The 47,415-nt window shown below is 60.6% G+C and carries 38 protein-coding genes, 1 tRNA gene and 2 rRNA genes (2 of these 41 cut by a window edge); 23 read left to right on the plus strand and 18 right to left on the minus strand.

Annotation, left to right across the window (positions count from 1 at the left end; all coding sequences use genetic code 11):
* From pobA to FIV03_RS05025, 7 genes are all read left to right on the plus strand, one after another.
* Positions 1–726, plus strand: partial view of a 4-hydroxybenzoate 3-monooxygenase gene (gene pobA / locus FIV03_RS04995; RefSeq protein ID WP_022999296.1) — the 3' portion only. Its footprint begins 444 nt before the window's first position; 726 of the gene's 1,170 nt are visible here — the last part of the coding sequence; its start codon lies beyond the left edge, outside the window; its stop codon occupies positions 724–726.
* A complete protein-coding gene (gene pcaD, locus FIV03_RS05000) occupies positions 726–1,517 on the plus strand; it encodes a 3-oxoadipate enol-lactonase (RefSeq protein ID WP_152508872.1) in 792 nt (263 codons plus the stop codon). Before pobA ends, pcaD begins: the two co-directional genes overlap by 1 nt.
* Positions 1,510–1,914 carry a 4-carboxymuconolactone decarboxylase gene (gene pcaC, locus FIV03_RS05005; protein ID WP_022999298.1) on the plus strand — a complete coding sequence of 135 codons (405 nt, stop codon included), beginning with the start codon at positions 1,510–1,512 and terminating at the stop codon, positions 1,912–1,914. Before pcaD ends, pcaC begins: the two co-directional genes overlap by 8 nt.
* Before the next feature lie 13 nt (positions 1,915–1,927).
* Positions 1,928–2,656, plus strand: coding sequence for a protocatechuate 3,4-dioxygenase subunit beta (gene pcaH, locus FIV03_RS05010; RefSeq protein ID WP_055656871.1), 729 nt, complete (start codon positions 1,928–1,930; stop codon positions 2,654–2,656).
* A gap of 2 nt (positions 2,657–2,658) precedes the next feature.
* Positions 2,659–3,279 (plus strand): protocatechuate 3,4-dioxygenase subunit alpha, encoded by a 621-nt coding sequence (gene pcaG, locus FIV03_RS05015; RefSeq protein WP_152508873.1) that lies wholly within the window; start codon positions 2,659–2,661, stop codon positions 3,277–3,279.
* A gap of 196 nt (positions 3,280–3,475) precedes the next feature.
* The gene (locus FIV03_RS05020; RefSeq protein WP_152508874.1) at positions 3,476–4,312 is read left to right on the plus strand and encodes a 3-keto-5-aminohexanoate cleavage protein; all 837 of its coding nucleotides are present in this window, start codon (positions 3,476–3,478) and stop codon (positions 4,310–4,312) included.
* Between the two features lie 54 nt (positions 4,313–4,366).
* Positions 4,367–5,680 (plus strand): lyase family protein, encoded by a 1,314-nt coding sequence (locus FIV03_RS05025; RefSeq protein ID WP_152508875.1) that lies wholly within the window; start codon positions 4,367–4,369, stop codon positions 5,678–5,680.
* A 13-nt stretch (positions 5,681–5,693) separates the two neighbouring features.
* Here FIV03_RS05025 and FIV03_RS05030 read toward each other — a convergent pair whose 3' ends face one another.
* Positions 5,694–6,593, minus strand: a complete 900-nt coding sequence (locus FIV03_RS05030; protein WP_152508876.1) for a LysR family transcriptional regulator — start codon at positions 6,591–6,593, stop codon at positions 5,694–5,696.
* Between the two features lie 202 nt (positions 6,594–6,795).
* Here FIV03_RS05030 and xdhA point away from each other — a divergent pair, with 202 nt between their 5' ends.
* The 6 genes from xdhA to maiA all read left to right on the plus strand — a co-directional run bounded on the left by xdhA (position 6,796) and on the right by maiA (position 15,429).
* Positions 6,796–8,259 carry a xanthine dehydrogenase small subunit gene (xdhA, locus tag FIV03_RS05035; protein WP_152508877.1) on the plus strand — a complete coding sequence of 488 codons (1,464 nt, stop codon included), beginning with the start codon at positions 6,796–6,798 and terminating at the stop codon, positions 8,257–8,259.
* 17 nt (positions 8,260–8,276) lie between these two features.
* On the plus strand, positions 8,277–10,619 hold the full coding sequence (gene xdhB, locus FIV03_RS05040; RefSeq protein ID WP_152508878.1) for a xanthine dehydrogenase molybdopterin binding subunit: 2,343 nt from the start codon (positions 8,277–8,279) through the stop codon (positions 10,617–10,619).
* Positions 10,620–10,622: 3 nt separating this feature from the next.
* Positions 10,623–11,477, plus strand: coding sequence for a xanthine dehydrogenase accessory protein XdhC (xdhC, locus tag FIV03_RS05045; protein ID WP_173013775.1), 855 nt, complete (start codon positions 10,623–10,625; stop codon positions 11,475–11,477).
* A gap of 68 nt (positions 11,478–11,545) precedes the next feature.
* The gene (locus FIV03_RS05050) at positions 11,546–13,129 is read left to right on the plus strand and encodes a xanthine/uracil/vitamin C permease (protein WP_152508879.1); all 1,584 of its coding nucleotides are present in this window, start codon (positions 11,546–11,548) and stop codon (positions 13,127–13,129) included.
* Between the two features lie 66 nt (positions 13,130–13,195).
* Complete coding sequence (guaD, locus tag FIV03_RS05055; protein WP_152508880.1) at positions 13,196–14,575, plus strand: guanine deaminase; 1,380 nt, start codon at positions 13,196–13,198, stop codon at positions 14,573–14,575.
* Positions 14,576–14,784: 209 nt separating this feature from the next.
* Positions 14,785–15,429, plus strand: a complete 645-nt coding sequence (gene maiA / locus FIV03_RS05060; protein ID WP_055656853.1) for a maleylacetoacetate isomerase — start codon at positions 14,785–14,787, stop codon at positions 15,427–15,429.
* 7 nt (positions 15,430–15,436) lie between these two features.
* Here the strand turns inward: maiA and FIV03_RS05065 are convergent, their stop codons facing one another.
* Entirely contained in the window at positions 15,437–16,483 is a 1,047-nt protein-coding gene (locus tag FIV03_RS05065; protein WP_152508881.1) for a FecR domain-containing protein, read from the minus strand.
* A gap of 201 nt (positions 16,484–16,684) precedes the next feature.
* Between FIV03_RS05065 and FIV03_RS05070 the strand changes: the two genes are divergently transcribed.
* Complete coding sequence (locus FIV03_RS05070; protein WP_173013776.1) at positions 16,685–18,904, plus strand: adenylate/guanylate cyclase domain-containing protein; 2,220 nt, start codon at positions 16,685–16,687, stop codon at positions 18,902–18,904.
* 72 nt (positions 18,905–18,976) lie between these two features.
* On the opposite strand, the gene FIV03_RS05075 is transcribed toward FIV03_RS05070, so the two are convergent.
* From FIV03_RS05075 to FIV03_RS05105, 7 genes are all read right to left on the minus strand, one after another.
* Positions 18,977–20,758, minus strand: a complete 1,782-nt coding sequence (locus FIV03_RS05075) for an ABC transporter ATP-binding protein (protein ID WP_152508883.1) — start codon at positions 20,756–20,758, stop codon at positions 18,977–18,979.
* Positions 20,759–20,822: 64 nt separating this feature from the next.
* Positions 20,823–21,773, minus strand: coding sequence for an acetamidase/formamidase family protein (locus FIV03_RS05080; RefSeq protein WP_152508884.1), 951 nt, complete (start codon positions 21,771–21,773; stop codon positions 20,823–20,825).
* Complete coding sequence (locus FIV03_RS05085; protein WP_022999314.1) at positions 21,763–23,391, minus strand: ABC transporter substrate-binding protein; 1,629 nt, start codon at positions 23,389–23,391, stop codon at positions 21,763–21,765. Before FIV03_RS05085 ends, FIV03_RS05080 begins: the two co-directional genes overlap by 11 nt.
* A gap of 71 nt (positions 23,392–23,462) precedes the next feature.
* The gene (locus FIV03_RS05090) at positions 23,463–24,383 is read right to left on the minus strand and encodes an ABC transporter permease (RefSeq protein ID WP_055656842.1); all 921 of its coding nucleotides are present in this window, start codon (positions 24,381–24,383) and stop codon (positions 23,463–23,465) included.
* Positions 24,384–24,385: 2 nt separating this feature from the next.
* Complete coding sequence (locus FIV03_RS05095; RefSeq protein WP_088665254.1) at positions 24,386–25,273, minus strand: ABC transporter permease; 888 nt, start codon at positions 25,271–25,273, stop codon at positions 24,386–24,388.
* 4 nt (positions 25,274–25,277) lie between these two features.
* Positions 25,278–25,880 (minus strand): ANTAR domain-containing protein, encoded by a 603-nt coding sequence (locus FIV03_RS05100; RefSeq protein WP_022999317.1) that lies wholly within the window; start codon positions 25,878–25,880, stop codon positions 25,278–25,280.
* The gene (locus FIV03_RS05105; RefSeq protein WP_152508885.1) at positions 25,877–27,091 is read right to left on the minus strand and encodes a transporter substrate-binding domain-containing protein; all 1,215 of its coding nucleotides are present in this window, start codon (positions 27,089–27,091) and stop codon (positions 25,877–25,879) included. Before FIV03_RS05105 ends, FIV03_RS05100 begins: the two co-directional genes overlap by 4 nt.
* 682 nt (positions 27,092–27,773) lie before the next feature.
* Between FIV03_RS05105 and FIV03_RS05110 the strand changes: the two genes are divergently transcribed.
* The 7 genes from FIV03_RS05110 to FIV03_RS05140 are packed head-to-tail and all read left to right on the plus strand — an operon-like array spanning position 27,774 to position 35,805.
* Positions 27,774–28,490, plus strand: a complete 717-nt coding sequence (locus FIV03_RS05110; RefSeq protein WP_152508886.1) for an FCD domain-containing protein — start codon at positions 27,774–27,776, stop codon at positions 28,488–28,490.
* On the plus strand, positions 28,480–29,475 hold the full coding sequence (locus FIV03_RS05115; protein WP_152508887.1) for an ABC transporter ATP-binding protein: 996 nt from the start codon (positions 28,480–28,482) through the stop codon (positions 29,473–29,475). Before FIV03_RS05110 ends, FIV03_RS05115 begins: the two co-directional genes overlap by 11 nt.
* Entirely contained in the window at positions 29,472–30,572 is a 1,101-nt protein-coding gene (locus FIV03_RS05120) for a dipeptide ABC transporter ATP-binding protein (protein ID WP_152508888.1), read from the plus strand. The genes FIV03_RS05115 and FIV03_RS05120 overlap by 4 nt, the downstream gene beginning before the upstream one ends.
* A 28-nt stretch (positions 30,573–30,600) precedes the next feature.
* Positions 30,601–32,106, plus strand: a complete 1,506-nt coding sequence (locus FIV03_RS05125) for an ABC transporter substrate-binding protein (protein ID WP_055656829.1) — start codon at positions 30,601–30,603, stop codon at positions 32,104–32,106.
* 59 nt (positions 32,107–32,165) lie between these two features.
* A complete protein-coding gene (locus FIV03_RS05130) occupies positions 32,166–33,113 on the plus strand; it encodes an ABC transporter permease (RefSeq protein ID WP_075284666.1) in 948 nt (315 codons plus the stop codon).
* 5 nt (positions 33,114–33,118) lie between these two features.
* Positions 33,119–33,988, plus strand: a complete 870-nt coding sequence (locus FIV03_RS05135) for an ABC transporter permease (protein WP_075284669.1) — start codon at positions 33,119–33,121, stop codon at positions 33,986–33,988.
* A 29-nt stretch (positions 33,989–34,017) separates the two neighbouring features.
* Entirely contained in the window at positions 34,018–35,805 is a 1,788-nt protein-coding gene (locus FIV03_RS05140; protein ID WP_152508889.1) for a gamma-glutamyltransferase family protein, read from the plus strand.
* A 52-nt stretch (positions 35,806–35,857) separates the two neighbouring features.
* On the opposite strand, the gene FIV03_RS05145 is transcribed toward FIV03_RS05140, so the two are convergent.
* From FIV03_RS05145 to FIV03_RS05165, 5 genes are all read right to left on the minus strand, one after another.
* On the minus strand, positions 35,858–36,970 hold the full coding sequence (locus FIV03_RS05145) for a P1 family peptidase (RefSeq protein WP_152508890.1): 1,113 nt from the start codon (positions 36,968–36,970) through the stop codon (positions 35,858–35,860).
* Entirely contained in the window at positions 36,967–37,797 is an 831-nt protein-coding gene (locus FIV03_RS05150; RefSeq protein ID WP_055656819.1) for an ABC transporter permease, read from the minus strand. Before FIV03_RS05150 ends, FIV03_RS05145 begins: the two co-directional genes overlap by 4 nt.
* The gene (locus FIV03_RS05155) at positions 37,794–38,729 is read right to left on the minus strand and encodes an ABC transporter permease (RefSeq protein ID WP_152508891.1); all 936 of its coding nucleotides are present in this window, start codon (positions 38,727–38,729) and stop codon (positions 37,794–37,796) included. Before FIV03_RS05155 ends, FIV03_RS05150 begins: the two co-directional genes overlap by 4 nt.
* Positions 38,726–39,844 carry an ABC transporter ATP-binding protein gene (locus tag FIV03_RS05160; RefSeq protein WP_152508892.1) on the minus strand — a complete coding sequence of 373 codons (1,119 nt, stop codon included), beginning with the start codon at positions 39,842–39,844 and terminating at the stop codon, positions 38,726–38,728. The genes FIV03_RS05155 and FIV03_RS05160 overlap by 4 nt, the downstream gene beginning before the upstream one ends.
* A gap of 79 nt (positions 39,845–39,923) precedes the next feature.
* Entirely contained in the window at positions 39,924–40,970 is a 1,047-nt protein-coding gene (locus FIV03_RS05165) for a spermidine/putrescine ABC transporter substrate-binding protein (RefSeq protein WP_152508893.1), read from the minus strand.
* A 115-nt stretch (positions 40,971–41,085) separates the two neighbouring features.
* Between FIV03_RS05165 and FIV03_RS05170 the strand changes: the two genes are divergently transcribed.
* Positions 41,086–41,955 (plus strand): MurR/RpiR family transcriptional regulator, encoded by an 870-nt coding sequence (locus FIV03_RS05170; protein ID WP_152508894.1) that lies wholly within the window; start codon positions 41,086–41,088, stop codon positions 41,953–41,955.
* 7 nt (positions 41,956–41,962) lie between these two features.
* On the opposite strand, the gene FIV03_RS05175 is transcribed toward FIV03_RS05170, so the two are convergent.
* Positions 41,963–42,538, minus strand: coding sequence for a cupin domain-containing protein (locus FIV03_RS05175; protein WP_152508895.1), 576 nt, complete (start codon positions 42,536–42,538; stop codon positions 41,963–41,965).
* A gap of 116 nt (positions 42,539–42,654) precedes the next feature.
* Between FIV03_RS05175 and FIV03_RS05180 the strand changes: the two genes are divergently transcribed.
* Positions 42,655–43,995: an aspartate aminotransferase family protein gene (locus tag FIV03_RS05180; RefSeq protein ID WP_152508896.1), complete on the plus strand. Its 1,341-nt coding sequence runs from the start codon at positions 42,655–42,657 to the stop codon at positions 43,993–43,995.
* A gap of 207 nt (positions 43,996–44,202) precedes the next feature.
* On the opposite strand, the gene FIV03_RS05185 is transcribed toward FIV03_RS05180, so the two are convergent.
* The 3 genes from FIV03_RS05185 to FIV03_RS05195 form a co-directional block, all read right to left on the minus strand.
* A tRNA-Met gene (locus FIV03_RS05185) sits at positions 44,203–44,279 on the minus strand.
* Between the two features lie 247 nt (positions 44,280–44,526).
* A 5S ribosomal RNA gene (rrf, locus tag FIV03_RS05190) occupies positions 44,527–44,641 on the minus strand.
* Positions 44,642–44,841: 200 nt separating this feature from the next.
* Positions 44,842–47,415, minus strand: a 23S ribosomal RNA gene (locus tag FIV03_RS05195); it runs 149 nt beyond the window's last position.

Genomic DNA, 47,415 nt, shown 5'->3' on the forward strand with positions numbered 1-47,415 from the left:
ATCGACTGCGATTTCGTGGCGGGCTGTGACGGGTTCCACGGCGTCAGCCGCAAGACCATTCCCGACACCGTGCGCAAGGACTACGAGAAAGTGTTTCCCTTCGGCTGGTTGGGCGTTCTGTCCGAGACGCCGCCGGTGCATGAAGAACTCATCTATGCCAATTCGGCACGCGGCTTCGCGCTTTGCTCCATGCGTAACGAAAACCTGTCGCGCTACTACGTCCAGTGCAATGTCAGCGACGACATTTTCGAATGGACCGACGAGAAGTTCTGGGACGAACTGAGACGCCGGCTACCGGAAGCGGTTGCCGACAAGCTGGTGACCGGACCCTCTATCGAGAAATCCATTGCCCCGCTCAGGTCCTTCGTGTGCGAGCCGATGCGCTGGGGCCGTCTGTTCCTGTGCGGCGATGCCGCCCATATCGTGCCGCCGACAGGCGCCAAGGGCCTCAACACCGCTGCCTCCGACGTCCATTACCTCTATGAGGGTCTGGTGCATTACTATCAGGACAAGGACAGCCACGGCATCGATACCTATTCGGAGAAAGCCCTGGCACGGATCTGGAAAGCGGAGCGTTTCAGCTGGGCGACCACCAACATGCTGCACCGGTTCCCGGACCAGTCGGATTTCGACCTGAAGATGCAGCGGGCGGAAATCGAGTCTCTGCATCACAATGAAACCGCGCAGAAGTGGTTTGCGCAGAACTATGTGGGACTGCCCTACTGATGAATATCGCGCGTCTGCCTTCTGCCGACATTCACTGGCGCGAAGATGGCGACCCCGGCGGCACGCCTGTCGTCTTCGCCAATTCGCTCGGCACGGAATTGCGGCTCTGGGACAAGGTCATCGACCTTCTGCCGGAAACAGGTCTCCGGCTGATCCGCTTCGACAAGCGCGGCCACGGGCTGTCCTCCTGCCCTGAGAGCCCCTACTCCATGGACGATCTCGCCAGCGACACGCAACAGCTGCTCGATCACCTTCAGATCGGCTCCTGTGTTTTTGTCGGGCTTTCCATCGGCGGCATGATCGGTCAGCTCCTGTCGCAACGGCAGCCGGAACGCATCAAGGGTCTGGTGCTGTCCAACACCGGGGCGAAAATGGGCGAAGCCGCCATGTGGCAAGACCGGATTGCCCGGATCCGTGCAGGCGGTATCGAGAGCCTTGCCGATGCCATTCTGGAGCGCTGGTTTTCGGAAGATTTCCGCCAGACGGCCGAATGCCTGGCCTGGCGCCACATGCTGGTTCGCACCCCGACGGAGGGTTACATCGGCTGCTGCGAAGCAATAGCCGGTGCGGATCTGACGGACAGCACGTCCGGGCTTCGCCTGCCGGTGCTGGGTATCGGCGGCAGCGAGGACCTCGCCAGCCCACCCGCCATGGTGCGCGGCACGGCGGACCTCATCGCCGGCAGCCGTTACGTTGAAATTTCCGGTGCGGGCCATCTGCCCTGCGTCGAAAAGCCGGATGTCTTTGCCGGCCATCTCATGACTTTCCTGAAGGAGGACCTCCATGTCTGAGCGTTTTGAAACCGGCATGAAGGTCAGGCGATCCGTGCTTGGCGATGAACATGTCGACCGGGCGGAAGCCGCCAAGACGCCACTTGACGAACCATTCCAGACCCTGATCACCGAGGGTGCCTGGGGCACGGTTTGGGCGTCGGACGGCATCAGTCCGCGGGAGCGTTCGATGCTGACGCTCGCCCTTCTGGCGGCACTCGGCAATTTCGAGGAGATTGCCATGCATATCCGGGCAACCGCCCGCACCGGCGCCAGCAAGCAGGACGTGCTCGAGGCGTTTCAGCATGTGGCGGTCTATGCCGGCGTGCCACGTGCCAACCAGGCGCTCAAGATCGCCAAGGAAACTTACGCCGAAATGGAACGCAGCGGCCAGAAGCTGACCGCGACAGGCGGTTAACGGAGGAAAATCGATGTTGAAACCCGGACCTTTCTATCAGCGGGACCGCGAGTGGCATCCGCCTGCACATACGCCGGACTACAAGACCAGCGTGTCGCGCTCGCCGCAATATTCGATGATCAGCCTGGAAAACAACGTCAGCGAGATCACCGGGCCGACCTTCGGCCATAACGATATCGACCCGCTCGACAAGGATCTAATCTACAACTACGCGAAGGCGGGTGAAAGCGCGATCGGCGAGCGGATCATCCTGCATGGCCGGGTGCTGGACGAGAACGCGAAGCCGATCCCGAACACCCTGGTGGAGATCTGGCAGGCCAATGCGGGCGGACGCTACCGGCACAAGAAGGACACCTATCTTGCGCCCATCGACCCGAATTTCGGCGGCTGCGGCCGCACCCTGACCGACGAGAACGGCTACTACTATTTCCGCACGATCAAACCGGGCGCCTACCCCTGGCGCAACTGGGTGAACAACTGGCGGCCGGCCCATATTCACATGTCGATCTTCGGCACTGCCTTCTGTCAGCGTCTGATCACCCAATGCTACTTCGAGGGCGATCCGCTCATTCCGAAATGCCCGATCGTGAATACCATTCCCGATCCCGCGGCCATTGAGCAGCTGGTCGCCAAGCTCGACCTCAATGCCACCATCCCGCTCGACACGATCGCCTACAAGTTCGACATCGTCCTGCGCGGACGCCGCTCGACCCTGTTTGAAAACCGGCCGGAGGGGAACTGATCATGACGCAGCAACTCGACTATCTGAAGGAAACGCCTTCCCAGACGGCCGGACCTTACGTTCATATCGGCCTCGCGCCAGGCGCCGCCGGTTTCGACATCTATCGGCAGGAACTGGGCTGGGATATCGCAGGCCCCAATGCCAAGGGTGAGCGCATTCGTGTGGAAGGTGTCGTCATCGATGGCATGGGCTCGCCGATCAAGGACGTGATGCTGGAAACCTGGCAGGCCAACAGCGAGGGCATTTACGCCCATCCTGAACATGCCGGCGACGTGGAAGAAGGGTTTCGCGGCTGGGGCCGTGTCATCACCGATTTCGAAACCGGCGAATGGGGGTTCGACACGGTCAAGCCAGGCCCGGTCAAGCTTCCGGACGGCAAGGTATCCGCTCCCCATATCAGCCTCTGGATCGTCGCACGCGGCATCAATGTCGGGCTTCAGACCCGCCTTTACTTCGAGGACGAGACCGCAGCCAACGCGGCCGACCCGGTGATCAACCTGATCGAATGGGAAAAGCGCCGCCAGACCCTGATCGCCCGGAAGACGGAGCGCGACGGCAAGACGGTCTATCGTTTCGAGGTCAAGCTGCAAGGCCCGGACGAAACGGTGTTCTTCGATATCTGAGGAGGCACAAACCACTCTTCCTCATCCAGAGGAGCTTGGCCAAGCCGAGCGTCTCGAAGGATGGGCAGCGCACTCAGAGTATGCGGCCCATCCTTCGAGACAGCGCTGAAGCGCTTCCTCAGGATGAGGGAGGCTTATGCAACGATCGCCGCTCCTTGTTGGGACAGGCGCAAGCGAAACCGGAGCGACGTGAAACATGTCCAAGCCCTGCATCATCTGCGTCGCGATTACCGGATCGCTGCCGAAGAAGGAAAACAATCCGGCGGTGCCGATCACCGTTACGGAGCAGGTTGAAAGCACGCAGGCTGCCTTCGAGGCCGGTGCGACCATCGTCCACGCTCATGTTCGCAACGACGATGAAACGCCGTCCTCGGATCCGGCGAAATTCGCCCGGCTCAAGGAAGGACTGGAAAAACACTGCCCCGGCATGATCATCCAGTTTTCGACCGGAGGCCGTTCGGGCGCCGGGAAGGAACGCGGCGGCATGATTGCCCTGCAGCCCGACATGGCGTCGCTGTCCGTCGGCTCCAACAATTTCCCGACCCGGGTCTATGAAAACCCGCCGGCACTAGTCGACTGGCTTGCCAGCGAGATGCGCACCCATCATGTGAAACCGGAGATCGAGGCGTTCGACCTGAGCCACATTCATCAGGCGGCTGCCATGAACCGGGACGGACGTATTCCCGGCAAGCTTTATGTGCAGTTCGTCATGGGCGTGAAGAATGCCATGCCGGTCGACCGGGATGTCTTCGACTATTACATCAAGACCGTTGACCGGCTGGTACCGGACGCCGAATGGTGTGCCGCCGGGATCGGCCAACATCAGTTCACCCTCAACGAGTGGTGCATTTCCTCAGGCGGTCATACCCGCACCGGCCTGGAAGACAACATCCGCCTCGACCGGGACACGCTTGCCCCTTCCAATGCGGCGCTTGTGAAACGGGCGGCGGATCTTTGCGAGAAATATGAGCGTCCCGTCGCGACCTGGCAGCAGGCGCGCGAGATCCTGGGTCTGCCGCTGAAGGCGGCTTGACCCGCCTTTCCACTTGGCTCTCAATAAGGGCCCATCCAGAGACCCTGTCGAGCCATGCCTGTTTCGCTATTTTCCAGCCAGATCCATTCCTCCCTCTTTGCTGACGGTGACCTGACCAAGCTTCTCACTGACGGCAGCGATGTCGCGCATATGATCGCCTTCGAGCGTGCCCTCGCCATCGTACAGGGACGCCTGGAGATCATTCCGGCGCAGGCCGCGCGGGAGATATCAGAGAAGCTCGCCGACGTTCAGATCGAGCCCGCACGCCTGGCGGCCGGTACAAGATCCGCCGGCGTGCCCGTTCCAGCGCTTGTGGCGGAACTGCGCAAGCAGCTCGGCGCCGAAGCCGGGGCCTGGCTCCACTGGGGCGCAACCAGTCAGGATGTGATCGACACGGCGCTGGTCCTTCAGGCGAAAGTCGCGCTCGAGATTCTGGGCGCTCGGCTGGAAAAACTTATCGATACGCTGGAACGGCAGAGCGAGCGCCATGAGAACCAGCTCATGGCGGGGCGTACGCGCAGCCAGGTGTCGACACCGGTCACCCTCGGCTACCGGATCGCGCAATGGGCCCATCCCCTGATAGATGCTGAAAATGCGCTGCCCGCGCTCAGGTCCGCCGTGCTGCGCGTCCAGTTCGGCGGCGCGTCGGGCATCAACAGCGCAATCGCTCCGGACGGAACCGCTGTCTCGGCGGCGCTCGCACTGGAGCTCGGCCTTGAGGACAGCCCGTCGTGGCACGTCAACCGGACGCCCATTCTGGCGCTTGCGGGCTGGCTGCAACAGGTCACCTCCGCCCTTGCGAAGATGGCAGGAGACCTGGCGCTTTCCGGGCGCACGGACATTGCGGAAGTTTCCAGCGGGACCGGCGGCGGATCCTCGACCATGCCGCAGAAGGCCAATCCGGTGCAGGCCGAGACCATTCAGGTGCTCAACAGCATTGCGATTTCCGCCCAGGCCGGGCTTGCCGCTGCTGCCAGCCCCCTTGAGGAGCGCGACGGGACAGCATGGCCGCTGGAATGGCATTTCCTGCCACAAATGCTGCTGGCCGCGGGCGCTGCGCTGGTGCACGCAGAAGAGCTTGCCACCAGCCTGCAGGCGAATGAAACCAATCTGGCTGCAACTCTGGTGTCAAACCCGGAAATCATGGCCGAAACCGCCAGTTTCGTTCTCGCCCGGAACGGCGTTTCCCGCGCAGAGGCAAAGGATCTTGTTGCGGCAGCTGCGAAGGACCCGGCCCCCTTTGCCGAAGCCCTTGCAAGGATTTCGCCGGTCAGCCTTGACTGGCAGAAGGAACTGGACCCGCAACAGGTCGTCGCACCGGCAAGAGACATGTCGGCGCGGATCTTTCAGACCCGCCGCAGAAGCTGAACAGGGTCAGGCCCTACCCGGCCACATCCGCGTTGCTGATCACGAAATCCACGAAGTGGCGGATCTTCGGGTCCTGAAGACGCCTGTGCGGATAGAGGCAGCCGAAGATGGTGGGGGGAGGCGGCGTATCCTTCAGGATCTCCACCAGACGGCCGCTTTCCAGATGCTGGGCTACGTCGAACCTTGGCTTGTTGACGATGCCATATCCTGACAAGGCCCAGTCGGTGAGAACGTCGCCATGGTCGGCATCCATCTTGCCGGAGACCTGAAGCTTGCGCGGCCCGGCCGGTGTCTGCAGAACCCAGTAATATTCCGGCGAGCGCGGGTAGCGCAGCAGCAGGCAATTGTGCTCGTCGCTCAGGAGATCATCCGGGGTGCGGGGCGTGCCGTGCTTTTCCAGATACTCCGGAGCCGCGCAGAGCACCCGAGGACAATCGGCGATCTTGCGGAGTTTCAGGTTGGAATCCTGCGGGGTGCCGATGAAGAAGGCGACGTCGAGACCGTCGGACAGGATGTCGACCTTGCGGTCCGACAGGCGCATATGCACTTCCGTTGCCGGGAACTTTTCGACGAAACGCGGCACCAGCGGTGCGATGATCCGGCGGCCGGCACCAAGTGGCGCCGTGACGCGGATGACCCCCCGCGGCGTATCGGAAAAGCTGGCGACGGCGGCTTCCGCGTCCTCGATGGATTCCAGCGCCTTCACCGCATAATCGTAGAACACCTTGCCGACCTCGGTCGGCGTGAGCGATCTTGTGGTGCGGTTGAAGAGCCGCACGCCGAGATGCTTTTCCAGCTCCTTTATACGCTTGCTGGCAACCGCCGGTGTCAGGCGCAGGTCGCGTCCGCCGGATGTGATGCTGCCCAGTTCGACCACGCGGGTGAAGACGCGCAGGGATTCCAGATAGGACATGGCCTCTTGCCTCGGATTTGAATTCTCGTGCGATTACAGTGCGCTGGTTCTCATGATCGACTTTGGTCGCATTTCCTGAGCCACAGTATCGCACGGCCATTTTCAATGATCTGTTGAAAGAATTTCCGGAATCATCGGATTTTTTGCAAGTGTCCTGAAGCGTACCGTCCTCGGCTGAGAGAAGACTTTGCCCGAGGACGCGATGACCCACCGCACAGAAATCCGGTTTCTGCTGAACGGCGCCGACGTGATTGTCACGGATGCGCCTGCCGACAAGACCCTGCTCGACTACCTGCGCCTGGAACGCCGGCTGACGGGCTCCAAGGAAGGCTGTGCGGAAGGCGACTGCGGGGCCTGCACGGTATTGGTCGGCCGGCTGGCCGGCGGGGTTCTGAAGTATGAGACCGTCAATGCCTGCATCCGGTTTCTCGCGTCGCTTGATGGATGCCACGTGGTCACCATCGAGCATCTGCGGGGAGAAAACGGCGGTCTGCATCCGATCCAGCAGGCGATGGTCGATTTCCACGGCAGCCAGTGCGGCTTCTGTACCCCTGGCTTCGTCATGTCGCTCTACGCGCTGTGGATGGGCAATCCGGAACCGACAGAAACGGAAGTCGAAAGCGCGATCCAGGGCAATCTCTGCCGCTGCACCGGTTACCAACCGATCATTGCCGCCGCCATGGCCGCCAACCGCTACGGCTCGCCAGCGCAGGATTTCCTGGAAACGGAACGGGCAACCATCACCGAACGGCTGGCAGCGCTTTCCGACGGCCGCCGTGTCGTCACCGGCCTTGACGACAATCAGGCGATCCTTCCGGCGGATGTCGCCGACTTTGCAGCCATTCTGGAAGACTTTCCGCAGGCGACCATCGTTGCGGGTTCCACCGATGTCGGTCTCTGGGTCACCAAGTTCATGCGCCCCATCGGCCCGGCAGTCTTCATCAGCCACCTTCAAGAGCTGAAATCGGTCACTTTGAGCGACACAGCGCTGGAGATCGGCGCAGGCGTCACCTACTCGGAAGCGCAGGAGACCATCTGCGAGATTTTCCCGCATCTGAAAAGCTACTGGGACCGGATCGCCGGCCAACAGGTGCGCAACATGGGCACCATCGGCGGCAACATCGCCAATGGATCGCCGATCGGCGATACGCCGCCCGTGCTGATCGCGCTCGGAGCGCAAATCGTTCTGCGCAAGGGAGCCACGCAGCGCAGCCTGCCACTGGAGCAGTTCTTCATCGAATACGGCAAACAGGACCGGGCGCCCTCCGAATTCGTCGAGAGCATCCTGATCCCGCGGCCCCGTTCCGGCCAGCTTCACGCTGCCTACAAGATTTCCAAGCGCCGGGACGAGGATATCTCGTCCGTGGCCGCCGGTTTCTGCGTGACCGTTTCCGAAGGCCGCATCACCGATTGCCGCCTGGCATTCGGCGGCATGGCCGGCACGCCGAAGCGGGCCGCCAAGGCCGAAGCCGCGCTGCGCGGCCAGCCATGGGGGGAAGCTGCGTTCGTGGCTGCCGGCAAGGCGCTGGAAGCCGATTTCACACCGCTTTCCGACTGGCGCGCCTCGGCCGAGTACCGGGCGACTGCCGCGCGCAACCTGCTGCAGCGCTTCTTCCTGACCCATGACGAAACGACCACGGAAGCGGTCGATCTGCTGTCTGCTTGAGTTTTGAGGCGAACCACATGAAACACAACATCATCACGGACGCCAAGAAGTCGATCAGCGGCGCTGTCCATACCGACCGCCGCCACGACAGCGCGGAAAAACACGTCACCGGCCGGGCAGAATATTGCGACGACATTGCCGAACCGCAGGGCACCCTTCATGCCTATCTCGGCACGTCCACGGTTGCCCACGGCCTGATCAGGTCAATGGATCTGGAGGCGGTTCTGGCAGCTCCCGGTGTCATCGGCGTGCTGACGGCGGCCGACGTTCCGGGTTGCAACGACATCAGCCCCACGGGCCAGAACGACGAACCGGTGTTCCCGGTCGACAAGTCGGAATTCCATGGCCAGCCGCTGTTTGCCGTCATCGCAACAAGCCGTGACGCTGCCCGGCGGGCCACCGAGCTGGCAAAGATCGACTATGAGGTCCTGCCGCATGCGCTTGATCCCGTCAGTGCGATGGAGGCCGGCTATCCGCATGTCACCGCACCGCTGAAGCTGGAACGCGGCGACATCGCCCCTGCCTTCGACAGCGCGAAGAACCGCATCCAGGGCCGGATGACGATCGGCGGCCAGGACCACATGTATCTGGAAGGCCAGATCGCCTTTGCCATACCGGGTGAGGATGATGAAGTTATTGTCCATTGCTCCACGCAGCACCCGAGCGAGGCACAGCACATGGTTGCCCATGTGCTCGGCGTGCCGTCGAACGCGGTCACGGTCAACGTCCGCCGCATGGGCGGTGGCTTCGGCGGCAAGGAAAGCCAGATGAACCTCTTCTGCGCGGTGGCTGCCATCGCCGCGAAGAAGTGGAACTGCCCGGTAAAGATCCGCCCGGACCGTGACCAGGACATGACCGCCACCGGCAAGCGGCACGACTTTGTGGTCGACTACGACGTTGCCTTCGACGACAGCGGCCGGATCGAGGCTGTCGACGGCACCTTCGCGGCCCGTTGCGGTTATTCCTCCGACCTTTCCGGGCCGGTGACCGACCGCGCGCTGTTCCACGCGGACAATGCCTATTTCTATCCGAATGTCCGGCTCACCAGCCGGCCGATGAAAACCAACACGGTCTCGAACACCGCTTTCCGAGGGTTCGGCGGGCCACAGGGCGTGGTCGCCGCCGAACGCATGATCGAAGAGATCGCCTATGCGCTCGGCAAGGACCCCCTGGAAATCCGCAAGGCCAACTTCTACGGCGACCGCAACGACGGCCGCCTCCTCACCCCCTATCATCAGGAGGTCGAGGACAACATCTTGCCGCGCTTGATCGGAGAACTCGAAAGCTCCTCTGACTACCAGGCCCGCCGTGAGGCGATCCTGCAGCACAATGCCCGTTCCTCCATTCTAAAACGGGGTATTGCGCTGACACCGGTTAAGTTCGGCATTTCTTTTACAGCCACCTGGTACAACCAGGCCGGCGCGCTGATCCACATCTACAATGACGGATCGATCCACCTGAACCATGGCGGCACCGAAATGGGCCAGGGCCTGAACACCAAGGTCGCCCAGGTTGTCGCCGATGCCTTCCAGGTGGATTTCGAGCGCATCAAGATTACCAAGACGACGACCGAAAAGGTGCCGAATACATCGGCAACCGCTGCCTCGTCGGGCTCCGACCTCAACGGCATGGCCGCCCTGAACGCGGCGGAACAGCTGAAGGAACGGCTGGTCGCCTTTGCCGCCGAGCGCTGGAACACCGAACCGGAAACCATCCGCTTCCATAACAACATGGTCGAGATCGGGTCCGAACTGGTGTCCTTCAATGATCTTGTCCGCCAGGCCTACATGGCCCGTGTGCACCTGTCGGCCGCCGGCTTCTACAAGACGCCGAAGATCCACTGGGACCGCGCCGCCGGAAAAGGCCGCCCGTTCTACTATTTCGCCTATGGCGCATCCTGCTCGGAAGTTTCCGTCGACACGCTGACCGGTGAATACCGGGTGGAGCGGACCGATATTCTGCATGACGTCGGCAAGTCGCTGAACCCGATCCTCGACAAGGGGCAGGTGGAAGGTGCCTTCATTCAGGGCATGGGCTGGCTGACGACGGAAGAACTGTGGTGGGACCAGACCGGACGCCTCAGGACCCACGCGCCGTCGACCTACAAGATCCCGCTCGCATCCGACCGGCCGCGCCAGTTCACCGTGAAGCTTGCCGAATGGTCGGAAAACAAGGAGCGCACCATCAAGCGCTCCAAGGCCGTGGGCGAACCGCCTTTCATGCTGGGTGTGTCCGTCTTCGAGGCGCTTTCCATGGCCGTTGCAAGTGTCGCCGATTACCGCGAATGCCCGCGCCTTGATGCCCCGGCAACGCCGGAGCGGGTGCTGATGGCCATCGAGCGGCTGAAAACCCGGGAGTAAATCATGACAATGCGCTCCAGCCAGACCGAAAGCTTCTTCGGCTCAGCCCACCCGATCGTCCGTGTCGTGCTGACGCGGGTTCGAGGATCGTCCCCCCGGGAAGCCGGCACGGAGATGTTCGTTGCCCCGAACAGCCTCTTCGGCACCATCGGCGGCGGCCAACTGGAGCACATCGTCATTACCCAGGCCCGTTCCATGCTGGCCGAAGGCACGCTTTCCTCCAGGCTCGACTTGCCGCTCGGCCCGGAAATCGGCCAGTGCTGCGGCGGACGGGTGGAAGTATCACTTGCACGCATGCGCAAAGCCGAACGGCTGGCAGTCATCAGCCGCTTGCAGGCCGAGGACGATGCGCTGCCGCATGTCTATGTCATGGGCGCGGGGCATGTCGGCCGGGCGATTGCCGACCTGCTGCAGCATGCGCCGGTGCACTGCGTACTGGTCGACATGCGCAAGGAAGAGCTGGCGCAATGCCAGGCGCATGTCGACATGCGCCTGCGGGCCATTCCGGAAGTCGAGATCTACAATGCGCCCGCGGGCAGTGCCTTTATCGTGCTGACCCATGACCACGGTCTGGACTTCCTGCTGACGTCGGCCGCCCTGGAGATCGGTCATGCGTCCTATGTCGGCATGATCGGGTCGGCCACAAAACGCGCCAAGCTGCGCTCCTGGTGCAACAGCCATTGCAATGGCCTTTCCATCGACCAGCTGACCTGCCCGATCGGCGCAACCGCCAGCCGGGACAAGCGCCCCGAGATCATTGCCGCTTTTGTCGCCGCAGAAGTCCTGACCGCCCTGACCTCGGGCGCAAGAGCTGCCGGCGATACGGAGGAGGCTGCGCTGCTGGAGGCCGCGCAGTGAAACAACGGCTGCCCTGTCCAATGGGAGATGGAACAGGACGGCTGTCTTACCCTGAAAGGAGACCCGACATGCGGGTTGGGAGGAACGACTACACTTTGTTTTCGAGGGGGGATTTCAGCGCCTTCTGGGCCCTGTTCACCGACAACCTCGTAAACCTCATGGTGCTGGCAGGTATCTGCCAGTTCGTATTCCAGATGCCGGCGGACATTGTCTACGGCAAGATCGTGCCGGGTGCCGCCATCGCGATCCTGGCCGGTGTCGCCGCCTATGTCCTGCTGGCCAAACGCGCCGCCGCACAGCATGGCCGCGACGTGACCGCTCTGCCTTACGGCATTTCGACACCGGTGATGTTCGTCTATCTCTTCGGCGTCATCGGACCGATCTACTGGGCGACCAATGATCCGGTTCTCGCCTGGCAGGTCGGCATCGGCGCGGGCTTCATGGGCGGCATCGTCGCAGCCCTCGGTGCGGTTGTCGGCCCCTGGCTGAAAAAGGTGACCCCGCGTGCGGGCATGCTCGGCACCTTGTGCGGCATCGCCCTGGTGTTCATCGGCACCGTGCCGCTTGCAACGGTGTTCGAGAACCCGTTCATTGGCTTCGCCTCAATGATCATCATCCTGTGGGGCCTCGTCGGGCGGTTCCGCCTGCCGTTCAACATTCCGGCCGGCCTGCTGGCCCTGATGGTCGGCACCGGGGTCGCGCTGGCCACCGGTCAATCGACAATCAGCTTCGAGGGTGTCGGCTTCTATCCGCCCGTTCCCTACCTTGGCGACCTGATGGCCGGGATCCAGCACCTGTTCAACCATCCGGAGCTGTTCCTGGTGCTGGTGCCGGTGCAGATCTACAATTTCATCGAAACGATGAACAACGTGGAGAGCGCGGAAGCCGCAGGCGACCACTATCCGGTGGCAACCTGCCAGATCACCGACGGTGTCGGCACCATGATCGGCGCGCTGTTCGGTTCGCCCTTCCCGACGACCGCCTATATCGGCCACCCGGCCTACAAGCGCATGGGGGCACATGCAGGTTATGTGATCGGCGTCGGCGCGGTCATTCCGCTGGCGGCCTTTTTCGGATTGCTTGCCTTCCTGAACAACCTGATCCCGGTAGCCGCCGCTGCCCCCGTTCTGGTGTTCGTCGCGCTCAGCCTCATCACCAACACCGCCCATGCCGTGCGCACCGACCATATGGCCGCCGTCACCATCGCGATGATGCCGCATGTCTCCAGCTTCCTCATCATCAAGTGGGGCTCGCTGATCGGCGCGCTCGGCGCGACTGGAGCCACCGGTATGCTGGCCCTTGGCGATCCGAAACTGACCGCAGCGCTGCTGCAGCAAGGTGCCCATTACGAAGGTCACCTCGCCCTCAGCCAGGGTGCCATCCTGACGGGTCTCATCTGGGGCGCCATCGTTGCCAGCGTCATTGACGGCAAGTTCCGCAATGCCGGCGGCTTCGCCTTTGCCGCCTTTGCCATGGCCTCTGTCGGGATCATCCATTCGGCAACGCTGCACTGGCCGGAATTCACCACCGTCAGCCTCGGCTACCTGATCGCCGCCGCCTTCCTGTTCATCTACCCGATCTTCCACCGTGAAGACGCGGCAGAGCCGGAAGCCGAGCCGATTACCACTGCCCAGGTCAGCCCGGGCGAATGAACCAGACCTAAAACCACTTCGGGGCGGATCTTCCGCCCCGAACTCCGACAAACGGGACCTTTCTCGATGCCTTCCGACCGTCTCTTGCTTCGTGGCCGCCTGCTGACTTTTTCAGCCGAGCCGCAATCCCCGGACGACACCTCCGCCTTCGATTACGTCGAGGATGGTGCGCTTCTGATCGAAAACGGCCTCATCCTGCGGCGTGGCAGCTATTGCGAAGTGGTTGCCGGGGCGGGCGATGCGGAAATCATCGATCACAGGCCGAAACTGCTGATGGCAGGCTTCATCGACACCCATATTCATTTTCCGCAGGTGCAGATTGTCGCGTCCTGGGGTGCGCAACTTCTTGACTGGCTGAACACCTACACCTTCCCGGAAGAAACCCGCTTTGCGGATGAAGGCCATGCTGCCGCCATGGCCTGCCGCTTCTTCGACCTGCTGACCGACCATGGCACCACGACGGCCGTTGCCTATTGTTCGGTTCACAAGGCCTCGGCGGAGGCCTATTTCGAGGAAGCAGAGCAGCGCAACATGCGAATGATCGGCGGCAAGGTGCTGATGGACCGCAACGCCCCGGACGGGCTGCGCGACACGCCGCAATCCGGCTACGACGACACCAAGGACCTGATCGCCAAATGGCATGGACGAGGGCGTGCGAGCTACGCCATCACGCCGCGCTTCGCGATCACCTCGACCCCGGACCAGATGGAAATGACCGGCACGCTGGTTGCAGAGCATCCGGACTGTTTCGTCCAGACCCATCTTTCGGAAAACAAAAACGAGATCGCCTATACGCTGGAGCTCTACCCGGAAGCGCGCGACTATCTCGACGTCTATCAGCGCTACGGCCTCTTGTCGGACAAGATGCTGCTCGGCCACTCGATCCACCTGGAACGGCGCGAGATCGACGCTCTTGCCGAAACCGGCGCCCGGCCGGTGTTCTGCCCCACGTCCAACCTCTTCCTCGGCAGCGGTCTCTTCGACGACGCGGGCCTGCGCTCCAAGGGCATCGTCAACGCCATCGCCACCGATATCGGTGCCGGCACCAGCTATTCCATGCTGCAGACGCTGAACGAGGGCTACAAGATCCTGCAGCTTCAGGATCAGAAACTGCATCCGTTCCGGGCCTTCCACTGGATCACCCGCGGCAATGCCGTCGCGCTCGGCCTGGAAGACAGGATCGGCACACTGGACGAAGGCACGGAAGCGGACATCGTGGTGCTGGACAGCCGCGCGACCGAGGCGATGGCCCTGCGCATGGAGCGGGCGTCGACCCTTGCGGAAGAGCTTTTCGTTCTGCAGATGCTGGGCGACGACCGGTCCATCGACGAGGTCTATGTCGCCGGCAAGCCGCAGAAGGGCAAGGCACCGGCGGTCCCGCAAACCGCGCCAGCAAGGACACGCAAAACGCCTGCTGCCCGAGAAAAGGACCTCGTACTGTCCTGACCTGCGAACCTGGCCACGAACTTCGAAGTCACCCCGGGCGAGCATCGCGAGACCCGGGGTGACCTCCAGTGGAAGAGAAAAGATAACGGCAAGGGCTTCTTCACCGGCTCAGCAAAAAATCGGCTTTTGATACCGTTCCACGCACACGGACTTGCCAATTCATGGCCAAATAAGTGTATCAATGCACACCGTGTTGCTGGGAGGGATTCGTGGCGAAAGATATTGTTTTATATGACTACTGGCGGTCCTCGGCGAGCTATCGCGTTCGCATTGCGCTCAATCTGCTGAAGCTTGATGTTGACTACCGGCCGGTGAACCTTCTTACCCGCGCCCATCTGGAAGATGACTATCTCGCTCTCAACCCTCAGGGCCTGTTGCCAGCGCTGATCGTTGACGGCAAGACGCTGACCCAGTCGCTGGCCATCATCGAATATCTGCATGCGACCACGCCGGGTTCGACCTTGATGCCGGACGATGTCGACGGCCAGTACCGGGTGCGCCAGCTCTCCTATGCCATTGCCATGGAAATCCACCCGGTCTGCAATCTCGGCATTGTTGGTCATGTGGCGGAGCTGACCGGCGGTGGCGATGATGCCAAGAAAGCCTGGATGCAGCGCTTTATCGGCAAGGGCCTTGCCGCCTTCGAGAACCTTTTGGATGATAACGGTCCGTTCTGCCACGGCGAAACGCCGAGCATGGCCGACTGCTGCCTGATGCCTCAGCTCTATAACGCCAATCGCTGGGGTGTGGATGTTTCCGGATTTCCGAAAATCCTGCGCGCGGCAGCTGCCGCCGAAGCCCTCGACGCGTTCAAGGACGCCCATCCGGATGCCATCGGCGCGCCGCCCGCCTGACAATAGGCTAATTGTTGCGGCGTTCAGCCTGGTTCCGGGCCTGTCTGTTTTCTCCCGGTGTGCCGCCGCTCCTGCCCGGTGAATCGCTGCTCTGGCCGGGTGCGTTTGCACTGTTTCCGCGAGAGCCGCCGGAGAATCTTTCTCCCGCGTTGCCGACAGCATTGCTGTTGCCCGGATTGTTGGGAACACCCGCACTCGCAGGCGCACTGCCAGATTGTGCCGCCGGTTCTGGTGAACTGGAGACGGAATTGCTCGGTTCTGGGCTGTTCGAACCTGGGCTGTTCGACACGGGGCTGTTCGGGTTCTCGGTTGGTTGTCGCGGACTGAAGAGGGCGCGGAAAATGTTCCTGGGTTGCTGCTCGGGAGCCCGATCAGGTGCCAGTCTTGCATTTTTCACGGTGCATCCAGACCCGCGCTGCCTGAACTGTCGGTTCAGGTTCGACTCATTTACAAGTAGCGGAAAGAGTGACTTCGACCGATTTCGGAGCGAATCCGAATTCAGCCGATCCTTTTTCACGCCGCGCCGACCGATAAGGACATAGTCACACCGGTTTCTGACCAACTGGCAACGCCCGCTCCTGTCGCACGCGTTGATCGCACCGCGCAACAGGGCGACATTGGTTCCCTGAGGCGTGATGGTCACATCGAAAGCCGTGCCCCGCACGCCGATCGTGCCATTCGGCGTCCGGATACTGTAGGCGGAAGACTTGCTGCGCCCGCTGATGAAGCGGAAGGCGCCGCGCGTTGCACTAACGGTAAGCTTGCTAACAGTCTGACCCGTGATCACGAAGTCATCGATCTTCACATCCGCATTGGGGCCGACAACAATCTTGGTGCCGTCGATCAGCCGGATTTGTGCGTTTCCGCTGGAATTTGCCCGCAACCGGTCGTCCCTGAAAATGGATGTGTTTGATGCCAAGATGCGGGGGTCACTTCCCCCCGTCGCTTTGACGGTCTTTCTTGCATCAACGGTTATGCCAACCTTATCGGCCAAGGACACCGACGAATAAAAGATGGACAACGATAAAACTATTAAAACCGGGGCAAACCTCATAGCTCCCACTCCGGCCCGACCGATGGAATTTTACCACATCCTTAACCAATTAACGAATCGTTTCCGATTTCCCGACCCAAACACTGTTCTTTTTGTCAAGGTCTATTTTTCTCAGAAACGCGTATTCTAGCGTAGAGTGGGCACCGGACATGGGAATGGTGTCGCGGCACCCGAACAGCTATGTCGGTCAGGGGCATGCCGGTGGGAAAGACACTTTTCAACTTGCTACGCAACAGGCACGTTTTCGTCCTGGGTCTGACGCTGATCCTCCTTTTCGGCGCCCGTGAACTTCGCCTGTCCGATCCCCCGTTCATAGCGTCCCTGCGCTGGATCACCTTCGACACCTATCAGCGTTTCAAACCGAGGGAGGCTCTGGGTCAACCAATCCGGATCATCGACATCGACGAGATGTCGATAGCGCAACTTGGCCAATGGCCTTGGCCGCGTACGCAGATTGCCAAACTTCTGGAGCGTATTCAGAACCTGGGAGCTGCCTGCGCCGCCTTTGACATGGTGTTTTCCGAGCCCGACCGGACAGGACCGGCGGGGTTCTTGCGGGAGCTGGAAGAACGCGGCTGGCCCGGCCGCGACGCGATCAAGCCACTGCTCTCGGGAATACCCGACAATGATGCCGTTTTCGTTCAGTCAATGGCCGGGCTGCCAACGATCCTCGGGTTTTTCAACGAACCGAGGTCGGCAATGGGGCTGCCCGATGCCAAGGCTGCCTATGTCGTCCTCGGGGAAGATCCGATACCGCTCCTCGACCCGATCAGAGGCAGCGTGATGAGCCTGCCGCCCTATCAGGCTGTCGCGGAGGGAAGTGGTACGATTTCCCTTGGGCAGGCGGATTCCGACGGGGTGGTGCGCCAGGTTCCAATGTTCATTGCCGGCCTGAACGGTGAAATCTATCCGGCCCTGGCACTTGAGACGCTTCGTGTCGCACTTGGCGACAAGACCTTTGTTCTCAAGACTTCGGAAGCGAGCGGCGAGTTCAGTGCAGGAACACTCGCCATGACCGAATTCAAGGTCGGAGAGTTCCAGGTTCCGGTGACGGCCAATGGCCATCTGCTGATCTATTATACGCGCAATGACCCGTCTCTCTATCTTTCTGCGAGGGATCTTCTGAACCTGTCGGACGAGGAGCTGGCCCCCCTGATCGAAGGCCATATCATTCTCTTCGGATCGTCAGCCGCCGGATTGCGAGACATCAGGCTCACGGCTCTCGGCGAGAGTGTTCCGGGTGTTTTCATGCATCAGCAGATCATTGATCAGATCCTGTCAAATTCGTTTCTCAACCGTCCCGACTGGGCGACCGGAGCCGAAATCGCGGCGTTGTTCATCGTGACACTCATCATCGGCGCCATATTGCCGTCAACGGGCGCGATCCCATCGGCTGCCGTTGGCGCTGTCCTGAGCGCAGCAGTTAGCGGCGGAAGCTGGTTTGCCTTTTCCAGCTATGGCCTCCTTCTGGATCCGGTCTTCCCCATGCTGGTTTCAGGGCTTATTTTTCTTCTGACCACAATCTTGATGTTTGCCTTCGCGGAGCGGGAAAAGCGGTTTGTCCGAAGGGCGTTCCAGCGCTATCTCGCACCGGACTTGCTCAGAAAGCTGGAAGAACAGCCTCACACACTGCGCCTTGGCGGCGAAATCCGCGACATGACGATGATGTTCATGGACGTGAGGGGGTTTACGCCGATATCCGAAAATCTGCCCCCCGAAGACGTGGTCGCGTTCCTGAACCGTCTCCTGTCTCCACTATCGGAATGCATCCAGAAACGGGAAGGCGCAATCGACAAATATATTGGCGATTCAATCATGGCGTTCTGGAACGCGCCGCTTGACGTTGCCGATCATCCGGTCAAGGCCGCCCATGCAGCGCTGGACATGATAAAAATCGTCAAGGAACTCAACGACCGTGATGCCTTTGGCTTCAAGTCCGGACCCCATAAATTGGGTGACGTCCACATTGGCATCGGCCTGAACAGCGGACCTGGTTGCGTTGGCAACATGGGATCGAGTTCGCGGTTCAACTACTCGGTCATCGGTGACGCCGTCAACGTTGCGTCCAGGATCGAGGCATCCTGCAAGCAGGTCGGCTGGCCCATTTTGCTGTCGCAGACAACTGCCACCGCGTGCAAGTCCATGGCGCTTCTGGAAGCAGGGTCGATTACACTCAAGGGCAAGGCTCAGCCCGCGACTCTTTACGCGCTTGTCGGCGATGAGACACTTGCCTGCACGAATGAGTGGCAGGCTTTGGTAAGGCGGCACAGGGAACTTATCGAAGGACGCTCGCGCGTCGCCAGTCGCGCTGAGATCGAACGCCTTGTGAACGCCTGTCTCGCGGTGGCTCCGGTCGACTTGAGCGCCTTCTACGACAGTTTCATGCCGTCACCCATCATCGAGGAACTTGCCGGGGAGTAGCGCCTGCAGTGCATTCTCGCAAGATGCATGCGGGGTTAATCGTCGCCAGCCCCACGGTCGTTTCCGGCGGTTTCAGGCAACAGCCACCAGATGCCGGTCGCCGACATCATGGTAACGCACCCGCTCGACCGATTGCCCAAGCGGCAGCACCGGTGAGGGGATTTCGCCCGTCGGTACATCGAAAACGGTGCGCCGGCGCTTGGGATCGGGGATCGGCACGGCCTTCAACAGTCGCTTGGTATAGTCGTGCTGCGGGTTTTCGAACACCTGACGGCGCGTTCCCATCTCCACGATCTGGCCGAGATACATGACCGCGATCCGATGCGAGACCTGCTCGACAACCGCCATGTCGTGGGAAATGAACAGGTAGGCGAGGCCAAGATCCTCCTGCAGTTCCTGCAGTAGATCCAGAACACGGGCCTGCACCGAAACATCGAGCGCCGAGACGCTTTCATCCGCGACAATGACCTTGGGCGAAAGCGCCAGTGCGCGGGCAATACAGATGCGCTGGCGCTGACCACCGGAGAATTCGTGGGGATGACGGGTGATCACATCGGCCGGAAGGCCGACCCGGTCGAACAGCGATGCCACCTTGTCCTTCAGGTCCTTGCCCCGCGCCAGACCGTGGATCACCAGTGGTTCGCCGACGATATCGCCGACGGTCATGCGTGGATCGAGGGAGGCATAGGGATCCTGAAAGATCATCTGCATGTCGCGCCTGCGGCGCTGCTGCTCCTGTGCGCTGCCGATGCCGACATGCTGGCCGGCAATCCGGATACTCCCTTCCCAGGGCACCAGGTTCATGAGCGCCTTGCCGATGGTGGACTTGCCGCAGCCGCTTTCGCCGACGAGGCCCAGGGTTTCCCCGGGTGCCAGCGTGAAGGACACGCCTTCGACCGCATGAACACGGGATGTCACCCGGTTGAGCAGGCCGCCATGCAGGTCGAAGCGGACGACAAGGTCTTCCACCTCGAGGACCGGCGCTTCGGGCTGGTCCTTTTTCCGGGCCGCGCTGTCAACACCGGTCATGGCTCCAAGCTTGGGTACTGCCTCCAGAAGGTGCCGTGTGTAGGTGTCCGCCGGACGTTCGAACACGTCTGACGCCGTGCCGCTTTCCACGATGTTGCCGTGGTTCATGACGATCACCCGGTCGGCCATTTCGGCAACGACGCCCATGTCGTGGGTGATCATGATGACCGCCGTGCCGAAATCGCGCTGCAGGTCGCGGATCAGCTGCAGGATCTGTGCCTGGATCGTCACGTCGAGCGCCGTCGTCGGCTCATCGGCAATCAGCACCTTCGGATTGCAGGCCAGCGCCATGGCGATCATCACCCGCTGGCGCATGCCGCCGGAAAGCTCGTGCGGATATTGTTTCAGCCGCCGTGCCGGTTCCGACAGACGCACCGATTCCAGCATTGCCAGAGCGCGCTTGTTGGCTTCACTACCCGAGACATCCTGATGCGCCAGGATCGCCTCACGCAACTGGCGGCCTACCGTCAGCACGGGATTGAGCGAGGTCATCGGCTCCTGGAAAATCATGGCGATGTCGCCGCCGCGAATGCGGCGCATGGCGTCCTCGGGAAGCTTGATCAGGTCCTTGCCCTGAAACAGGACCTCGCCGCCGGAGACCCGGGCCATCGGCTCCGGCAGAAGTCCCATGATGGAAAGAGCCGTGATCGACTTTCCGGATCCGGATTCGCCCGCGATACAAAGGGTTTCACCGCGCTTCAGGTCAAACGACAGGCCCTTGACCACGGTCTTGCGGCCGGAAGGCGTCGCGACGTCCGTGCGCAGATCTCTTACGGAAAGAACAACGTCTTCGGCAACGGCTACATGGTCTGGCTGGCTGGACATCCGGACGCCCTGGTCTTTCTTGAACTCTGGAAAACGGGCGGCGGCGCTGACCGCCGCCCAGCTGTTACTGAAGCACGACCTTCGGGAAGTAGAACGAGACCACCCAGTTGGGCATGTCCACGATTTCCGAAATCCGGAGATCGCCACAGACCGAACACAGCATGTAGGCATCGACCGCGCTGTAGCCGTGACGGGCGCACAGGAGATCGATCATGTTGGAAACGGCTGCCTGGGCGCCTTCGAAGAGATCGCTGCCGATACCGGTGGTGACTTCGTAGCCCATCTCGTCGAGATGGCGGGTCACCGGGCCCGGGGTTTCGAACCGCGGCATCTTGAGATCGGCACCCTTGATCAGGTCCAGCTCGACCACCGTGTTCATCGGGCTTTCGATAGCGGTTCCGCAGACCTCGCCATCGCCCTGCGCCGCGTGGGTGTCGCCGATGGAGAACAGGGCTCCGGCAACTTCCACCGGCAGGTAGAGCGTTGTTCCGGCGGCAAGGTCCCGGATATCAAGGTTGCCACCGACCCGCCGGGGCGGAACGATGGAATGAAGACCCGCTTCCGCCGGGGCGACACCGATGGTGCCGGCAAACGGCTTCAACGGCACCTTGCCAAACGGGGCAAACGCCGAGGTTCCCAGCTTGTCCTTGTCATAGGACCAGATATGCAGAGCCGGATCCTTGAACTGGTCCGCCAGCAAACCGAAACCCGGAATGTTGGCAGTCCAGCCAAAGCCGGAGGGTTTGAACTCGTGGATCTTGACCACCAGCGCATCCCCCGGCTCGGCCCCATCCACATAGATGGGGCCATTGACCGGATTGATCTTGCCGAAATCCAGCGTCGAAACATCCGCGACAGTGCTTTCGGGCGTGAGCTGCCCGGCCGAACTGTCGAGACATTCGAATTCCAGGACCGTGCCAGGTGCCACCGTTTCGGCCGGGGTATTGGAGTTGTCCCAACCGAAGTGGTGCTGTGCCGCGTGGATCGTGTAAGCGGCCTTGCAGTTACTGCACATCTTTCGCCCAAACGTAGTCGTAGTTGACAGGAATGTGGACCGGATCGACGAAGATGGCATCGGGGCCACCCAGCCGCTCGGACCGCATCGTGAAACGCTGCTCGTGGAACACCGGTGCCCAGGCCGCGTCGTCCATCACCGAGATGAAGATCTTGCGCCAGGCTTCCTCACGCTCGGCCTTCTTCGCCGGGTCTGTGATACTGTCGGCAGCCGTGGCCTGCTTGTCCAGCTCCTCGTTGCAGTACCAGGACCAGTTCCACCCGCCCTTGACCGCGCCGGCACAGCCCAGGATCGGGCCATAGAAGTTGGACGGATCCGGGAAGTCGGCGATCCAGGCCATGCCGCCGGACCAGATCATCGGCGCCTGGTCGGGCTCGCCGCCGGCCGCGATCACGTTGGCCTGGGCCAGTGCCTTGATTTCAGCCTTGATGCCGATTTCGGCAAGATCGGCCTGGATGGACTGGGCAATGCGCGGGTTCGGGTCGGTGTTGTAGACATAGAGTTCGGTTTCGAACCCGTCAGCCAGACCGGCCTCGGCCAGAAGCGCCTTGGCGGCTTCCGGGTCATAAGCATATCCGGTGTACTCGTTGTCATAGCCCGGCATGGTGGGCGGCAGCGGCTGGTTTGCCGGGACTGCGCGGCCGTTGATGATGCGCACGACGCGATCCTTGTTGATCGCCATGTTGACGGCCTTGCGCACTTCCAGCTTGTCGAAGGGCGGCATCTTCACGTTCATGGTGACATAGCCGGTGTGCAGCTGGCCGCCTTCGATGATCAGATCCTTGTATTGCGGGTCCTTGGTCACTTCCAGGAACTTCGCCGGGGGAATGCCATCGCCCGGAATATCGGCTTCGCCGCGCTGCAGGCGCAGGAGCGCAACCACCGGCTCCTGGCCGACCTCAAAGGTGATTTCGTCAAGCTTGGGCACACCCGCGCGCCAGTAGTCCTCGTTGCGCTTGAACACCAGGCGCTGGCCGAGCGTCCATTCTTCCAGCGAGAACGCACCGGTACCGACCGGATGCTTGCCGAAGTCAGCGCCAAATTCCTCCACGGCCTCTTTCGGCACGATGGACGAGAAGTTGATGGCCATCACGTGCAGGAAGGTCGCATCCGGGCGGGACAGTTCGATCTTGACCGTATAGGGATCGACGACGGTGACACCTTCCAGGCTGGTGGCATCGCCGGCAGCCACGGCATCAAAGCCCTTGATGGAGCCGAAGAAACCGGCGCCCGGGCTCTGGGTGGCCGGATTGGTGACACGGTCGAGAGAATATTTGACGTCTTCCGCGGTCATCTCGCGGCCGTTGTGGAACTTCACACCTTCGCGCAGCTTGAAGGTGAAGACCGTGCCGTCATCGGAAATCGTGTAGTCCTCGGCCAGGTCCGTCATCAGGTTGGTGGTGCCGGGTTCATAGTCCATCAGGCCGTCGAACAGGCTCTTGATCATCGACCAGTTCTGCCAGTCGTACCCAATTGCCGGATCAAGCGTCGAGACGTCGTCCTTGTAGGTGACGATCATCGATCCGCCCTGCTTGATGTCGTCCGCCAGAGCGGATGCCGATGTCAGGGCGGTGGCGGCGAGAAGGGCGGCGGCCCCTGCCAATACTGTCTTCTTCATAGTCCAACCTCCGGTTCTTACGGTGAAGTGCCGGGCCGCTCTGAAGGCGGTTTTCCGGCGGTTGCCGCGCGTCAGCGCAGCTTGATCCTCGGATCAATCAGGGGAGCGATCAGGTCGGCAAGGAAATTGCCGAGCACGATCGCGAATGCGGACACGAGCGTGACGCCCATGATGATGGGAATATCGACCCGCTGGATGGCCTGCCAGGCGAGCTGGCCGATGCCCGGCCAGCCGAACACGCTTTCAACCACCACGATGCCGCTCATGAAGAGGCCGATATCGATCCCGATCATGGCGATGATCGGCAGTAAGGCGTTGGGAAGGGCATGGCCGAACAGGACCTGCCAGCGTTTCAGGCCTTTGGCGCGCGCCGTGCGGATGAAGTCCTGGCGCAGCACGTCGATCATGGACGAGCGCATCATGCGCGAGTACCAGCCGGCGCCCAGGAACCCGAGGGTCAACGACGGCAGCACCATGTGCATGAAGGTGCCGTAACCGCCGATGGGGAACCACCCGAGCTGCACCGAAAAGACGTAGAGCAGCAGGATGCCGATCACGAACTGGGGCGAGGAAACCCCGACGAAGGAAAGGACCATGAGGCTCGTATCTGTCGCCGTGTTCCGGCGCAGGGCTGCGACGAGCCCCATGGTAAGTCCGATCGCCAGTTCGCAGACGATGGCACCGACCATGAGAAGGAGCGTTGCCGGCAGACGCGACCAGATGAGCGCGCCCACTTCCGTCTTCTGCAGGTAGGAGCGGCCGAGATCGCCCTGCAGCAGACCGGTCAGATAACGGAAGTACTGCTGGTAAAACGGCAGGTTCAGACCAAGCTGTTCGCGAATGTTCTCGACCGTCTGCGCGGTGGCGCTGCGGCCGGCGATCTGGCGGGCCGGATCGGCCGGGATCAGATAGAGCAGGACGAAGGTCAGGAAGGTGATGCCGATTAGGATCAGCACGGACTGGAACACCCGGCGCAGAATATAACCACCCATGATCAGTGCCTCCCCTTCTGTGTCGGGTCGAGCACCTCACGCAGGGCGTCGCCCAGAAGGTTGAAGCCCAGCGCCAGCGCGATGATGGCAATACCCGGGAAGAACACCAGCCAGGGCGCCGAGGTGAAATAGGTCTGGTTTTCGTAGATGATGTTGCCCCAGGAAGGGGTCGGCGGCTGTACGCCGATGCCAAGATAGCTGAGCGTTGCCTCCAGCAGCACTGTCGTCGAGATGCCCAGCGTGCCGAAGACGACGATGGTCGACAGAAGGTGCGGCAGGATGTGGCGGAACAGGATACGGAAGAGGCCTGCGCCCATGGCCCGTTCGGCCAGGATGAATTCGCGCTCCGACAGCGACCTGGTTTCGGTATAGACGACACGCGCCATCTGCACCCAGTTGACCATGGCGATCACCATGGCAACGATCCAGAGCGAGGGTCTGAACAGGGCCGCCAGGGTGATGGCAAGCAGCAGCGCCGGGAAGGCCATCATCAGGTCGGTGAAGCGCATCAGCACCGTTTCCACCCAGCCACGGAAAAAACCGGCGAGGATGCCGACAAAGGCACCGACCGCAACGGCGATCCCGTTGGCGACGACCCCGATGATCAGCGAGGTCTGCGCGCCGTAGATCAGACGTGACAGGAGATCGCGCCCGAGCAGATCCGTGCCCAGCCAGAAGGTTTCGCCCGGAGGCAGGGGCGCGCCCTCCAGGGTCAGCCCTTCGAAGAACTGTTCCGCCGGGTCGAAAGGCGCGACAAAGGGGGCAAAGACTGCGGCCCCGACGATTACACCGACCAGGGCCAGGGCAAAGACGGCGAGTTTCCTTTCCAGGAGACGACGCCAGACGCCTTTCGGTATCTCGGGTGCGGCGGTTTTCACGGTGTCTGGCATTGCTTCAGGCTTCACGTCGGCCGGCATTCTGCCCTCCTGAACGCGCCAGCAGATCAAGCGCAACGTCTTCCATGGTTTGCCGGCTCGCCATCGCCATGTCCTGAAGAAGTTTGTAGGCGGTATCGGCGTCGCTGCCCTGGTGCTGCATCAGAAGCAGGATGGCTTCGGCCACCTGAGGCCGACAGGCAAGGCGGGCTTCCAGTTTCGCGATCCTTTCCTCCGATGCGCGGCGCATGGCAAAGGTTCGCGTGGCAACGACAAGCGCGCCGTAGACACCACTGGAGGCGATGGGCTTGCTCAGATGGGCAATGGCACCGCGCCGGATGGCCCATTCGACCCGCCCGGGAGCCTCGCTGCCCATCAGTGCGATCATCGGCATCGGGTGTTCCTCAACCGGCCAGGGGAACTGGGCATCGTGACCGGCATCGGCGTCGAAGATCACCAGATCGGCTTGCCTTGCTTCCTCGGGAAGTTCCGGCCAGGCGGTCGACACCGCAATGCCGAGACGGTCGAGCTGCCGGCACACGGCATCCCTGTCGGAATGCGGCTTGTGCAGCACAGTCGCGGACCAACCGCGGAAACTCGGGGTGCGGAACAGGCTGCTCATGACGACACCAGCCTCAGTCTCGGCGAATTGCCGTTGTCCGGTACCGGTGTATCACCAGATGAACCGGTGTTGCTTTCCAGCGGGTCATAGTGAACCAGATAGGGATCCGGCGCCAATGGGCCGGACGTCTTTTCGATGATGCGGAACCGGGAGCGGATGCGCTCGGGCCCGGTGGTTTCCACCACCGCGATCAACGGCTGCAGGTAAGCGTGCTGCGTTTGCGGATCGATCCGGATGTCGCGCAACGGCGTCCGGTGCGGTCGGCGGCACAATTCCGCCAGGACATGATCCGGTGCATCCGAACCACAGGCCTCGATAGCGCGGGCGAGCAGCCAGACGGCCTCATAGGGGCCGACGAACATGGACGAAATCGACGCATCCGGGCCGCGCAAGCCTTCCAGCCGGCTCAAGAAATCCTCGTTTTCCGGCGTATCCAGCGTTTCGAAGTATGTCGAGGTGGACACAAGGCCCTCGGCGGCAGCCCCCAGGATCGGCAGCTCGGCTTCCGTCAGATTGCAACTGAGGATCGGGCATCGGTTCGGCGCAAAGGCGGGATCTTCCTTCGCAAGCCTCTTCATGGCGCGCAGGAAGGCGTAGCTGCTTTCGCCGATCAGGTTGTTGAAGATGAAGTCCGGCCGTTTTTCGCGGATTTCAACAATCAGATGGTCGATGTTCTCGTCGCCGATGGCGACATAACGCTCGCCCAGAACTTCGCCGTCACACCCGGCCAGAAGTTCGCGGGCAATGCGGTTGGTTTCCCAGCCCCAGATGTAGTTGGACCCGAGAAGGAAAGCCCGGCGGCCGGATTCCGGAACGATGTGGCGGAAAAGCGGAACCACGCCCTGGTTCGGGCAAGCGCCTGTGTAGACCACACGATCATGGCTTTCGAAGCCCTCATAAGGCGTGGTGTACCAGAGCAGCCCGCGGCCACGCTCCATCACCGGCAAGACTTCCTTGCGGGAGGAGGAGGTCTGGGTGCCGATGATGTGCCGGCAGCCGGCCTCACGCATCATCCTGTCCGCTTCGACGGCGTAGTTTTCGGCAGAACCCTTCGGGTCACCATCCACGCGCAGGAAACGGAAATCGAACAAGCCTGAGGCGTTGATTTCATCAATGGCGATCCGGGCACCCCAATAGCCTTCCTGCCCGATCGCGGCATAAGAACCGGATTTCGAAAACAGAACGCCAACCGGTATTTCACCAAAGGCCATGTATTACCCTGCCCTTCAGCCGAACGATGCAAACCGCGGGGGCTGAACATAAAAAAACCCCGACCCGCAGGTGGTCACCTGCGACAGATCGGGGCGCAATTGCCGTGCGGCTGAACGATTGCCGCTATTTCGATATCAGGATCGCCGAAGAAAAAAATCTTGTCAATCGCCGCAAAGCTCAAAGATCAGCCACGCATAAAATTTCGCCACAAGTGACAACGGCGACAAACGGCCTCCTATGAACCAATTCCGGGAGTTTCGCCAACCGGGAGCTAGAGCATCAAAAATCACTCTTTTTCTTGAAAAGAATGGCAAATTTTCTCCCGAACCAAGCAACAATCAACCCCTTGATGAAGGGGATGCAATACAAAATTTCGCCTCGGGAGATAACCTGACGAAAATAGCGGAACCGATTAAAATTTGTTCCCCAGCACAAATTTCAGGCAAGCACCTCGCAAAGTCTTTTCCCAAAGGTGTCCCCTTCAGGCCTCGCTGAGGCTTTTCTTCACATTCTACATATAGTTACAGAAATTCTGACTGAAGCCTTGCCGTTAAAGTCCTGAACTCTCAAGCCCGGTCCGAAACCCGCATCGGGCACATCTTGGCAAAATGCACTACTTGCACAGCTAAAAATATCGCGCCAATAATGCGACCAATTCAAATTGGTTCGAATTGGTATGGCATGAGCGGCACCGACAAACCTTCGCAGCGCAACTCCAGCATGGCTTTGGAACGACTTCGGATCATCGTGGACCAGCTCACGGCTGAGGGCGTGGAACAGCTTCCCACCGAGCGTGAATTGTCCGAAACCATCGGTGTCGGCCGCAGGGCCGTACGCCGGGCGCTGGAAGTGCTTGAAACCGAAGGCAAGATCTGGCGCAGGCAGGGAGCGGGAACCTTCATCGGCAGCGAACCTGCACAGCCGGAAAAGCAGATCCTGTCGCTGCACGAAAACTCCAACATGCTCGAAGTCATGGAAGTCCGGTTGCAGATAGAGCCGGTGCTGGCCCGGCTGGCCGCGCTGCGCGCCGCGCCTTCCGATATTGCCGCCATGAGCGACCTTGCGGACCGCGTCGGCAAGGCCGAGGACATGGACAGCCGCGAACTTTGGGACAGCGCCCTGCACCGGGCCATTGCACGGGCAGCACGCAACACACTGTTCCTGGCACTTTTCGACGTTGTGGACCGGGTCCGGCAGGACACCGCCTGGCGCCATGTGCGCGAAGCGTTGAGAACCGACGATGCCCTGACACTGTACCGGGCGCAGCATGTCGACATCATCGCGGCCATTGCCAACCGGGACCCAATCGCCGCGGAAAAGACCATGCGCGCCCACCTGCTGGCGCTGCAGGAGCGTCTCCTTTTCCAGAGTGCAAGCGAGGCGGCAAATGCCGACTGAGGCCCCCGTTCTTGAGGTTCAGGACCTCTCGCTCCGTTTCAAGGGTGCCCCGGCAAACATCGTCGACGGTCTGTCCTTTGCCGTTCGTCCGGGCGAAACCCTGTGCATCGTCGGAGAAAGCGGCTGTGGCAAGTCGGTGACCGCCCTGTCGCTGATGGGCCTGCTGCCCCGCGGAGTTGCCCGGGTCATGTCCGGCACGGCAACTTTCGCTGGGCAGGACCTTCTGGCCCTGCCAGAGCGCGCTCTCGCCGACCTGCGCGGTGACCGTATTTCCATGATCTTCCAGGAGCCGATGACCTCGCTCAATCCGTCTTACAGGATCGGCGACCAGATATCGGAAATCGTGCTGCGTCATCGCCCGGTGAACCGTGTGCAGGCCCGCGCAAGGGCGCTGGAAATGCTGGAACGGGTCAAGATTCCGGCCGCTTCCAGCCGGCTGGACGATTACCCGCATGAGCTTTCCGGCGGTATGCGTCAGCGCGTCATGATTGCCATGGCACTTGCCAACGACCCGGTTCTGCTGATCGCCGACGAGCCGACCACCGCGCTGGACGTGACCATCCAGGCTCAGATCATCGACCTGATCGAAGACCTGCAGAAGGAGAGCGGAACGGCGCTGATCATGATCACACATGATCTGGGCGTCGTCGCCGAAATCGCCGACCGCGTCTGTGTGATGTACGCGGGGCGCGCGGTGGAGGAAGGCCCGGTCGCCGCAATTTTCGACGATCCGCAACACCCCTACACCATCGGCCTGATGAGCTCCGTGCCGTCGGTCGGGCCCCGGTCCGGCAGGCTGGCAACCATTGGCGGCATGGTGCCTGCCATCGACAACATGCCGTCCGGGTGCCGGTTCACACCGCGCTGCCCCTTTGCCGGAACCGGCTGCGATACGACGCCGGAACTTGTCGAACTTGGCACATCTCACCGGGCCGCCTGCCATTACGCCCCCTTGGAACGCGCATTTGCGGAGGCAGCCGGATGAGCCTGCCAACCCGGGACAAGATCATCGAGACGCGCGCCGTCACCAAGCGCTTCGGCGGCCGCAAGAGCCTTTTCAGGCCGGCAACCTCGGTCAGTGCCGTCAACGGTGTATCGCTGACCATCAAACGTGGAGAAACCTTCTCCATCGTAGGAGAAAGCGGCTGCGGGAAATCCACGCTGGCGCGTCTTCTCGTCCGCCTGCTGACACCTTCGGACGGTGCGGTTCTTTACGACGGCAACGACATTTCCGCCCTGTCCGAACAGGAAATGCGCCGGTTGCGGAAAGACCTGCAGTTCGTATTCCAGGACCCGTTTTCATCGCTCAATCCGCGCATGACCGTCGGCGCGCTGATCGAGGAACCGATGAAGGTTCACACGGCGCTGACCCGTACCGAAAGGCGGCAGAAGGTCGCCGAGCTTCTGAACAGGGTCGGTTTGCGTCCAGCCTTTGCCAACCGCTATCCGCACGAATTTTCCGGCGGCCAGCGCCAGCGCATCGGCATTGCCCGGGCGCTTGCCAGCGGTCCCAAGGTGATCGTCGGTGATGAACCCGTTTCGGCACTGGATGTTTCGGTGCAGGCCCAGGTCATCAATCTTCTGGAAGACCTGAAGTCGGAATTCGACCTGACGCTGATCCTGATTGCCCACGATCTGGCGGTCATCCGCCACATGAGCGACCGGGTGGCTGTCATGTATCTGGGCGAAATCGTCGAGTTGGCGCCGAACGATGCGCTCTTCGACAAGCCGTTGCATCCCTACACCCAGGCCCTGATGCGCGCGATCCCGATTGCCTCACCCCATGGGCGGTCGATGAAGGCCGCTCTCCTGGGCGACGTGCCCTCGCCGCTGGATCCGCCTTCAGGCTGCCGTTTCCATCCGCGTTGTCCGCACGCAACCGACCTTTGCAGCCGGGAGAAACCGACGCCAGCCAATGCTGCCGGTGACCGGACCGTCGCCTGTCACCACTGGGAAAAGATTGCAGACGATGCCCAGCCCCCGGTTCAGGAACCGCCAAGGAGCCCCAATGCGGAAAAGCGCTTCGCGCTGTTCCGGACCCGAAGTCAACAAAAAGAGCCGACGACGGCCGCAAGACCATAAATCGAGCCCTTCCGAGAGGAGTACAAACATGCGTAAGGATTTCCTTGCCGCGCTGCTGCTCAGCGCAACGACCCTGGCCACGGCCGCCCAAGCCGCCGATCTTCGTATCGGCCTGCAGGACGATGCCGATGTGCTGGATCCCGATCAGTCCCGGACCTTTGTCGGCCGTATCGTCTACACCTCGCTGTGCGACAAGCTGGTGGACATCACGCCGGACCTGGAAATCATCCCGCAGCTGGCCACCGGCTGGACCTGGTCCGACGACGGCAAGGTTCTGACCATGGACCTGCGCGAAGGCGTGACCTTCCACGACGGCACGCCCTTTGACGCGGAAGCTGTGAAAGCCAACATCGAGCGCTCGAAGACCCTTCCGGAAAGCCGCCGCAAGAGTGAAGTCAAGTCCATCGAAGGCGTGGAAGTTTCCGGCCCGCTGCAAGTCAAGATCAGCCTCGCCTCGCCGGATGCAACGCTGCTGGCCCAGTTTGCCGACCGCGCCGGCATGATGGTTTCCCCGACCGCCGCAGAAGCCGCCGGCGCCGACTTCGGCAACAACCCGGTCTGTTCCGGCCCGTTCAAGTTCGTTGAACGCGTCCAGCAGGACCGCATCGTTCTGTCCAAGTTCGACGGCTACTGGAACAAGGATGCCATCAACTTCGACACCGTCACTTTCCTGCCGATCCCCGATACAACCGTGCGTCTCGCCAACCTGCGCTCCGGTGATATCGACATGCTGGAACGCCTTGCTGCAACCGACGTCGCCTCTGTAAAGGGCGATGCCAACCTCGGCTTCGCGGAAGCCGTCAGCCTTGGCTACCAGGGCATCACGGTCAACCTCAACAACGGCGAGAAGGGTGACAACCCGTTCGGCAACGAGCCGAAGATCCGCCAGGCCTTCAGCCTTTCGCTCGACCGTGACGCGATCAACCAGGTTGTCTTCGAAGGCGCCTTTGCACCCGGCAACCAGCCGTTCCCGCCGACCAGCCCCTGGTACGACAAGGACTATCCGGTTCCGGCACGGGATGTCGAAAAGGCAAAGGCCCTGCTGAAGGAAGCCGGTTATGACAGCCTCGACGTCGAAGTGCAGGTGGCCAACAACCCCGTGCAGACGCAGATGATGCAGGTTGTTCAGTCGATGGCGGCGGAAGCCGGTTTCAACGTCAAACTGAAGTCGATGGAATTCGCCAGCCTGCTGGCGGACCAGTCCGCGGGCAACTACCAGGCAAGTCAGGTGGGCTGGTCGGGCCGTGTCGATCCGGACGGCAACATCCACCAGTTCATGACCTGCAAGGGCGGGATCAACGATTCCAAGGTCTGCATTCCGGAAGTCGACAAGCTGCTGGACGAGGCGCGGCAGAGCAACGACACCGCCACGCGCAAGGCCAAGTATGACGCGGCACGGGACATCCTGATCAACGAATTGCCGATCGTCTATCTCTACCACCCGACCTGGATCTGGGCCCTGTCCGGCAAGCTGGAAGGCTTCACCGCCTATCCTGACGGCATGATCCGCCTCGAGAACGTCAAGTTCAAATAACCAGACGCATGACGGGACCCGGCTCTTGCCGGGTCCCGTTCCAAACGGATTTTGCCTGAATGCTGTCCTACATCGTACGCCGGCTGCTCATCGCCATCCCGACGCTCATTCTGGTCTCGGTCTTCGTGTTCGTGCTGCAGAAACTGCTGCCCGGCGACCCGGCGCTCGTGCTTGCCGGCGAAGAACGCGATCCTGAAGTGCTGGCGTTCATCCGCGAGAAATACCGGCTCAACGACCCGATCCTCTACCAGTATTTTTCCTGGATGAAGGCCATGCTGCAGGGCGATCTCGGCATTTCGCTGCGGACCAACCAGCCGGTGACGCAGCTTATCGCCGACAAGCTGCCGGTCACGATCCAGCTCGCGGTGATGGCGATGGTCATCGCCTTCGCCATAGGCATTCCGGCCGGCATCCTGTCCGCGGTGCGCAAGGGAACCGCCGTGGACTACATCGCCAATTTCGTGGCGCTGTCCGGCCTGTCCATCCCGAATTTCTGGCTCGGCATCATGCTGATCATGCTGGTCTCCGTTCACCTGGGCTGGCTGCCGGCCTCCGGCTATGAATCGCCCTTCGTCGATCCGCTGAAATCACTCCAGACCATGATCATGCCCGCCTTCGTGCTGGGCACGGCACTGGCGGCCACATTGATGCGGCACACCCGCTCGGCCATGCTGGGTGTCCTGAAGGCCGACTACGTCCGCACCGCTCGTGCCAAGGGTCTTCGGGAGAACGTGGTCATCCTGAAACACGCGTTCCGCAACGCGCTTCTGCCCATCGTCACCCTGAGCGCCCTGCTCTTCGGCGAATTGCTGGCAGGAGCGGTGCTTACGGAACAGATCTTCACCATTCCGGGCTTCGGCAAGCTGATCGTCGATGCGGTCTTCACTCGCGATTATGCCGTCGTCCAGGGGATCGTCATGTGCACGGCTGCCGGCTTCATCCTGATGAACCTGATTGCCGATGTTCTCTACTTCCTTCTCAACCCGCGCATGAGGAGCAGCCTGTGAGCGCCGTGACCACCGCCGCAGATCCGGCCGAGGAAACCATCCGCCTCGAAAGCCGCGCCTGGAAAAAGCTGAAGGCGAACAAGAGCGCTCTGTTCGGTTTCATCATCGTCGCCTTTTTCATCGGCATAGCGGTTGCCGCGCCGCTGCTGCCCATTGCCGACCCGGCCGCAACCAGCTGGAGCGCCGTGCGCAAGGCGCCTTCCGCGGCCCACTGGCTCGGCACCGACGAGATCGGCCGGGACATTCTCTCGCGCATGATCTGGGGAGCACAGGCCTCACTGATGGCGGGCGTCGTGTCCGTGCTGATCGCCGTGCTGATCGGCGTGCCCTTTGGTCTTCTGTCAGGCTATTTCGGTGGCTGGATCGACCAGGCGATCTCACGGGTTACCGATGCGCTTCTGGCAACGCCCTTTCTCATTCTGGCAATTGCGCTTGCCGCGTTCCTGGGGCCGAGCCTCAGCAACGCCATGATCGCCATCGGCCTGTCGGCCATGCCGATCTTCGTGCGCCTGACACGCGGCCAGGTGCTGTCGGTCAAGACAGAGGACTATGTCGAAGGGGCCCGGGCCATCGGACTCAGCCATTTCGCGATCATGTCCCGCTACATCCTGCCCAACGTGTTTGCTCCGGTTCTGGTCCAGGCGACCCTGACAGTCGCCACCGCGATCATCGCCGAAGCGAGCCTTTCCTTCCTCGGCCTCGGCCAGCAACCGCCCGCACCGAGCTGGGGTTCCATGCTGAACGTTGCCAAGAACTTCATGACCCAGGCGCCCTGGATGGCCTGGTGGCCGGGTGCGGCGATCTTCCTGGTCGTTCTCGGTTTCAACCTGCTTGGCGATGGCCTGCGCGACGCTCTCGACCCGCGCGAAAGCTGACCCGTTTTTTAAAACCCAAAGAGTAACTCATGCCGACTTTTACCACCCGCCCCGAAATCACCGGCACCTTCGGTGTCGTCACTTCCACCCACTGGATCGCAAGCGCCGTCGGCATGAGCATCCTGGAAAAAGGCGGCAATGCCTTTGACGCCGCCGTTGCGACCGGGCTTGTGCTGCAGGTTCTGGAGCCGCATCTGAACGGTCCGGCCGGCGACCTGCCGGTCATCTTCCACAAGGCCGGAACCGGCGAGACCAAGGTCGTCTGCGGCCAGGGCCCGGCGCCGGCGGGAGCCACCATCGACCATTACAAGGCGGAAGGGCTGGATCTCATTCCGGGCAACGGCCTGCTGTCGACCGTCATTCCGGGTGCCTTCGACGGCTGGATGCTGATGCTGCGCGACCACGGCACGTTGAGCCTGCGCGATGTGCTGGAGCCTGCGATCTATTACGCTGAAATCGGCCAGCCCATGTTGCCGGGTGCAGCGGCGACCATCGGCGGGCTGCAGGACTTCTTCCAAAAAGAATGGCCGACGTCCTTCGAGACCTGGGTGCCGGGTGGAAACGTGCCAGAAGCCGGCGAGATGTTCAAAAACCCGGTTCTGGCCCAGACCTGGACGCGGCTCTTGAACGAGGCAGAAAGCCAGTCCGGTCGCGAAAAGCAAATCGACGCGGCACGCGACTGTTTCTACCGCGGCTTCATTGCCGAGGAGATTGCGGCCTTTCTGGAAACCGCCGAGGTGATGGATGGTTCGGGCGCAAAACACAAGGGTGTGCTGACCGCCGACGATCTGGCGACCTGGAGCGCGACTTACGATGATCCGCTCCTGAGCGATTATCACGACTGGACTGTTGCCAAGACCGGCCCATGGGGACAGGGGCCCGTGCTCCTGCAGGCGCTGGCGCTCCTGAAAGGCTTCGACATCGGCGCGATGGACCCGGCTGGTGCCGACTTCGTCCACCATGTGACGGAAGCCATGAAGCTCGCCTATGCGGACCGCGAGGTCTATTACGGCGATCCCGCTTTTGTTGACGTTCCGATGAGCACGCTGCTGTCGGACGACTACAACGATGCGCGGCGCAAACTGATTTCCGACACCGCGTCCTTCGACCTGCGCCCCGGCGTTCTGCCGGGCTTTGAGGATCAGGTCGCTGCCAACATGGCCGTGATTGAACGCGCTGGCATTGCCAACACCGGTCTTTACGAACCGACGATGGCGCATCTTTCCGAGCGGCGGGGCGACACGGTTCATCTCGACATCATCGACCGCTGGGGCAACATGGTTGCCGCGACCCCGTCCGGTGGCTGGCTGCAATCCTCTCCGATCATTCCCGCGCTTGGCTTCTGCCTGAATTCCCGCGCACAGATGTTCTGGCTGGAAGACGGCTTGCCGACCAGCCTGGCGCCCGGCAAACGCCCGCGTACCACGCTGACCCCGAGCCTTGCCTTCCATGAAGGGCGGCCGGCGATGGTGTTCGGCACACCAGGCGGCGACCAGCAGGACCAGTGGCAGCTTTCCCTGTTCCTGCGGCTGGTGCATCACGGCCTCAACCTGCAGGAAGCCATCGATCTGCCGCTGTTCCACACGACCCATTTCCCGACGTCGTTCCACCCGCGCCAGCGTCAGCCGGGACACGTGATGGCTGAGGGCAATTTCAGCTCAGAGACAATCAACCTGCTGCGGGCTCGCGGGCATTCGGTGGAAGTTTCCGGCAACTGGACCATTGGCCGGCTGACCGCTGCCAAGCGCAGCGCGGACGGCGTCCTGAAAGCAGCGGCGACCCCGCGCCTGATGCAGGCCTACGCGGTCGGTCGATAGACGACAGCACAGCCCCGCCGATGCCTTGCACCTATCGGCACCGGTGGGGCTTTCAAACCCGTGCGAAGAGCTCCCTGAGGGCTTCGGCGTCGATCGCCCTGCAAACCGCACCTGCCGGCCTTGCGGTTGGCGTGTCTTCGGCCGCCAGCATGGCGTTGAGGACAGCTTCCTCGATTGCCTCCACCGCAGCCATGTAGACCGGATCGAGCAGATCGTCGTTCAGCGACACCATGGATTTCCACGGCCCGCTGAGCTGCGGCAGATCCATTTCATTGGCCGTGCTGAAAGCAAGGAAAATGTCGCCGGAACTGTTGCCGCCCGGCGTTCCGCCCCTGCCAATGCCAATGGTCGCGCGGCGGGCCAGACGGTCGAGCTGAGAAGGCAGCAGCGGCAGATCCGTTGCGATGATCACGATGATCGAGCCACGCTCCGCCTTGAAACCTGGCAACCGGTCTTCCATCATCTTTTCCCCGACGGACTGTCCCAGCACCTTGAACCATGGCCGAAGACCGTGGTTCGCCTGCACAAGAACCCCGAGCGTGTGGGGCTTGCCACCTGTCTCGATACGCCGTGAGGCGGTCCCCGTTCCTCCCTTGAACTCGTAGCAGATCATGCCCGCACCACCGCCGACATTGCCTTCGGCAGGCGGATTGGATGTCGCGTTTTCAAGGGCTTTTGCCGCGTGTTCCGGCCGCACATGCAGGCCATTGATGTCGTTGAGGACACCGTCATATGTTTCCGCGACAACCGGCATCGCCCACAGATGGTTGTTCTCCCAGGCATCGCGATAGGTATCGACCATCCAGCGTACGGCGGCCTCGTGCGCAGCGCCTACGCTATGCGTGTTGGTGATCAGGATCGGGCCGGTGAAATAGCCCGCGTCCTTGACCCAGTGACTGCCGGTCATTTCACCGTTGCCGTTGAGCGCATGCAGCCCTGCCCACACCGGACGCGGTGTCGATGTTCGCCCCCGGGGCAGAATTGCCGTGACGCCCGTCTGCACCGGAAGGCCGTTGCTCGCGAGCGCAGGTGTCAGCCTCGAGGACAGCGTTTCATAGCCGACAAGCACCCCTTCGACATCGGTAATCGCGTTTTGCGGACCCGGAGTGCCCGGCATGGGAAGTCCCAGGTCGCGGGCACGTTTGGAGTTATGTTTCTGCGTCATTTCTTGCGGGACCGCATGTAGAGGCCAACGGACGCGATGATGAAGGAAAACACCAGCATGACCGTGGCAATTGCATTGATTTCCGGTTTGATGCCCCTGCGCAGCATCCCGTAGATGTGAACAGGCAGGGTCGTGGAATCGACGCCGGAGATGAAATAGGTGATCACCAGATCATCCATCGAGATGATGAAGGCGAGCATGGCGCCGCCGATGACACCCGGTGCGATCAGCGGCAGGGTCACCCGCCGGAATGTTGTCCAGCCATCGGCCCCCAGATCCGCCGATGCCTCTTCCAGGCTGTCGTCCATATCCGCGATGCGGGCGCTGACCACGATGAACACGTAACTGCTGAGGAACGTGCAGTGGCCGATGATGATCGTGTGCAGTCCAAGACCGAAGCCGAAGGACACGAAGAAGATCAACAGTGCGATGCCGAGGATGATGTCGGGCATGATCATCGGCATGAACAGAAGGGCCCGGTAGAAATTCTTGAGGCGGAACCTGAAACGGGCGACAGCCAGCGCAACCGACGTACCGAGCACCGTCGACACCGCCGTGGTGATAAGGGCTACCGTCAGGCTGTTCAGTACAGCGTTATAGAGCTGATCGGTGGATTCCACGTAAAGCGTCAGCTCGTTCAGTTCCGTCGGGAAGCCGAAGATCGTGCGGTACCAGTCGAAGGTAAACCCCTGCCAGATCATCATGTTGACCGGGTTGGAGTTGAACGAGAACACCGTGATCAACAGGATCGGTACATAGATGAAGACCAGAAACAGCCATCCGTAGACCGACAGGAACAGGTTTCGCCAGGAAATCTTGCGCCTCATGCCGCGACCTCCTCTGCCACCTTCGATCCGCCGGAGCGCCGCTCTTCACGGGTAACAATGCGGATGTAGTAGAGAAGCAGGACCAGGACGGCGGCCATCACCATCATTCCAAGCGCTGCTCCGAAAGGCCAGTTGCGCGCCGACAGGAATTGCTGCTCGATCAGATTGCCGATCATGACCACCTTTGCCCCGCCCAGAAGCGACGGCACGATGAAATTGCCAAGGCTCGGGATGAAGACGATGATCGACCCGCCAACAATGCCTGGCAGGGTCATTGGCAGGATCACGCGAAAAAATGTCTGCAGCCGGTTGGCGCCCAGGTCCTGCGAGGCTTCGATCAGGCTGTGGTCCAGCTTTTCGATGCTGGCATAGAGCGGCAGGAACATGAACGGCACGAACACATAGACCATGCCGATGACCACCGCCGTGCCTGTGAAGATGATTTCCAGCGGCTGATCGATCAGTCCGAGGCCCATCAGCGCCTGGTTGAAGAAACCGGTTGGCCTCAGGATCAGGACCCATGCGAACAGACGCACGATCAGGCTGATGAAGAAAGGCAGCGTGATCAGGAAGATGACCAGGTTTTTCATCCTGTCAGACATCCGCGACACCCAGAATGCGACCGGGTAACAGAGGATGAGGCTGAGCAAAACAGTGGTTGCCGCCAGTTTCACCGACCGCAGAAAGATCTCGATATAGACCGGATCGAAGCGCTCGTACTTGGTGTCGGCCCATCCCAGAATGCGACCGTAGTTAAGATGGAAGAATTTCCATTCGACGCCGCCATAAAGACCCGGTGTGAGCCAGGAATAGACGATCATGATGGCGAGCGGCCCGAGGAAGAAGACCGCGAGAAAGGCGGACGGCGGCAGCAAGAGGCCAAACAGCGTCAGCTTTCGCCTGTTTTCCAGTGTGTTGTGCACCCAGCTCATGCCGGAACTCCATTTCCCGGAATGAGGTGCACGGCATCATGCGGCACGAACAGCGAGGTCTGTTCGCCGATGGTGTGATGCGACGTGCCAGGTCCCGCCCGAAGCGATGCCCTGACCGGCGGCAGCCCCTGGCAAGAAAGAACAAGACGGTAATCGGTACCGGCGAAAAAGCTCTCGCTGACCGTGCCCGAGATTTCGTGTCCCGCCCGCTCGCCAGAACCGCTTTGCCCCAGGTCCGCCAGAAGGTTTTCCGGCCGGATCAACACCTTTGCCGAATCGCCTCGCTTCAGGCCGTTTACCGGACAATCGCGTATGACGGTACCATCGGTCAGAACGACGTCGCAACGCGCACCGGCGACCGAAACCACTGTCGCGTCCAAAAGGTTGCTTTCGCCGATGAAGCGGGCAACGAATTCGTTCGCCGGACGTCGGTAGAGCTCTTCAGGCGCATCAAGCTGCTGGATGGTGCCGCCGTTCAGTACCGCGATCCGGTCCGACATAACCAGGGCTTCTTCCTGATCGTGCGTGACGAAGATGAACGAGATGCCAAGTTCGTGCTGCAGGGTCTTCAGCTCCTGCTGCATCTTGTGGCGCAGGTTCTTGTCGAGTGCCGACAGGGGTTCGTCCAGCAGAAGAATTTTAGGCCGGGCCACAAGCGAGCGGGCAAGGGCCACCCGCTGTTGCTGCCCACCGGAAAGCTGGCCGATCTTGCGCGCACCCATTCCGGCAAGGCCGACAAGCTCGAGCATGCTGCCGACGCGCTGTCTGATTTCCGCTTTCGCGACGCCTTTAACCTCGAGGCTGTAGGCAACGTTCCGTTGCACGGACAGGTGCGGGAACAGGGCATATCTTTGAAAGACGGTGTTGACCGGTCGCTTGTGTGCCGGCTGATCCGATACCGGTTGGCCGTCTATGTAGATCTCGCCACCGTCGAGATCCTCAAACCCGCTGACCGCCCTCAGCAAGGTGGTCTTGCCGCAGCCCGACGGGCCAAGCAGCGTCAGAAACTCGTTGTGAGCCACTGTCAGGGACACATTGTCCAGTGCCCGGATGACGCCACCTTCCGGAGCCTGAAAGCTCTTGGAGGCGCTTTCGATCCTCAAAATTCCTTGCATTCTACCCCCTCGGAACGTCAGGCGACATGCGCGGCCCGGGGCCGCGCAGTCTGAACGGGACGGTCATCCGCATCCGCACTCATTGTGCCGTTTTGATGCGCGTCCATTCACTGTTGTAAAGCTGCAGGTCGCGGCCGAGGTCCACGAAGATCTGCAGCTTTTCCATCACGTCCTGAGGCGGGTAGATGCTTTCATTGTTGGCAATTTCCGGCGGCAGGAGATCCCGGGCCGGCAGATTGGGGGTGCCGTTCAGCTGCTGCTGTACGTTCAGCGCGGAAATTTCCGGCTGAAGATAGAATTGCAGGAACTTCTTTGCGTTGTCCTTGTTGGGCGCGCTGGCAAGGACGCAGATGTCCTCCTGATACATGGTCGCGCCTTCCTCCGGGATGACGTAGGCGAGCACGTCCGGAGCCTGCTGCACGAAAATGTTCGCGCCGACATACCAGTGTGCCGCCGCCACATCGCCAGACTGGACCAGCGGAATGCTGTCGTAGGTAAAGGCGGTGACGTTCTTCTTGCGCTCCAGAATGTAATCTGCCGCGGCCTTGATCTCGGCTTCATCGGTGGAATTGACCGACGTGCCGTTCATGATGTGACCGATGCCGATGGTCTCGCGCAGATCGTCAAGAAGGATGATCTTCTCGCCCTTGTCAGCCAGGGCGAAGAAATCCTCCCAGCCGGTCATTTCGGCCACTTTCTGCTTGTTGTAGGCGATGCCGACAGTGCCCCAGGCATAAGGCAGACAGTATTCCGCGTCCGGATCTGTCTTCGCGCGGATGAACTGCGGGTCGATGTTCTTGAAAGCCGGATCGCTGCCGATGCCGGTCTTTTCCAGCAAACCAAGCTGGAACATGATGTCGTGCATATGGACCGACGGGAACACGATATCGTAACCGGTGGCGCCTGCCTGGATCTTCGCAAGCATTTCCTCGTTGGATCCATAGGTGTCCAGGTTGACCTTGATCCCCGTCTCCTCGGTAAATCTGGTCAGAACCTGCGGATTTATGTAGTCGCCCCAATTGTAGAGATTCAGTTCTTCCTCGGCCTGCGCAGCACTGGCAACAGCCACCAGTGCCGCTGCCCCAAGTGTTGCCTTGGCAACTCTCTTCAGCGTGTTGTTAGTCATGGAACCCTCTGGTTTGCTGCCACGTTTCTGGGAGGTGAACGGGCTTGCGTCCAAAAGGAGATTGAATTATGACATTTCTGTCAAATGTTATTTTTCTGTCATTTTGGGAGCTGAAATGGAAGCCGGCTTCTCCTCCTTCCCTCAGGCGAAATTCGATGAATTCATCAAACGCTTGCAGGATGAAACACCCAAACTCCCCAAGCAGGAGGCCCGGCTCGCGCAGTTCGTCAGCCTGAATATTTCATCTCTCGGGCTGGAAACCGGGAAATCTCTCGCGGAAAAGGCGGGGGTTTCAGAGGTCACCGTCGGAAGGTTGCTGCGCCGGCTCGGTTGCGACGGCATGAAAGGGCTGAAGCAGCTGCTGCGCGAACATTATTCGGTCACCACGGCCTCCTTCGTCACCGACGGGGACATTCCTTTGCGGTTCGTCGAGACGCTGGAAGCCGAGGTCCAGGGACTGACCAACGTCTTCAACCAGACGCAAGGCGATAATTGGGAAGAGGTCATCCGACTGGTTTCGACTTCCGAGACGATTTACGCCACGGGATTTCAGTCGATCCGGGGAACGGTGGAGGATTTCGCCCGCCGGATGGCGCTGGCGCGAAAGAATGTCCATTTCCTGTCCGCCCATGACGGCATGCTGGGCGAGTGGCTTGATCACGGCCCGGAAACGGCCGCCACAACGTGCCTTATCCTGGTGGACGTCGTGCCCTATGCATCGGAATCGCTGAAGCTCGCCCGGTTGGCAAAGAGCCAGGGCCGGTCAGTGATTGTGGTTTCGGACGAATATTGCCACTGGAGTAGGGAGATCGCCGATGCCGCCGTCTATGCGCCTTCCAGAACGGGCCTCTTCCTGGAGTCGACCATCGGGATCGTTGCCGCGCTCAGCCTGATGGTCGACATTGCAGCCAGGGCCAACGAGACGACCTCGAGCCACCGGCTGGTGCAATGGAAGGCGAATTCGAAGAAGCTGGGACTGTTTTAGCGCGGGATCAGAACGTCGGCGGCGTACAGGCGCTGACAACGACACAGCGGCCGTTTCGCAGTGCCTTGAATCTGTGCGGGATCGAGCTCTTGAAGAGGTAGGCATCTCCTGGTCCGAGGATCTTTCTCTGCTCGCCGACGGTCACTTCAAGCCGTCCCTCGATGACGATACCGGCCTCCTCGCCCTCGTGGCTGAGCATGACGCGGCCCGTATCCGCCCCCGCTTCATAAACTTCGTAAAGCATCTGCAGCTCGTGGCCGAAGAGGCTGTTGCCGACTTGCCTGTAGGAAATGTTGCCCTTGCCGATTTCGGTCAACTCATCGACGCCGAAAAACACCTGCTCCTGCCGCTCCGGCTCATAGGCGAAAAACTCCGACAGGCCGATCGGTATACCGTCCAGAACGCGTTTCAATGCGCTGAGGGAGGTGTTGATCTTGGCCGCTTCCAGCTGGGAAATGAAACCGTTGGTGACACCGGCCCGTTTCGCCAATTCCCGCTGTGAATAGCCATGCGCTTCCCGGATCGCCCGCAGGCGCAATCCGACGTCGCGTGAGAAGTCATCGGTGTTTAGTGTGTTTATCATCCTAAACATCTTCCCACTCAATTTTTGTCTTTTCAATATCTTGATGCCTGCAAGAAACAGACTATTCGGCTTGTCAAAATCAGTGCTTTCTAGTGCGACCGACCGAGGAGGCGCACATGAACATCGTCAGCAACACCACAGATATTCGATCCAACCAGCCGCTTGACGCTTACTGGATGCCATTTACCGCGAACCGGCAGTTCAAGCAGTCTCCACGCATGCTGGTCTCGGCCAAGGGCATGCATTACCGGAGCGACGACGGCCGCAGCATTCTCGACGGCACTGCGGGCCTCTGGTGCTGCAATGCCGGACACGGTTATGAAGAGATCACCAATGCGGTCGCACGGCAATTGTCCGAACTGGACTACGCGCCCTCCTTCCAGATGGGCCATCCGATTGCCTTCGAATTTGCAGAACGTCTGAAGCAGATTGCGCCGGAAGGCTTCAACCATGTCTTCTTTACCGGATCCGGGTCCGAATCCGTCGATACGGCATTGAAGTTGGCGCTCGCCTATCACCGCGCCCGGGGGGACGCTTCCCGAACCCGGTTGATAGGTCGCGAACGCGGTTATCACGGTGTCGGCTTCGGCGGCATTTCCGTTGGCGGCATCGTCAACAATCGCCGCCATTTCGGTTCGCTCCTGACCGGTGTCGATCACTTGCCGCACACCCATGCTCCCGAACACAACAGCTTCAGCAAGGGCCAGCCTGAATGGGGCGCACATCTTGCGGATGATCTGGAACGGATCGTCGCGCTACACGGGGCGGAGACCATCGCCGCAGTCATCGTGGAACCTGTTGCAGGCTCCACCGGCGTACTCATTCCGCCCAAGGGATATCTGGAGCGACTGCGTGCGATCTGCGACCGTCACGGTATCCTGTTGATCTTCGACGAGGTCATCACCGGTTTCGGACGACTCGGCGCTCCATTCGCATCAGATTTCTTCGACGTGAAACCGGATCTCTTTACCACTGCCAAGGGTCTTACCAACGGCGTCATTCCGATGGGAGCGGTCTTCGCGCAGGACGCTATCTATGAAGTCTTCATGGACGGTCCGGCCGAGACAATCGAACTCTTCCACGGCTATACCTATTCCGGTCACCCGGTCGCCTGCGCCGCCGGCCTAGCTACGCTCGATATCTACGAGAAACATAAGCTTCTGACCCGTGGTTCGGAGATCTCCAGCACCTGGGAAAACCGTATCCATACGCTCAAGAGCGCAAAACACGTCAAGGACATCCGCACGATTGGCGTCATTGCCGGCATTGAACTGGATTCCCGCGAGGACGCGCCCGGAAAGCGTGCCTATGAGGTTTTCGTCAAGTGCTTCGAGGCGGGCTTGCTGATCCGCGTGACCGGCGACATCATCGCTCTTTCTCCACCATTGATTGTTGAAGAAGACATGATTGACGAGATGGTGGCAACGCTGGGACGGGTCCTCTCCGAGACGGCCTAGGTATTCAGTCTTTCGCCCTGCCCCTTGTCATACATAACAAAAAACCCCGTCAGTTTTTTCTGACGGGGTTTTATTTTGTATCGGTATGTGGCTTTGAGCTTTTTTGTGCCAGTGCGTCGGGCATAGCGCTTTTTGTGGGAGCGCTGGTCAGTTTGGAATCAGTATCCGTTAGCAACAAAAAACCCGGCGCGCGGCCGGGTTATTTGTTGGTTGCGGGAGCAGGATTTGAACCTGCGACCTTCAGGTTATGAGCCTGACGAGCTACCGGGCTGCTCCATCCCGCGTTGTTTTTTTGTTTGTCCTTTGCGCGCTGCGCGTTTGGTCAAACTGGGTCTGGTCCCTTTTGGGCATACCCTTATGTTTCGGTTTGACCGGAAGACTGCGCTGATATGGGACAAGAGATCCGGAGCGCAGCGGAGGCAAGGCCAAGTGGCCGCCGGCCGGTCGGGCCGCCCCGCGGAGCGCAGCCCGAAGGGCGTTACGCGCGTGAGCGACAGACAAATTGAAGAGGTTTCAAATTGCGATTTGCAGGCCTGGCGGCGACCTACTCTCCCACACCTTAAGATGCAGTACCATTGGCGCTGGGGAGTTTCACGGCCGAGTTCGGGATGGGATCGGGTGGGGGCTCCCCGCTAGGGCCACCAGGCCGGCGAAGCGCAATTTGCGTGAACTGGTCTATATATTTTTTGATGTTTTGGTCGGCCTCGCCTGGGACGAAGGTTCCAGGACATTGGCCCTATGGATCATTTCAAACGCGCTCAAGCAGCCCGAAGGGCGGTAGCGCACTTAAAATGATCTTTTCGATGCGCCAGGGGCGCATCCAAAAGATGAACATTGACTAATGAGAGGATCAAGCCGAACGAGCTATTAGTAAAGCTAAGCTTCATGCGTTGCCGCACTTCCACACGCTTCCTATCGACGTGGTGGTCTTCCACGGCTCTTCAGGGAGAACTGGTTTTGAGGTGGGTTTCCCGCTTAGATGCTTTCAGCGGTTATCCCTTCCGTACATAGCTACCCTGCAATGCGGCTGGCGCCACAACAGGTCCACCAGAGGTACGTCCATCCCGGTCCTCTCGTACTAGGGACAGATCCTCTCAATTCTCCTACACCCACGGCAGATAGGGACCGAACTGTCTCGCGACGTTCTGAACCCAACTCACGTACCACTTTAATTGGCGAACAGCCAAACCCTTGGGACCTGCTCCAGCCCCAGGATGTGATGAGTCGACATCGAGGTGCCAAACAATGCCGTCGATATGGACTCTTGGGCATCATCAGCCTGTTATCCCCGGCGTACCTTTTATCCGTTGAGCGATGGCCCTTCCACGAGGGACCACCGGATCACTATGGCCGTCTTTCGACTCTGCTCGACTTGTCAGTCTCGCAGTCAGGCAGGCTTATGCCATTGCACTCAACGAGCGATTTCCGACCGCTCTGAGCCCACCTTCGCGCGCCTCCGTTACCATTTGGGAGGCGACCGCCCCAGTCAAACTACCCGCCACACACGGTCCCGGATATTGTTGTACCGCGGTTAGATATCCATGACGACAAGGGTGGTATTTCAAGGGTGACTCCACAAGAGCTGGCGCTCCTGCTTCAACGTCTACCACCTATCCTACACATGTCGTGACGAATACCAGTGTGAAGCTGTAGTAAAGGTGCACGGGGTCTTTCCGTCTGACCGCAGGAACCCCGCATCTTCACGGGGAATTCAATTTCACTGAGTCTATGCTGGAGACAGCGGGGAAGTCGTTACGCCATTCGTGCAGGTCGGAACTTACCCGACAAGGAATTTCGCTACCTTAGGACCGTTATAGTTACGGCCGCCGTTTACTGGGGCTTCAATTCGGTGCTTGCACACCTCCTCTTAACCTTCCAGCACCGGGCAGGCGTCAGACCCTATACGTCGCCTTACGGCTTCGCAGAGCCCTGTGTTTTTGATAAACAGTCGCCACCCCCTGGTCTGTGCCACCCCACAACGGTTGCCCGTCGTGAGGTCTCCCTTCTCGCGAACTTACGGGAGCATTTTGCCGAGTTCCTTCAGCATAGTTCTCTCAAGCGCCTTGGTATTCTCTACCAGTCCACCTGTGTCGGTTTCGGGTACGGTTTATACGGTGGAGCTATTTCCTGGAACACCTTCGCTGCACCCCCAATCCAATAAGGAGATACAACACACGGCATCCGTCACTACCACCAAGCTGCAGAATATTAACTGCATTCCCATCGACTACGCCTTTCGGCCTCGCCTTAGGGGCCGGCTAACCCTGCGCCGATTAGCGTTGCGCAGGAACCCTTGGACTTTCGGCGAGCGGGTCTCTCACCCGCTTTATCGTTACTCATGTCAGCATTCGCACTTCTGATATCTCCAGGAGCCCTCACGGGTCCCCCTTCGCAGACTTACAGAACGCTCCGCTACCGCGCATCATAAGATGCACCCGCAGTTTCGGTGTATGGCTTGAGCCCCGGTACATTTTCGGCGCGGAACCCCTTATTTAGACCAGTGAGCTGTTACGCTTTCTTTAAATGATGGCTGCTTCTAAGCCAACATCCTGGTTGTTTTGGGAGTTCTACATCCTTTCCCACTTAGCCATAACTTAGGGACCTTAACTGGCGGTCAGGGTTGTTTCCCTCTCCACAATGGACGTTAGCACCCACTGTGTGTCTGCCGGATAGTACTTCTCGGTATTCGGAGTTTGGTTAGGATCAGTAAGGCGGTAAGCCCCCATAGCCCATCCAGTGCTCTACCCCCGAGAGTATTCATCCGACGCTCTACCTAAATAGATTTCGCGGAGAACCAGCTATTTCCGAGTTTGATTGGCCTTTCACCCCTAGCCACAGCTCATCCCCGACTTTTTCAACAGGCGTGGGTTCGGTCCTCCAGTGCGTGTTACCGCACCTTCAACCTGGCCATGGCTAGATCACTCGGTTTCGGGTCTAATCCAACGAACTAGGGCGCCCTATTCAGACTCGCTTTCGCTACGCCTACACCTACCGGCTTAAGCTTGCTCGTTAAATTAAGTCGCTGACCCATTATACAAAAGGTACGCTGTCAGGCTTGCGCCCTCCAACTGTTTGTAGGCATCCGGTTTCAGGAACTGTTTCACTCCCCTCGTCGGGGTACTTTTCACCTTTCCCTCACGGTACTTGTTCGCTATCGGTCGACAAGGAGTACTTAGGCTTGGAGGGTGGTCCCCCCACGTTCAGACAGGATTTCACGTGTCCCGCCCTACTCGAGGACTTGCATAATTTCTACCCGTACGGGGCTATCACCCACTAATGCCCGACTTTCCAGACGGTTCCGGTTCTTAAATGCAAGCCACTGGCCTGGTCCGCGTTCGCTCGCCACTACTAGCGGAGTCTCGGTTGATGTCCTTTCCTCCGGGTACTTAGATGTTTCAGTTCCCCGGGTTTGCTCCCTTG

It is taken from the genome of Labrenzia sp. THAF187b (assembly GCF_009363375.1).
GTDB classification, from domain to species: domain Bacteria; phylum Pseudomonadota; class Alphaproteobacteria; order Rhizobiales; family Stappiaceae; genus Roseibium; species Roseibium algicola.

Excerpts from the sequence above, each read along its gene's own strand:
- pcaD (WP_152508872.1), top strand. The coding sequence starts at position 726 with ATGAATATCGCGCGTCTGCCTTCTGCCGACATTCACTGGCGCGAAGAT.
- pcaC (WP_022999298.1), top strand. The coding sequence starts at position 1,510 with ATGTCTGAGCGTTTTGAAACCGGCATGAAGGTCAGGCGATCCGTGCTT.
- pcaH (WP_055656871.1), top strand. The coding sequence starts at position 1,928 with ATGTTGAAACCCGGACCTTTCTATCAGCGGGACCGCGAGTGGCATCCG.
- pcaG (WP_152508873.1), top strand. The coding sequence starts at position 2,659 with ATGACGCAGCAACTCGACTATCTGAAGGAAACGCCTTCCCAGACGGCC.
- FIV03_RS05020 (WP_152508874.1), top strand. The coding sequence starts at position 3,476 with ATGTCCAAGCCCTGCATCATCTGCGTCGCGATTACCGGATCGCTGCCG.
- FIV03_RS05025 (WP_152508875.1), top strand. The coding sequence starts at position 4,367 with ATGCCTGTTTCGCTATTTTCCAGCCAGATCCATTCCTCCCTCTTTGCT.
- FIV03_RS05030 (WP_152508876.1), bottom strand. The coding sequence starts at position 6,593 with ATGTCCTATCTGGAATCCCTGCGCGTCTTCACCCGCGTGGTCGAACTG.
- xdhA (WP_152508877.1), top strand. The coding sequence starts at position 6,796 with ATGACCCACCGCACAGAAATCCGGTTTCTGCTGAACGGCGCCGACGTG.
- xdhB (WP_152508878.1), top strand. The coding sequence starts at position 8,277 with ATGAAACACAACATCATCACGGACGCCAAGAAGTCGATCAGCGGCGCT.
- xdhC (WP_173013775.1), top strand. The coding sequence starts at position 10,623 with ATGACAATGCGCTCCAGCCAGACCGAAAGCTTCTTCGGCTCAGCCCAC.
- FIV03_RS05050 (WP_152508879.1), top strand. The coding sequence starts at position 11,546 with ATGCGGGTTGGGAGGAACGACTACACTTTGTTTTCGAGGGGGGATTTC.
- guaD (WP_152508880.1), top strand. The coding sequence starts at position 13,196 with ATGCCTTCCGACCGTCTCTTGCTTCGTGGCCGCCTGCTGACTTTTTCA.
- FIV03_RS05065 (WP_152508881.1), bottom strand. The coding sequence starts at position 16,483 with ATGAGGTTTGCCCCGGTTTTAATAGTTTTATCGTTGTCCATCTTTTAT.
- FIV03_RS05075 (WP_152508883.1), bottom strand. The coding sequence starts at position 20,758 with ATGTCCAGCCAGCCAGACCATGTAGCCGTTGCCGAAGACGTTGTTCTT.
- FIV03_RS05080 (WP_152508884.1), bottom strand. The coding sequence starts at position 21,773 with ATGTGCAGTAACTGCAAGGCCGCTTACACGATCCACGCGGCACAGCAC.
- FIV03_RS05085 (WP_022999314.1), bottom strand. The coding sequence starts at position 23,391 with ATGAAGAAGACAGTATTGGCAGGGGCCGCCGCCCTTCTCGCCGCCACC.
- FIV03_RS05090 (WP_055656842.1), bottom strand. The coding sequence starts at position 24,383 with ATGGGTGGTTATATTCTGCGCCGGGTGTTCCAGTCCGTGCTGATCCTA.
- FIV03_RS05095 (WP_088665254.1), bottom strand. The coding sequence starts at position 25,273 with ATGCCAGACACCGTGAAAACCGCCGCACCCGAGATACCGAAAGGCGTC.
- FIV03_RS05100 (WP_022999317.1), bottom strand. The coding sequence starts at position 25,880 with ATGAGCAGCCTGTTCCGCACCCCGAGTTTCCGCGGTTGGTCCGCGACT.
- FIV03_RS05105 (WP_152508885.1), bottom strand. The coding sequence starts at position 27,091 with ATGGCCTTTGGTGAAATACCGGTTGGCGTTCTGTTTTCGAAATCCGGT.
- FIV03_RS05110 (WP_152508886.1), top strand. The coding sequence starts at position 27,774 with ATGAGCGGCACCGACAAACCTTCGCAGCGCAACTCCAGCATGGCTTTG.
- FIV03_RS05115 (WP_152508887.1), top strand. The coding sequence starts at position 28,480 with ATGCCGACTGAGGCCCCCGTTCTTGAGGTTCAGGACCTCTCGCTCCGT.
- FIV03_RS05120 (WP_152508888.1), top strand. The coding sequence starts at position 29,472 with ATGAGCCTGCCAACCCGGGACAAGATCATCGAGACGCGCGCCGTCACC.
- FIV03_RS05125 (WP_055656829.1), top strand. The coding sequence starts at position 30,601 with ATGCGTAAGGATTTCCTTGCCGCGCTGCTGCTCAGCGCAACGACCCTG.
- FIV03_RS05130 (WP_075284666.1), top strand. The coding sequence starts at position 32,166 with ATGCTGTCCTACATCGTACGCCGGCTGCTCATCGCCATCCCGACGCTC.
- FIV03_RS05140 (WP_152508889.1), top strand. The coding sequence starts at position 34,018 with ATGCCGACTTTTACCACCCGCCCCGAAATCACCGGCACCTTCGGTGTC.
- FIV03_RS05145 (WP_152508890.1), bottom strand. The coding sequence starts at position 36,970 with ATGACGCAGAAACATAACTCCAAACGTGCCCGCGACCTGGGACTTCCC.
- FIV03_RS05150 (WP_055656819.1), bottom strand. The coding sequence starts at position 37,797 with ATGAGGCGCAAGATTTCCTGGCGAAACCTGTTCCTGTCGGTCTACGGA.
- FIV03_RS05155 (WP_152508891.1), bottom strand. The coding sequence starts at position 38,729 with ATGAGCTGGGTGCACAACACACTGGAAAACAGGCGAAAGCTGACGCTG.
- FIV03_RS05160 (WP_152508892.1), bottom strand. The coding sequence starts at position 39,844 with ATGCAAGGAATTTTGAGGATCGAAAGCGCCTCCAAGAGCTTTCAGGCT.
- FIV03_RS05165 (WP_152508893.1), bottom strand. The coding sequence starts at position 40,970 with ATGACTAACAACACGCTGAAGAGAGTTGCCAAGGCAACACTTGGGGCA.
- FIV03_RS05170 (WP_152508894.1), top strand. The coding sequence starts at position 41,086 with ATGGAAGCCGGCTTCTCCTCCTTCCCTCAGGCGAAATTCGATGAATTC.
- FIV03_RS05175 (WP_152508895.1), bottom strand. The coding sequence starts at position 42,538 with ATGATAAACACACTAAACACCGATGACTTCTCACGCGACGTCGGATTG.
- FIV03_RS05180 (WP_152508896.1), top strand. The coding sequence starts at position 42,655 with ATGAACATCGTCAGCAACACCACAGATATTCGATCCAACCAGCCGCTT.